Source organism: Leptothrix ochracea (assembly GCF_041083635.1).
Taxonomy (GTDB): domain Bacteria; phylum Pseudomonadota; class Gammaproteobacteria; order Burkholderiales; family Burkholderiaceae_C; genus Sphaerotilus; species Sphaerotilus ochraceus.
Genome location: NZ_JBFPHB010000027.1, coordinates 1 through 57,671, shown reverse-complemented (window position 1 = coordinate 57,671; position 57,671 = coordinate 1). Strand labels below are relative to the sequence as shown.

The window sequence follows — 57,671 nt, the reverse complement described above, 5'->3', positions numbered from 1 at the left end:
CATGACTTTTCAGTGCTGTACGTGGCTTCCAATTCCAACAGCGCCTTGCCGCTGCCCTACCGGGTGGCTGCGGTCTGGGGCGGTCATGAAGGCTCGCTGCTGCTGTGGATGCAGATGCTCACGATCTGGATGTTGGCCGTGGTGATGTTCAGTCGTCATTTGCCGCGTCCGGTGCTGGCACGCATTCTTTCGGTCATGGGCTTGGTCAGCGTGGGCTTCTTGTTGTTCATGCTGATCACCTCGAACCCCTTCGTGCGCCTGTTTCCGGCCGCGATGGATGGTCGCGATCTGAACCCGCTGCTGCAAGACCCGGGCATGGTGATCCATCCCCCGATGCTCTACATGGGCTATGTGGGCTTCTCGGTGGCCTTTGCCTTTGCCATTTCGGCCCTGATCGGCGGCAACTTAGATACCGTGTGGGCGCGTTGGTCGCGTCCTTGGACCACGGTGGCGTGGATGTTCCTCACGGTCGGTATCGCCTTGGGTTCATGGTGGGCGTATTACGAATTGGGCTGGGGTGGCTGGTGGTTCTGGGATCCGGTTGAAAACGCGTCCTTCATGCCTTGGCTGGTGGGCACAGCGCTCATCCACTCGTTGGCGGTGACTGAAAAACGCGGCAGCTTCAAGAGCTGGACCGTGCTGTTGGCGATCATGGCGTTCTCGCTTTCGCTCTTGGGCACCTTCCTTGTGCGTTCGGGGGTGCTGTCTTCGGTGCATGCGTTCGCCTCCGACCCGAGTCGTGGTTTGTTCATCTTGGGCTTCTTGGTCGTGGTGATCGGCTCATCGCTGACGCTCTACGCTTGGCGTGCGCCGAGCGTGGGTTTGGGCGCGCGGTTTGCGTTGGTCTCGCGCGAAAGCATGCTGCTGTTCAACAACGTGTTGCTCGTGGTGGCTTGTGGTGCGGTGCTTTTGGGCACCCTGTATCCGCTGCTGTTGGATGCGCTTGATTTGGGCAAGATTTCAGTGGGCGTGCCGTATTTCGACAGCGTGTTCATGCCCTTGATGGCCCCCATGATTTTCATGTTGGGTGTTGGGCCCTTGGCGCGCTGGAAAGAAGCGGCGGTGCCCGATCTGGTCAGTCGGCTCAAGTGGGCGGCCTTGGTGGCGTTGCTGGCTTCGCTTGGGTCCGGCTGGCTGGCTGGGGAGATTCGCTTTGCAGCCAGCATCGGCTTGGCCATGAGCTGGTGGATCGTGGCGACGGTGGTGACGGATTGGCTGGAGCGCTTGCGTCCGGCCAAGGGCGATACCTCGCGCAGCTTCATGACGCGTTGCCGACAGATGCCGCGTACGGTGGTCGGCATGAGTGTGGCGCACTTGGGTGTGGCGGCGTTCATCGCTGGGGTGACCATGGTCAAGACTTACGAAGTCGAGCGTGATGTGCGCATGGACGTGGGCGATACCACCGAAGTGAGCGGCTTCGTCTTCACCTTCAAGGGCACCCGCGATGTGCGGGGTCCGAATTACGTGGCCGCGCGGGCTTGGATCGATGTCAGCAAGAACGGCCAGCATGTCACCGACATGTACCCCGAAAAGCGCATCTACCGCGTGCAGCGCAACCCGATGACCGAAGCCGCGATTCATGCTCGGGTGGCCGGGGATCTGTACGTTTCTCTGGGTGAGCAGGTCGAGAACTCCAAAGCATGGGTGGTGCGGGTCTACGCCAAGCCCTTTGTGGATTGGATTTGGGGCGGCTGCCTGTTGATGGCTCTGGGGGGGTTGATCGCCGTCACGGACCGACGCTACCGCATGTCGCGGCGTGCCGCAGCCATGGAGGCCGTATGAAGAGTTGGAAGTTTCTGGTGCCGCTGGCTATTTTCTTGGTGTTGGTGGGTTTTCTCGGCGTCGGCCTGAAACTCAATCCGCACGAGGTACCGTCCCCGCTGATTGGCAAGCCCGCTCCGGGTTTTGACGTGTTGGTGCTGGGGCCGTCCGAGCGACATATCCGGCGCGACGATTTGCTGGGCAAACCGTGGTTGCTGAACGTGTGGGCTTCGTGGTGTCCGGCGTGTCGCGACGAGCATCCGGTGCTGGTCGAATTTGCCAAGCGCAAGCTGGTGACCCTGTATGGGCTGGACTACAAAGACACCGATGCGGACGCCCAAGGTTGGTTGAACAATTTCGGCAACCCTTATGACGCTGTCTTGCTCGATCCCAAGGGGCGTGTCGGCATAGATTGGGGTGTTTACGGTGTGCCTGAAACCTTTGTGATCGATGCCAAGGGCGTGGTGCGCTACAAGCACATCGGCCCGCTGACACCGGAAGTGTTGCGCACCAAGATTGAGCCTTTGCTCAAGGAGTTGTCATGAACGGCTGGGTCCTGATGCGTCGTTGCAGCTTGGTGGCTTGCCTGTTGGCGGCTTGGCTCGGGTTGATGGGCAGCAGTGCTTGGGCCCGTGAAGCGGCCCCCGAGGCTGAAGATCCGGTCTTGGAAGCGCGCATGTTGCGCGTCACGGCCGAGCTGCGCTGCTTGGTGTGTCAAAACCAAACGGTGGCGGATTCGCATGCCGAGTTGGCGGTGGATTTGCGCAACCAAGTGCGCGACATGCTGCGCCAAGGCAAGAGCGAGGCCGACATCATTGCCTACATGACGGCGCGTTACGGTGATTTCGTGCTCTATCGGCCGCCGTTCAAAGCCACCACCGCCTTGCTGTGGGCGGGACCGGCGGTGCTGTTGCTGGGGGGGCTTTTTGTCCTCTTCACCGTGCTGCGTCGGCGCAGTCGTATGGATGCCTCGGCCTTTGAGGCCGAGCCCGAAGAAACTTCCTCTATCAAAGCCTGAACACATCCATGAGCCAGACCCTTGCCTCGCTGCGGCACCAGTTGCAGCAACTGAAGGAATTGACCGACGCTGGCGCTTTGCCCGCGACCCAATACGAAGAGAGCAAGGCGGCCCTTGAGCGCAAGGTGTTGGAGCTCGTCATGGCCGGGGCCACCGAGTCGCCTGCACCTGTGCCTGCCAAGAGTGTTGCCCGTGCTGCTGCGGTGAGTGACACGGTCGAAGGGCCGACCGCCAAGCCTTCTTTGACGTTGGTGGGTGGGCTGGTTTTGGCGGTGGCCTTGATCGGCACTGCGGGCTATCTCTGGCGCGGTTCGCCCTCGGGCGGCGCCCCTGCCACGGCAGCCATGGGCAGTGCGGGTGAGGCGGCTGGAGAGGGTTCGGCCCAAGCGGGAGCGCCGCACGAAGCCGGTCCGGATAACCAGCAGTTTGCGGCCATGGTGGAAAAGCTGGCTGAGCGCCTCAAGGCTCAGCCCAACGACGCTGAAGGCTGGGGCATGTTGGGGCGCTCCTACAACGTGCTGGGACGACCGGAAGATGCTCTGGAGGCTTATGCCAAGTCGTACAAGCTCAATCCCAAAGACGCTTCTTTGCTGGCGGACTACGCCGACGCTTTGGCGGTCAAAAACAACCGCAGCTTGGCGGGCGAGCCGCTCAAGCTGATCCGTGAAGCCTTGGCGCTGGACCCGAACAACATCAAAGCACTCTCCTTGGCGGGCACCGAAGCTTTTGAGCGCAAGGATTACGCCAGTGCCGTCAAGCTCTGGGAAAAAGCGCTTTCTGTGGCTCCGGGGGACGCCAGCGAGCTGATTCAGCAAGTCCAAGCAGGGATCGATGAAGCTCGGCGTTTGGGCAACTTAGGCCCGGCGCCGGCAAAGACGGCTGCGCAGCCGGCGGTTGCCGTGGGCAAGTCGGTGCAAGGCTCGGTGAAGTTGGCACCTGCTTTGGTGGGCAAGGCCAGCCCGACCGATACGGTCTTCATCTATGCGCGTCCGGCGGAGGGCCCGCGCATGCCGTTGGCTATTTTGCGCAAGCAAGTCAAGGATCTGCCCTTCGACTTCACCTTGGATGACAGCTTGTCGATGTCCCCGGCGGCGCGCCTTTCTGGGGCGACCCGGGTGGTGGTGTCGGCCCGTGTCAGCAAGACCGGCGAAGCCATGCCGCAGCCGGGCGATCTCACCGGCCAAACGGCCCCGGTGGCGGTGGGAAGTACCGGTCTGAAGGTGGAAATCACCGAGGTCGTGGGGGCGAAATGATCTACTTTTGGTTGTACGCCTTGGTCGGCGTGGCGGTGATGGCGATGTACATGCGCCGCCACAAGCGCATGGAGCGGGCCCATGCCGAAGAGTTGGCTGCTTCTAAAGCTGCCGGTCTGGGTGAGCCGGCATCGTTGCATCCGATCGTCAACAACGTGCTGTGCATCGGCTCGGGCTCCTGTGTGCAGGCGTGTCCCGAAGATGCGCTGGGTGTGGTGGGTGGCAAGGCCGTGCTGAAAAATGCCGCCGCGTGCATCGGTCATGGCGCCTGCAAAACCGCTTGTCCGGTGCACGCCATCGAGTTGGTGTTTGGCACCGAAAAGCGCGGCATGGAGATCCCGAATCTCACGCCTGATTTCGAAAGCAACATCCCCGGCATCTTCATCGCGGGCGAGTTGGGTGGCATGGGCCTGATCCGCAATGCCTGCGCCCAAGGCCGCCAAGCGATGGACGCGGTTTATCGGCGTAAGGCCGGCGGCAAGGCGGACTTTGACGTGGTGGTGATTGGTTGCGGTCCGGCGGGCCTCTCGGCCGGTTTAAGCGCGATCGAGCACAAGCTGAGCTACAAGCTGCTGGAGCAAGAAGACTCGCTGGGCGGGGCGGTGTATCACTACCCACGCAACAAAATCGCCATGACCAATCCGGTCGATTTGGCGTTGGTGGGCAAGGTCAAGTTCGGTGAAATCCAGAAGGAAAAATTGCTGGAATTCTGGAACGGCGTGGTGCAGAAAACCGGCTTGAAGGTGAGTTTCCGCGAGCGCATGGAACACATCGAGACGCAAGCCGACGGCACCTTTATCGTCAAGACCAACCAAGGCAACTACACCACCCGCAACGTCTTGCTGGCGCTGGGTCGGCGCGGGACACCGCGCAAGCTTGATGTGCCGGGCGAGGAAACGCCGAAAGTGGTTTACCGCCTGATCGACGCTGAGCAGTACCGGGGTCAAGCCGTGCTGGTGGTGGGCGGCGGTGACAGCGCCTTAGAAGCGGCGATTGCTTTGGCGGCGGAGGAAGGTACCGAAGTGACGCTGTCTTATCGCAGCGAGGCCTTTGCACGCGTCAAGCAGAAGAATCGCACCTTGCTCGAAGAAGCGCAAAAAGCCGGTCGGCTCAAGGTGCTGATGACATCGACCGTCAAGAACATCGGTCCCGGTTCGGTGCAGATCGAGCACGAAGGCGAGAGCCGGGTGTTGCGCAACAACGCTGTGATCGTTTGCGCGGGCGGCTTGTTGCCGACACCGCTGTTGCAAAAGATCGGGATTCAGTTCGATACCAAGTTCGGCACGGCCTGAGCCAAGGCGACGAACTCAGCCACGGGTACTTCCTCGGCACGGCGTTGCAAATCAAAAGGATGCGTGACGCCGCGCTCTTCCAGCCACCGACCCAAGGTGTTGCGCAGGATCTTGCGCCGCTGTGAAAACGCCACCATCACCAGTTCACCCAGCACGGCGCGATCCAACTGCGGCGCTTGGGCGTGCGGCACCATCGTGACGATGGCCGAATCGACCCGAGGGGGCGGATCGAAGGACTCGGGCGGCACGTCCAGCACCGACTCGATCGCATAGCGCCACTGCAACATCACGCTCAGCCGGCCATAGTCTTTGCTGCCGGGTGCAGCGGCCATGCGGTCCACCACTTCCTTTTGCAGCATGAAGTGCTGGTCTTCGACCCCATCGACGTGATCGAGCAAGTGGAACAGGATCGGGCTGGAAATGTTGTACGGCAAGTTGCCGATGATGCGCAGCTTGGAGGCGCCCAAGGTTTGAGCGAGGGCGCGGATATCGACTTTGAGCACGTCCGACTCGATCACGTTCAACTCAGGACGTTTGCGCAGGCGCGCGGCCAAATCGCGGTCGAGTTCGATGACGTTGAGCTTTTGGCAGCGCTCCACCACCGGGAAAGTCATGGCGCCCAAGCCGGGTCCGATCTCGACCACGGTTTGTTCGGGGCGCGGATTGATCAGATCGACGATGGCTTGGATGAGCATCTTGTCGGTCAGAAAGTGCTGACCGAAGCGTTTGCGGGCAATGTGTTTCATAGGGGCGGCTCACGCAGTTCGACATAAGCGCGGGAACGAACTTCGCGTGACCAGTCGAGGAAGGCTTGGGTGTATTTGCTTTCACGCAGGCTCGCGCGGGCTGTTTCCCGTTGTTCGCGGGTGCTCAGCGCCACCGTTTTGCGCTCAATCAGTTGGATCAGGTGCAGACCAAAGCGTGAGGTGATCGGTTCGGAGACGCCACCGGGGGTGAGTTTTTGCATCGCTGTTTCGAATTCCGGCACAAACTGTCCCGGGCCCGCCCAACCAAGATCGCCGCCGCTGGGGGCGCTGCCATCTTCGGAGTGTTGTTGTGCCAAGCCTTCGAACGTGGCCTTGCCCGATTCAATTTGCTTCTTGAAATCCGTCAAACGGGCTTGCGCAGCTTCGGGCGTCAACCCCGGTCCTGGGCGCAGCAAGATGTGTCGAGCGTGGTGTTGCACCACGCTCAAGGTGGGATCCCGTCGCTCAAGCAATTTGATGACGTGAAAGCCCGCCCCCGACTTGAGGATCGTTGGGGCCACTTGGCCCGCAGTGAGGGGCCGAACCGCCTCAAGAAAGAGGTCGGGCAAGCGCTGAGCGGTGCGCAGACCCAAGGCACCCCCTCGGTCTTTGGGTCCATCCGAGAACGCTTGGACCACGGCGGCAAAATCGCTGCCGGGGCGGGTGGCTTGGTTCAGGGCGTCTTGGGCGCGCTGGCGTCGCTTCTCAAGCTCGGCCGCTGGGGTGTTTTCGGGCACGCTGATCAAGACTTGGGCAATGTCGTATTCGACCACGAGCCCCGCTTTGGCACGCTCTGCACTCAACCAATCTTCGATGTCTGTTTCAGTGATGCGGATGCGGTCTTGCACTTCGCGTTCCCGCACGCGCTCCAACAAAATTTGATCCCGCAAGTTATTGCGCAACCGCGTGTAGTCATAGCCTTCGGCCTTCAGTTGCTCACGCAGTTGGACCACGCTGACTTTGTTCTGCTCAGCCACATTGGCCACGGCGCGGTCGATCTCGGCCTCGTCGATGCGCATGCCGACGTCGCGGGCCATGCTTAGCTGGGCCCGCTCACCGATGAGTTGATCCAAGATCTGGCGACGCAGATCCTCTTGTGGCGGCGCGGCGACGCGGGTGCGGCGGGCCTCATCCAAGACTCGAAACAGACGGGCTTCGACTTCAGCGTTGGTCACCACTTCCTGATTGACCACCGCGACGATGAAGTCCCCCTCTTGGCGTGTGGCTCCGGTGATGATCGGCGTTGGGGTCACAGCTTTGGCGGTTGCCGGGGGTGCCGCTGAGACCGCCGGAGCTGCTGTGACGGTGGCCACCACCACCCACATCAGCGTCCACAAGGCCCGCAGGTTTCGGCGGCGGGGCGGGCAAGGCAGCTCGGAGATCAACAGAGGCAGCGTCATGGATGGGACAAATCAGGCGAGGGCAGGGAAGAAGGGGATGGTGTGGGGACTGCGCTGGGGCTACCCGGGTTCACACCCGACTCGCGCAGCAGGCGGTAGCCGGGGATATTGTCCTTCAACACCGTCAGCGGGTTCTGACCCAAGCGCGACAGGCCGACCAGTTCCAACTGGAACAGCAGCCGAGTGGTGGCGGTGTCGGGCAGGGTGGATTGATGCTGCACCACAAAGCGGCCGATCCAGCAGCCGGCGTCGTATTCGAGCCCACCGATCAAGCCGGTGAGGCGTTCATCGCGCATGCTGTAGTCGAAACGCCCGACGCCGTAGAGCGTGCCTTGGCAATCGCTGCCACCGCCGCTGCTGGGTGATTTGCGCTGAGGCGCGGGGGTGTCACCCCACAGTTCACTGAGGGCGGGTATGGCCCCTGAAATCGGCCACTGCCAGCCCAAAGCGACTTGCTCGCTGGTGCCGCGTTGCAGGCGATAGATGGCGCTGACGGTCCGGAAGGGGCCGGGGGAATATTGACCACTGAGCACGGAGCGACTGATGCGGCTGATTTCTGGATCGTGTTGCACCGAGCCTTCGAAACGCCAATGCGGATCGGTGCTGATGCTGCCCGAGAGCAGCACATCGGAGAACTGGCGTGTCAGCGGTTGACCATCCTCGGTGATGCGCTGGGGCTCCAAGAGCATGCGCTGCGCGATATCCACCCGGGCGACTTCGGCCCCGGTACGGTCGGAGAGCCAGCGCGAGCGCACCCCCGTTGTGACGCGATTGGCGTCGGCAACGCGGTCGATGCCCGAAAACGCCGTGTCAGCAAAGATGGTGGCGGCGTTGAGGTCGAGTGCGGCGCTGTCAAAGCGCGGCACCATCGACTGGTCGTACCACGGGGTGCGCACGTACAGCACGTGCGGCTCCAGCGTCTGGGTCAGCCCTTGAGTGCCCCACTGGGTCGGACGCTCAAAGACCCACTGGTTGTCCAGACTGAAGCTCGGGATGGTCCGAAAGTACGACAGATCACCCGTGACCAAGGGTTGCTCCAAGGTGTATTGCGCGCTGTTGACCAGCAACTTGGGGCTCACTTGCCAGCCCTCGTCGCCAAAGTGCCAAGCCACTGAACCCAAACCGTGGGTCCGTGCGCCTTGCAGCATGGTGGGGTCTTCGTGGACAAAGCGGTTGTATTCGGTTTCCAGCTGTGCTTCGAGCGCCCCGGAGCGCGCTTGCCAGCGCAGGCCCACCTGCGGATCCCGGCGGTAGGGGGCCACGATGGTTGCTGAAGCCAAGGGCGATTGCAGAATCTGCCACTGCTGAGCTTTGGTGTAGAACTGCTGATCCACATGGAGCCCGCCCCATTGCCAGTGGTCGTGACGTTGCAAGCTGGCGCGCGATTCCAGCAGCCGGGGGGTCCAGTTTTCGGCACCGTGCAAACCGTCTTGCCAGTAGTTGTCGTCTGAGACACGCAGCGTGGCCCAGTCGTAGTGCCAATCGCGGCTCAAGGTGCCGGTGTGTTGCCAGCGGGCCGCCCAGCGTTGGGTTTGGGCCCAGGTGTCATAGGGGAGCGTCACCAAGCTGACGGTGCCCCCCAGACTGGGCTCCAGATAGCGGAATTCGCCGTCAAGCTCCAAGCCGCGTCGCGAGGAAAGAATCGGGGTGATGGTGGCGTCGTGGTTCGGGGCGATGTTCCAGTAATAGGGCACGCCGAATTCCACCCCGCTGGTATTGGACAGGTTCAGCACCGGCGGCAGCCAGCCGGATTTGCGCTCGGTGCTGATCGGAAAACTCATCAACGGCATGGCCAAGATGGGCACGTCATAAAAGCGCACCACGGCCCCTTCGGCCACACCCTCGTTGCGTGAGAAATCGAGCGAGAGATGTTGGGTGGTCAGCACCCAAGGCAAGGTGCTGTTGTCCTTGTCCTTCGGCGCTGGGCAGCTGCTGTAGGTGGAACCTTGGGCCTCGACGTGGTCTTGGCCTTTGAACTCGATGAACTCCGCTTGGCCACTGGCTTGGGTGCGCCCAAAGTGATAGTGCGGCGCTTCCAAGCGACCGTTTAGCGTGCTGGCGTTGAAGTCCAGCAAGGTGCCGCGAAAGACATTGCCGTCGCTCAGCAACTCCACCTGACCTTCGGCCCGGGTTTGCTGTGAATTCAGGTCGTAGCTGAGTCGATCGGCGCGCAGGCTGAGACGGTTTTGCTGCAACAGCACCTTGCCTTCGGCGATGAAGTCGCGGTTGAGGCGGCCGCTCAAGCTGTCGGCTTCGATCTGGATCGGACCTCGGGTATCGGGGGCCGTCGTTTGGGCGTGGGCAGCCCCGAAGAGACCGAGGGAGCCAACCCAACCGAGCCCGATGAAGGTCCAAGAGCAAGAGCGAAGCAAGGGGAACAACACAGTTCTGGATCGACGTGGGCGCGTGGGGTGGCGGAAAGGGGGCGAAGGGGTGGAGATGCTCTCAAGTCGTCTTGGGCGCGCTCGCTAGAATCCTTCGATTATTTCATGCGCCCGGGGCTCCACCCGTCGGGCCACCCACCGTGAACCCGAATCCGACGCTCTCCCCCGACGCCTGTCTTGAATCTTCCGCTGTGACATGGACTGATCCGCAGCGCCAAGCCGCTTTTGAGGCTTGGCTGACTGACACCGCACCGGCCCATCAACTGGACCGGGCTTCCTTGCGCGTGGCCAGCGCGGACGCCAGCTTCCGGCGCTATTTGCGCATCGATCAAAACGCCGATCTCTGCTGGCCGACCCCGGCGAAGTCCTTCATCGTGATGGACGCGCCGCCCAGCCACGAAGATTGCAAGCCTTTTGTGACCGTGGCGGCCTTGCTCGCTGCGGGCGGGGTGCATGCGCCTGAGGTGCTGGCGTGGCACGAGGCCCAAGGCTTCATGTTGCTCAGCGACCTTGGCAGCCGTACCTATTTGTCGCTGCTCCAGTCGCTCGATCTGGCCAGCCCGACCGGCTTCAAGCTGGCCGATACGCTCTACCGCGACGCCCTTGGGGCGCTGGTGACGCTGCAAGGCATCCAAGCCGAAGGCCAAGTGCCCGCTTATGACCGCGTGCTGCTGCGCCGGGAGCTGGATCTTTTCCCGGAGTGGTACGTGCAGCGTCATTGCGGTGTGACCTTGACCGAGACCCAAAGCAAGCAGCTGGAAAAGATCTTTGAGTTGATCCTCAAGACGTGTGAGCTCCAGCCGATGGTGCTGGTGCACCGCGACTATCACAGCCGCAATTTGATGCTCGGCACCCGCCCCGGTGCCGAGACGGCGCTTGGCGCTGGGCGTGGCACCAACCCGGGCGTGCTTGATTTCCAAGACGCCGTTTGGGGCCCGGTCACCTATGACGTGGTCTCGCTCTTGCGCGACGCCTACATCGAGTGGGACGAGCCGCAGCAGATCGATTGGGCCGCGCGTTACTGGCAACAGGCCAAGAAGGCCGGCGTGCCGGTGCAAGACGACTTCGGCCTGTTTTGGCGCGATCTGGAATGGATGGGCTTGCAGAGGCACCTCAAGGTGTTGGGCATCTTTGCGCGGCTGAACCACCGGGACGGCAAGTCCGGCTACCTGAAGGATCTGCCCTTGGTCTGGCGTCACGCGCATCACGTGGCGATGCGCTATTCGGTCCTGACGCCGCTGGCGCGCCTGCTGGAGCAGCTCGCCGGCGTCAAGGCCGAGGACGGCTACACGTTCTGAGCTAGACCTTGGGCTCTCGCTTGCGGTGCGTCATGACGTAGAGCGTGGGCAGCACCAGCAGGGTCAGCAGGGTGGCGGAGATCAGGCCGCCGATCACCACCACCGCCAACGGGCGCTGGGTTTCAGAGCCGATGGCATGCGAAAGCGCCATCGGCAGCAAGCCCAGCATCGCCAGCAAGGCGGTCATCAGCACGGTGCGCAGGCGGTCGAGCGAGCCTTCGACCACCGCTTCTTCGACCGAGCGGCCCTTGCGGCGCAGGTCGTTGAAGTGCGACAGCATCACCACGCCATTGAGCACCGCCTGACCAAACAGGGCGATGAAGCCAATCGCTGCCGAGACTGACAACGGGATGTCGGTGATCAAGAGCGCCACGATGCCACCGATCAGCGCAAACGGGATGTTGGCGATGATCAGCGAGGCGGTCTTGAGCGACTTGAAGGCGTCGAACAGCAGCATGAAGATCAGCAGGATCGACAGCGGCACGACCCATGAGAGGCGCTTCATGGCGCGTTGCTGGTTCTCAAACTCGCCCGACCACGTCAATACGTATCCCGTTTCAAGTTTGAGTTTGGATTGCACCTGTGTTTGCATATCTGCGACCACGCTGCCCATGTCACGGCCTTGAATGAAGACACCGATCGATATGACTCGTTGGCCGTTTTCCCGGGCGATGTTCATCGCCCCCGACACATGGCGGAACTCGGCGATATCGGCCAGCGGCACTTGGGCGCCGTTGGTGGTGGGGATCAGCAGGGAGCGGATGCGATGTGGGCTGCGGTCATCTGGACCCAAGCGGATGGTGACGTCAAAGCGTCGCTCGCCTTCCCAGACCGTGGTGGTGTTCTTGCCGCCCAAGGCCGACTCGATCACGTCCTCCACGTCACCGACATTGAGCCCATAGCGTGCAGCGCGGGCGCGGTCGATCTCGATGCGGAACTGCGGCAGCTGGCCGTTGCGGTCGATGAAAGCACGTGATACACCCGCAACTTTTTGAACGCTATCCAATACGGTATGACCATAGACCTGCAGTTTCTCGAGATCATCGCCTGTGATTTTGACCACCACTTGAGCATCGATTTGGGAAATGCTCTCCAGCACGTTATCGCGTATGGGCTGCCCGAAGCTTGTTTGAATACCTGGAATGGTGTCGAGCTGTGAGTCAATATCCGCCAATATTTGAGCTTTTGTTCGTCCTTTTTTCCATTGCTCTTCGGGAGAAAGATCGATCAAGGCTTCAACCTGAGAGGCAATTTTCGGATCTGAACCGTCTTCGGGTCGACCGAGCTTGGAGATGACCGTATGTACCTCGGGTACGGAGCGCACGATCTCGCGGATGCGGCGCACTTGGCTTTGCGCCTCGGTGATCGAGACGCTGGGTTCCAAGCTTGCGTTGAGCCAGATGGAGCCTTCATTCAGTTCGGGCAAGAATTCAGAGCCCAGATGGGTGGCTCCGACCATGCTGGCCGTCAAGGCCAGCCCAGCCACGCCGAGCACGATGCGCTTGTGGCCCAAGGCCCATTGCAGTGCGGGCAAGTAGGTGGCCTTGGCCCAGCGCATCAGCCAGTTGTCGCCGTGCGGCATCGGACCACGCAGGAACTTCAGGCTCAGCAGCGGCACCAAGGTCAGCGAGACGATCAGCGAGCCGATCAGTGCCGAGGTCACCGAGTACGCCATCGGCGCGAAGATCCGGCCTTCGTGGCGTTGCAAGGTGAAGATCGGGATGTGCGCGGCGATGATGATCAGCATCGAAAACAGCGTCGGCCGCCCCACGTCAATGGTGGCGTTGAGCACCGTGCGCAGGCGGCTTTCGTGCTCCTCTGCGGCGGTGGCCCCCGGACTCGGTGTTTTGGGCACCAAGCTGAGTTGATGGACGATGTGCTCGACGATGATCACCGCGCCATCGACGATGATGCCGAAGTCCATCGCCCCGAGTGACAGCAAGTTGGCTGGGATGCCGATCAACTTCAATCCGATGAAAGTCGCCAAGAGCGAGAGCGGAATCACCATCGCCACGATCGCTGCGGCCCGCAGATTCGACAAAAACAGGTACAGCACCAGCGCCACCAGCAGCGCGCCTTCCAGCAAGTTGCCAAAGACGGTGTGCAGGGTTTTATCGATCAGCCAAGAGCGGTCGTAGAACGGCGCAATGCTCACACCGGCCGGCAAACTGCTTTGCTTGATGGCTTCGATCTTGGCCTTGACGCCGTCCAGCACCACCGAGGCGTTTTCGCCTTTGCGCATCAGCACCAAGCCGTAGACGATGTCGTCGTCAGCGTCCTGCCCGGCCACGCCTTGGCGCGGCACGGCGCTGATGGCCACCTTGGCCACGTCGCGCACCAGCACCGGGACGCCGTTGCTTTCGGCCACCACGATGTTTTCCAAGTCGGCGGCCGAGCGCAGCAAGCCGATGCCCCGGATCAAATATTGCTGGCGGCCCTGTTCGACCGAGCCCCCACCCGCATTGGCGTTGCCGCGTGAAACGGCGTTGGCCAGTTGACTCACCGAGAGGCGATGGTCGCGCAGACGGCCCAGATCAGGTTGAACTTCATAGGTCTTGATCAGACCGCCAAAACTGACCACGTCGGCCACGCCGGGCACGGTCTTGAGCTGGCGCTCCATCACCCAGTCCTGCAACTCGCGCAACTGCGTCGAGCTGAGGTGATCGCCCTTGATGCGATAGCGAAAAATCTCGCCGATGGCTGAACTGAGCGGCCCGAGCGAGGGCTTGACCCCATCGGGCAGATCGGCGTCGCGCAGTCGCTCGGTGATCTGGGCGCGGGCAAAGTAGTCGTCCGCCTTGTCGCTGAAGGTGATCGCCATGTACGACAGGCCGAACTGCGTATGCGAGAACACTCGCACGGCGTGCGGCACGCCCGAAAGCGCGGTCTCGATCGGCATCGTCACCTGTTTTTCGACCTCTTCAGCCGCGTGGCCGGGGTAGAGCGTGATCACCTGCACTTGGGTGTCAGAGATGTCGGGGAAGGCCTCCACCGGCAGGTTGTTGAAGGCGATGACGCCCCCGCCGATAAAGAGAATCAGCCCCATGATCACAAACAGGGGCTGGCGCAAGGCCGAGGACACCAAGGCTTTGATCATCCGTGCACTCCGGCATTGGCCAAGACTTGTTGCAGCATCAAGCTGCCTTCCGTCACGATTTGCTCATCGGCTTTCAGGCCACTGCGTACCCGGATCTGGGCGATACCAGCGTCTTCAGCCTGAATTTCTCGGCGCGTGAAATGTCCGGGCTCGGTTTGCACAAAAACGTAGTGCTTGCCCTCGACCAACACCACGGCTTGGGACGGAATCATCGGCTGGGGCTCAGCGGTCGTCAGGTGCAGGGTGCCGTGTACAAACATCTCGGCCTTGAGGCTGCGGTCCGGATTGGGCAGGGCTGCGCGCACCCGCAAGGTGCGGGTTTGGGGGTCGAGGCTGTCGGCCACTTGAATCACTTGGGTGGTGGTGGTGGCGCGGGTGGGCAGGGCGTCGAGACGCAAGTCGATCGAGACACCGGGCCTCACTTGGCCTGCCAGCCCTTCCGGCACGTCAAAGTTGACCCAAAGTCGGCGTGGGTCACTGATCACAAACAGGGCGGGCACGCCCGGGCCACTTTGATCGGGCCGAACTTCTTGGCCGATGTTGGCATTGCGCTCCACCACCCAGCCGCTGATCGGGCTGCGCAGGGCAAAGAGTTGATCGGAGCCCGAGGCTGCGTTGCCGTAGCCGGCAAGGCGCGCTGCGCTGCGCGCTTGTTCGGCCCCGGCCCGGTCGCGGTCGGCTTGGGCGGCTTCCAGCTCACGCCGTGCCATGGCCCCTGCGGCTTCGAGTTCACGTGCTCGGTCCAGCGTCCGCTGGGCCTGAAGCACATCGGCGCGGGCCCGGGCCGCATCCGCTTGCGCTTGGCCGAAGTCGGGTGAGCTGAGCTTGGCCAGCACGTGTCCGTTGCTGACCGCTTGGCCGGCTTGGACGTCTAAGTGCAGCACGCGGCCGGCCACGGGGGCGGTGATCCGGCTGGTGTGATCCTCGTCCCAGCCGAGGCGGCCGGTCAACTCAACGTCTCGCTGGGCTTGAACTTGGACCTTGAAGGTTTTGATCACGGCCAGCTGCGGGCTGCTGGCGCTGTACAGAATGCTTTGCGCTTGCACCACCGGCGGGGCGATCTTCGGTGCCTCGGCCTCGGGGGCATGGCAGGCGCTCAGCCCATGCACGAGCAGGGGGGTCAACAGCACGACTTTCACGATCTTCACGATCTTGGCACCGTCCTTCGACGTTTTCATCAGCGTTTTATCCATCAACGTTCCCATTGGGTGGCTGCGAGCCACGTGCTGAGGGCTTTGGCCTCATCAGCGCGGGCTTGCACCAGATCCAGTTGCAAAGCCTGCCATTGCCGGCGGGCATCCAAAACATCCGTGAGCGAGGCCGCGCCCTTGCGGTAGGCCAGCTCCATGCCGTCGAGCGCTTGACGGGCGGCCTGTTGGGCCGGGCCGTCAAGTTCGCTGCGCCGCAGGGTGGCGGCTTTGAGTTGTTCTTGGGCGATGGCCTGATCGGCTTGAGCACTCATTTCGCTGCGTTGGCGCTGAAGTCGGGACATGTTGAGATCCACTTCCGCTTTGCGTTGTTCACCCTCGAAGCTGTAGCCCCAGAACAGCGGCACGCTCAGCGAAAAACTGATGGAGCCGTTGGTTTGCGGATGACGCTCCAGCGCCACGCCGATGGTCACATCGCGGGTGGTGCTGGCGCGGCTCAGGGCCAAGTTTTGTTCGGCCGCAGTGACGCGTTGGGCGGCGCTGCGTACATCGGCCCGCTCGGTGGTTGCTGTGGGCTCTGGGGATGAGCCGGCCTGTGGGTAGGCGTCATCGGCACTCAGTTCGGCCGCTTTGGGCTGCGCCTCAGGGCCAAGGCGTTGCGCCAGGGTTTGGCGAGCTTGCAGCGTGTTGGCTTGGGCACTGCGCAGATCGGCTTTGGCGCGCACCAGTTCGGTTTGCAGTCGTGCCACATCAACGGCAGAGAGGTCGCCGCTTTGGAAGCGTTTGCCGGCAATGTCAAAAGAACGCTGCTGTAGCTCGACCGAGCTCTGCACCAAGCTTTCGCGGTCTTGGGCCAGCTTGAGATCGAAGTAACTTAAGTGCACCCCCAAGCGCAGTTGGCGGCGCAGTTCGGCTTCGTCATGCTGCGCGGCACCCACTCCGGCTTGGGCCGCTTGGGTGCGCAAGGCGCGTTTGTCGCCGCGCTCCACCAGATAGCTCAGGCCGACGGAGGCATCCATCGGGCTGTGAATCAGCGGCCAAGCACCCATGCCATTGCCCGGATTCATGTTGCCGGTTTGCAGCGCCAGCGTCGGGTTCACGGCTTGGGCGGCTGAGACGTGTGCAGCAACAGCCGCGTCGCGACCGGCAGCGGCCAAACGGGCATCGGGGTGATTTTGCAGGGCTTGCTGCTCGGCTTCATTCAGGCTTAAGGCTCCAGCGGTGGAACAAAGAACGGCGCTGAACAACAAAGCGATGCAAGCTTGTGACGAGAAGGTCTTGCGGTAAATCGGCACGGCGTTAGGCCTCATGGCGGAGCAAGAAGGGCGCGATTCTATCGGCCAAATGTGTCTGCTTGGTGTCTTTAAACGTGCGGTATGTCGCAGCGTTATGAGGTGTTGTGAGTCACCCATCGGGGGGCGCCTATGCAACACTGAGGCCCCGCTTTGCTGAATGCCCTCTTCCCCATGGACCTGCTTTTTGTTGCCGACCCGCTCGAAACGTTCAAGACCTACAAGGACAGCACCTTCGCGATGATGCGTGAGGCAGCGCGGCGCGGGCATCGCCTGCACGCCTGCGAGCCCGCCGACTTGGTTTGGCTGCGCGGCGGCCGGGTGGTGGCGCGCCAAGCCCGGACCCTCGTGTTGACCGGCGATGTGGGCGGTGCGGGCGGTGTGGGAGATTCGCCGGCTTGGTTCGAGGTGATCGCCACCGCCGAGTTGGCGCTGGCCGATGTGGATGCAGTCCTGATGCGCAAAGACCCACCCTTCGACAGCGAATACTTCTACGCCACGCACCTGTTGCAGCAAGCCGAGCGCGAGGGTGCCAAGGTGTTCAACAAACCCTCCGCCCTGCGCGATCACCCCGAAAAGCTGGCGATCCTTGAGTTCCCGCAGTTCATCCCGCCGACGCTGGTGACGCGCTCGGCCGCTGCGGTGCGGGCCTTTCACGCCGAGCACGGCGACATCATCTTGAAGCCCTTGGACGGCATGGGCGGCATGGGCATCTTCCGCGTCGGTGCGGATGGCCTGAACTTGGGCGCGATCATCGAAACCCTCAACCAAGACGGGGCCCAAACCTTGATGGTGCAGCGCTACTTGCCCGCTATCACCCAAGGCGACAAGCGTATCTTGGTGATCGGCGGCGAGCCGGTGCCGTTCTGCCTAGCCCGCATCCCCCAAGGTGGTGAAGTGCGCGGCAACCTCGCCGCCGGCGGCAAAGGCGTGGCCCAACCCCTCAGCGAGCGCGACTTCGCCATCGCCCACGCCATCGGCCCCACCCTCGCCGCCCGAGGCCTGCTCCTCGTCGGCCTCGACGTGATCGGCGACTCCCTCACCGAAATCAACGTCACCAGCCCCACCTGCTTCCAAGAAATCACCGACCAAACCGGCTTCGACGTGGCCGCACGGTTTGTGGATGCGTTGACAGCTGGGTTAAGCACCTGACAAATCCCCCCGGACCCCTTTTCCCGTTCGCCCTGAGCTCGTCGAAGGGCTGGTGCCAAGCGCGCTGGCTGTGCCGTCAACCCCTCTTCACCCACTGCGCTGCGTCTTGGGCGGCGATGCGGCCTTCGTCGGTGGGGACGACCCAGATGGGGATGGGGCTGGTGGGGGCGTGGATGGGGAGGGTGGCGGAGCCGATGGCGGTGGCGTTGGCTTGGGGGTCGAGCTGCAAGCCGAGGAAAGACAGGGCTTGGACGACGTCGGTGCGCAGCAGGGTGTCGTGTTCACCGATGCCGCCGGTAAACGCCAAGCCGTCCAAGCCGCCCATGCAGGCGATCAGCGCGCCGGCTTCACGCACCACGCGGCGGGTGAAGAGCCGGATGGCCAGATCGGCGTTGGGGTGGGTGGCGGCTTGGGCGCGCAGGGTGCGCATGTCGTTCGATAGCCCCGAGACGCCAGCCAAGCCGCAGTCCTTGTAGAGCAGTTTTTCGATGCGGGTGCTGCTCCAGCCTTCGCGCAGCAGGTGCAGCAAGACGCCGGGGTCGATGGCACCGCAACGTGTGCCCATCATCAAACCATCCAAGGCCGAAAACCCCATGGTGGTGGCCACGCTGTGACCGTCTTGGACGGCGCACAAGCTGGCACCGCTGCCCAAGTGGGCCAACAGCCAGCGACCCGGGAGCGCCGGAGCGTTCCGTTCGCCCTGAGCTTGTCGAAGGGCCTGGGTTTCCTCGCCGAGCCGTTGCACCAAATAGCGGTACGACAAGCCGTGGAAGCCGTAGCGCCGCACCCCAGCGGCGTCGAGTTCGGCGGGGATCGGCAAGCGCCGTTCCACGTCGGGCAAGGAGGCGTGAAAGCCGGTGTCGAAGCAGCCGATTTGCGGCAGATCGGGGAAGGCTTGGGCCAAGGCGCGCACGCCGCGCAGGTTGTGCGGCTGGTGCAGCGGGGCGAGGTGATTGAGCGCTTCCAGCTCGCCGAGCACCGCCTCAGTCAGCAAGACCGAGGCGCTGAAGGTCTGGCCGCCGTGGACGATGCGGTGCGCGATGGCCGCCAGTTCAGTGCCGGCAGGCAGGCGGCTTTGCACGTCGTCGCGCAGGCGGCCCAAGGCGGCTTCGAAGGCGCTGTCGCCCATCACGTCGAACTGACCGCTGCTGAGCGGCGCGCCGGCTTGACCAGCGCGGATCGGGTAGAGCGCGAACTTGAGCGTGGCTGAGCCGGCGTTGACCGCCAGCACCATTTTTTCAGGCATGGGAAAACTCCTTGGGGGCTCAGGGCTGGTGGGTCAGGAACCAGTGGGCCAAGATCTTCACCAAACCGGCCGAGGCCTTGCGGGCTGCGGCACCGTCGGCGCGGCTGGTGAGCGCGATGGGCACCTTGGCACCGAGCACGATGCCAGCGGTGGATGCACCGCCCAAGTATTCGAGCTGTTTGGCCAGCATGTTGCCGCTCTCTAGGTCCGGCACCACCAGGATGTCAGCTTGGCCGGCCACGTCGGAGCGGATGCCCTTGCGCTGCGCCGCTTCCAGTGACACCGCGTTGTCAAAGGCCAGCGGGCCGTCGAGGATCGCGCCGGTGATCTGGCCGCGATCGGCCATCTTGCACAGCGCGGCGGCGTCCAAGGTGGAAATCATCTTCTCGTTGATGGTCTCGACGGCTGAGAGCAGCGCTACCTTCGGGCAAGCCCAGCCCATGGCGTGGGCCAGTTCGATGGCGTTGGCGACGATGTCGGCCTTGGCGGCCAGATCGGGGCGGATGTTGAGCGCGGCGTCGGTGATCAACAGCGGGCGGTCATGCAGCGGGGCGTCGATGTGGAACACATGCGACATGCGCCGCTTGGTGCGCAGCGCCGCGCAATGGATCACCTCGTGCATCAGCTCGTCGGTGTGCAAGCTGCCCTTCATCAAAGCGGCCACTTCGCCAGCGGCGGCCATGGCCACACCGCGTTGGGCGGCGGCGTGGCTGTGGGCCACGTCTTCGATCTGCAAGCCGGTGAGATCCAAACCGCCTTCAGCCGCCAAGGCGTCAAGGCGCGCTCTTGGGGCGATCAGCACCGGGATGATCAGCCCGAGCTCAGCGGCTTCGACCGCACCGCGCAGCGACTCCATGTCGCAGGGGTGCACCACCGCACAGCGCACGCTGGGCAAGCTGGCCAAGGGGGCGAGGAAGGCATGCAAGCGCGCGTCGGGATCAAAGATCTGCATGCGCGGCAAGGTGGGCCGGGGCAGACGGATCTTGCGATCGGGTGCTTTGACCAGCGCTTCACCGCGCAGCACGCCTTCGCCGCGCTGGTTGTTCACTTCGCAGCCGAGCAGCACGTTGTGGTGGCTGCGCTTTTCAAGCACCGTGACCCGCACCGCCAAGGTGTCGCCGATGCGCACCGGCGCGGTGAAGTTGAGCGTTTGGCTCAGATAGATCGTGCCGGGGCCCGGAAATTGGGTGCCTAGCAGTGCCGAGATCAGCCCAGCCGACCACAAACCGTGTGCCACCACACCGTGCAAGAAGGTGCCTTCGGCGTAGTCCGGGTCCAAGTGGGCCGGATTGACGTCGCCGCTCAGGGCCGCAAAAGCAGCGATGTCTGCTTGGGTGAGGGTGCGCACCAAGCGAGCACTTTGCCCGAGTTGCAGCTCGTCGTAAGGGTGGTTTTCGAGCCAATCACTGTTGACTGTGTTGGCCGTGTTGGCCGCCTCAGGATGGCTGTGGCTGTTTGGGACGATTTCAGTGCTGCTCGACATGGTGCTCGGTGCCGTCACGGTGGAGGTAAAGAGACCCCCATCATAGAAGCTTAGGAAGGGTTTTCCCGTAATTCGGCGAGCAAGCTTTGCCAGCGCGGTTGCAGCTCCGCCCAGTGGCGTTGGCGGATGTGGCCGTAGCCGCGCAGCTTGTCGGGCATGCGGGCGATTTCGAGCGCCAAAGCGATGCGATCAGGGCGTCGGCCCAGGTCTTGCAGCACGGCTTCGATGGCGGCGCGGTAGTCGCGGCGCAGTTGCAGCTCCAAGCGCCGCTCGGGGCTGAAGCGGAAGGGGTCAAGCCACGTGCCGCGCACGCCGCGCAGCCCCGCCAGCAGGCGCAAGGCGGTGTGCATCCACGCGCCGTAGCTTCGCTTGACGCTGCCCAGCAAAGGGATGGCCAAGTGATGCACGACGCGGTAGTGGCCCTCGACTTGCGCACGGATCTGGGCCTCAAAGGTGGGGTCGGTCAAGAGCCGCGCCACCTCGAATTCGTCCTTGCTGGCCAGCAGCTTGAACCAGCCGCGCGCCACCGCTTCAGTAAGGCGTGTGGCGTGGCCGTGGTCATCGGCGGCGGTGTGCAGGTGCAGGGCCTCCGTGGCGCGCACCCGCTGCACCAGCTCAAGGTAGGTGTCGGCGTAGGCCGCATTTTGGTAAGCGCACAAAAAGGCGTGGTGCTGGGCCATCAGCGCGTCGAGCTTGGGCCGCAGCGCCAGCGTGATCGGCTGCCAGCCGGTGGTGTCAGGCCGGTGTGTACCGGGTTCAACACAGCGCCGACCTTCCTCAAACGCTGCGCTGTTGGCCTCGACTTGGACGCCGTTCAAGGCGATGGCTTGCAAGATGGAGGCGCGCTGCAACGGGATCCAACCCCGCTGCCACGCGTAGCCCAGCAGCATCGGCAGGCTGTAGATCGCGTCCCCCAGCACTTGGCTGGCTTGGGTGTCGGCGTCAAAACCGCTGAGCTGCTCGGCCCCAACCGCAGCCCGCAAGGCGGTTTCACACGCGGCGTCGGGGTAGTGCCAATCGGCGTCTTGGGTGAAGGTGGCCGTGGGCGTGGCGTGGCGGTTCAAGACGACGTGGGTGCGCCCCAGCGCCATCACGCCCAAGGTGTCGGGCCGGGTGGCGACGATGGCGTCGCCCGCCAGCACCACGTCGGCTTGGCCCAGATCGACCTTGGTGGTGTGGAGCTGGCCGGGCTGGGCGGCGAGTTGCACATGGCTCCACGTCGCCCCGCCTTTTTGCGCCAACCCCGAGGCCTCCTGCACGATCACCGCCTTGTCTTCCAGGTGCGCCGCCATGCCCAGCACTTGACCGAGCGTGATCACCCCCGTGCCGCCGATACCCGCCACCACCAAGCCCCAAGCCTGGGTCAGCGGCGGCAGGGTGGGTTCGGGCATCGGGGCGGTTGCTCCATCACTCCGTTCGCCCTGAGCTTGTCGAAGGGTTTGAACGATTTTCCCCCGAGGTGTCCCGCCCTCGATCGTCACAAAGCTCGGGCAAAAGCCGCGCAGGCAGGAAAAATCCTTGTTGCAGCTGCTGGGGTTGATGCGCCGTTTGCGGCCGAAGGGCGTTTCGACCGGCTCGATGCTCAGGCAGTTGCTTTGCACCGAGCAGTCGCCGCAGCCTTCGCAAACCGCTGCGTTGATCAGCACCTGCCGGGGGGTTTCGGCTTGCAGGCCGCGCTTGATGCGGCGGCGTTTTTCGTTGGCGCAGCTTTGGTCGTAGATCAGTACGGTGCAGCCGGGCACCTCGCGCAGCTCGCGTTGCAGGGCGTCGAGGGCTTCGCGTGGGTGGATGCGCGTGCCGGGGGCCAGTTGGCGGCGCAGCGCGGGGTCGGCATATTTGGCCGGATCGTCGGTCACGATGTCGATGCGGTGAACCCCTTCGGCGTCGAGTTCGCGGCTCATCGCGGCCACGTCCATGCCGCCTTCCACCGCTTGGCCGCCGGTCATCGCCACCGCGTGGTTGAACAAAATCTTGTAGGTGATGTTCACCCCAGCGGCCAAGCTTTGGCGGATGGCGAGCAGGCCGGAGTGGCTGTAGGTGCCGTCGCCCAAGTTGGCAAACACATGCCGCTCGCGGGTGAAGGGCGCTTGGCCGACCCACGGCACGCCCTCGCCGCCCATCTGCGTGAAGGTGCTGGTGCGCCGGTCCATCCACGTCACCATGTAATGGCAGCCGATGCCGGCCAAGGCGCGTGAGCCCTCGGGCACTTGGGTGGAGGTGTTGTGCGGGCAGCCTGAGCAAAACCACGCCGGGCGCTCGCCGGGGCTATGCTGGCTGGCGTGCTCCAGCTGGCGCTGGCGGGCCTCGATCTGGCCCAAGCGTTCGCTCAAGTGGCGCTCCAAGTCGCGGTCCACCCCGAGGCGGATCAGGCGCTTGGCGATGGCGCGCGCGATCAGGGCCGGGTTCAGATCGGCTTGGGCGCGCAGCAACCAGTGCTGGCTCGGATCGGCCCGCGACCACTCGCCGCCGCTGTGATCCCCCTCGCTTTCGTCGAACTTGCCCAGCACGTCCGGGCGCACATCGGCGCGCCAGTTGTAGAGCTCTTCTTTGAGCTGGTACTCGATCATCTGGCGCTTTTCTTCGACCACCAAAATCTCGCGCAGACCTTGGGCGAAGTGGCGCGTGCCTTGGGCTTCGAGCGGCCAGACCACGCCGATTTTTTGCAGCCGCAGGCCAATCGTGCGGCAGCGTGCGTCGTCCAGACCCAAGTCCGCCAGCGCTTGGCGGGTGTCGTTGTAGGCCTTGCCGCTGGCCATCAGACCAAAGCGCGCTGGCGGATCGCCCGCTTGGGCGTCGATCACGGTGGGGTTGAGCCGGTTGGCGCGGATGTAGGCCAGCGCGGCGTACCACTTGGCATTCATCAGCCGCGCTTCTTGCTCCAGGCGGTCGTCGGGCCAGCGGATGTGCAGGCCCAGGCCATCGGCGGGCATCACAAAGTCCTCGGGCAGACGGATGCTGATGCGGTCCGGGTCCAGCTCGACGCGGGTCGAGGATTCGACGATTTCTTGGATGGTTTTCATGCCCGCCCAAAGGCCCGAGAAGCGGCTCAGCGCCAAGGCGTGCAGACCCAGATCGAGTATTTCTTGCACCGAGGCTGGGAAAAACACCGGCAGCCCGCAAGCTTTGAACAGGTGATCACTTTGGTGCGCGGCGGTGCTGCTTTTGGCCACGTGGTCGTCGCCCGCAATCGCGATCACCCCGCCGTGACGCGCGGTGCCGGCCATGTTGGCGTGCTTGAAGACATCGGCGCAGCGGTCCACGCCGGGGCCTTTGCCGTACCAAAGTCCAAACACGCCGTCAAAGCGTTGCTGCCCCGGCGCAATCAGGTCCACCTGCTGCGAGCCCCAGACGGCGGTGGCGGCCAGCTCCTCGTTCAAGCCGGGCTGAAAGACGATGTGATGGCGCTTGAGGTGCTCAGTCGCGTGCCACAGCGCTTGGTCGTAGCCGCCCAGGGGTGAGCCCCGGTAGCCGCTGATGAAGCCAGCGGTGTGCAGGCCGGCGGCGGCGTCGCGCTGCTGTTGCAGCATGGGCAAACGCACCAAGGCTTGGACGCCGCTCATGAAAACGCGGCCACGCTCTTGGGTGTACTTGTCGTCCAACCGAACATGGGTGGCGAGACTGTTCATGACCAACTCCTGCGTCGTTGTCGCGTGACTGGGGCGTATGACCCAGTGTAGGCATGCCCCGGCGGTGTTGCACGAAAATGCCGCGATGTCGAAGCTGTCTACCGCTGCGCCCCACGCGCTCCTTGATGTCAACGCCGGGGCCTTTTTGCTGGCGCTGGCTGCGTTTGCCAGTGCCTTGGCGCTGCGGCTGTGCGATCCGATGCTGCCGGCCTTGGCGCGTGACTTTGGCACCAGCGTGCCCCAAGCCGCCATGGTGGTCACTGCGACCAGCTTGGCTTATGGGGCCTCGTTGCTGGCGGTGGCGTGGTTGGGCGATCACTTGGGCAAGTTTCGCGTCATCACCGGCTCGTGTTTGGCCTCAGCGGTGGCGGCGCTGTGCTGCGCTTTGAGCCCCTCGCTGGGTTGGTTGGCCTTGGCGCGGGTCTTGAACGGCGCGGCCACGGCGGCCTTGATCCCCTTGTCGATGGCTTGGATCGGTGACCACGTGCCGGTGGAGCGTCGTCAGCTCACCTTGGCGCGTTTCATGTCCGGGCAGATCAGCGGCCTGATTTTGGGCCAGTTGGCGGGCGGTTTGCTGGCCGACACCGTGGGCTGGCGCTGGGCTTTTGGTTTGATCGCTGTGATTTACGGGCTGATCGGTTTGCGCTTGCGCCGTTCACCGCATCACCGCAAGCCGGTGGCGGTGTCTGAGGCTCAAGCGCTCAGTGCTTGGCCGCGCGTTCGAGGCCGTGTGGCGGAGATCGTGCGTCAGCCCCGGGCGCGGTTCATCTTGATCACCGTGGCGCTGGAGAGTCTGGGCAGCTACGGTTTGATGACCTACATCCCGGCTTACTTGCACGAGCGCTTTGGCCTGTCGTTGTTTCACGCCGGGGCGGTGATGGCGGTGTTCGGCTTGGGCGGCTTGCTCTACACCTTGGCCGCGCGCCACTGGATTCGCATGCTGGGCGCGGTGAATCTACCCCGCGTGGGCGGTGCGCTGCTCGGCTTGGCTTTTCTGACCTTGGCGCTGGCCCCTTCGTGGGGCTGGGGCGTTTTAGCCACCTTGGTGGCCGGGGTGGGCTTTTATCTGCTGCACAACACTTTGCAACTCCAAGCCACCCAAATGGCCGCCACGGCTTCACGCGGCTTGGGCATGGCGCTGTTTGCCACCTGCTTTTTCATTGGCACGGCCGGTGGCGTCACCGTGGGTGCCCCCATCATTCACCACCTCGGTGCCCCCGTCGCCTTCATCCTCGCCGCGCTCCTCCAACCCATCCTCGGCTGGCGCGTCGGCAGCAAGCTGAAGGTGTGGCAGCAGGGGCATTGAGCTTGGGCGGTGCCCTCAAATCCGCCCGCGAGCGGGCTTGAGGCGACGGTTTTCGAAGTGTTTGAGGGCGATGTAGGTGGCCCAACCGATCAGGCCGGCACCCAAGGCGAAGCCCCCGTAGGCCATGGGCCAAGGGATGCCTTGGGTCATCATGGAAAACTCCGACATGCCGCCGACACCCGCCAAGATGTTGATGGGCATGAACACCACGCCGAAAACCGTCAGCTGATTGATGCGCTTGTTCTGGTTGATGTTGATGAAGCCGATGGTGGCGTCCATCAAGAAGTTGATCTTGTCGAACAAAAAAGCGGTGTGGCTGTTGAGGGACTCGACGTTGCGGAAAATTTGCTTGGCGTCTTCGAGCTGATTGGGTGAAAGGATCTTGCAGCGCATCAAAAAAGTCAGCGCGCGCTGGGTGTCGAGAATGTTGCTGCGGATGCGGCCGTTTTGGTCTTCTTCTTCGGCAATATCGGCAAGAATGGCCGCCGCTTCTTCGTCGCTGATGGTTTCACTCAGCACCTTGCGGCCCACTTTGCCAAGGGTGGCGTAGATGTTTTCCAGCGAATCGGCCGAATATTCGATATCTGCGCCATAGAGATCGATCAGCAGATCGTGGCAATCCGAGACATAACCAGGCTGCGTGCGGGCGCGGCGGCGTTGCAGTCGGAAGACGGGCAGTTCTTCGTTGCGCACCGAAAACAGAATGCCCTTGTGCAAGACGAAAGCCACCGGGACGCTGCGCGAGTCGGCATCGTTTTCAAGCAGGAAATTGGAGTGCAGATGAACGTCGTCGTTTTCTTCGACATGAAAACGATGGCTCACTTCCAAATCGACCGAATCACCGGGGTCGGACAGATCCACGCCGAAATGCTGGCTGATGTAGTGCAGCTCCGTTTTGGTGACGTTGAGCAAGTCGATCCAGATCGGATGAATGCCTTCAAGATCCTTGCGGCAGGTGATGGCCACTTGCGTCAAACGGCCCTCGACCAGTTCGAAGGCGTTCATCTGGCTTTCGTTGAACACCGGCTCCTGATTGCCCACCAGTTGCTCGCGCCGGGTATCTGAGACTTCCCAAAGGATGTCGTTGACGCGTTCTTGAGGGATGCGCTCCCAGAGGATTTTGGCGTCTTCGATCGGCAAGGTTTCAAGGATCTTGCCAACTTCGACCGACGAAATCTTGGTGATGATTTTGTGCAGCTCCACCAAGTGTTGGCGCTGCACCATGGTTTCGATCACATCCTGCCGTTGGGTGTGCTGGCCATGCACCATGCCTTCGACAATTTTTTGCTTGTGCAAGAGTTCAGTGATTTTTTCGAGCGACATGAGGGTGAACGCAGGTGGGGACGAGGGGCATCAATGCACGGTGCGGGGCAGCTGGGTCGATGACGGGTGATCCAAATCCGGTTGTTGCCACGGATCAAGGTGGGTCATGAGGTTGAGGACGCGGTGGCGTTGGGTGACGCGCTGTTTGGCGGCGACGGCGATGTCGTGACCAGCGGCGATGCTGAGGGTGGCTTCGACTTCGAGGTGGGCATCGACCACGATCATGTCGCCCATCTTGCGGGTGCGCACGTCGTGCACGCCCAGCACGCCGGGGGTGTCGAGCAAGGTGCTGCGGATGGCCGCGACCTCCTGCTCGTCCACCGCGCGGTCCATCAAGTCGTGCAGAGCGTCCCAACCGAAGCTCCAGCCCATCTTGCTGACCATGAAGCCGACGATCAGCGCCGCGATCGGATCAAGGATCGGGTAGCCGGCCAAGTTGCCGGCGATGCCCAGACCCACCACCAAGGACGAGGCCGCATCTGAGCGGGCGTGCCAAGCGTTGGCCACCAACATGCTCGACTTGACCCGCTTGGCCACGCCGAGCATGTAGCGAAACAGCAGCTCTTTGGCCACCAGCGCACCACCGGCCACCCAAAGCGCCAGCACGCTGACCGGGGCGATGCTTTCGGGGCCTTCCAGCTTGCGCGCCGCCGACCACACCATGCCCACACCCACCGCCAGCAGCAACCCGCCCAGCACCAGCGAGGCGGCCGTTTCGAAGCGATGGTGACCGTAGGGGTGGTCGGTATCGGCATCTTTTTGGCTGTGATGGTTGGCCAGCAGCACCACAAAGTCGGCCACCAGATCGGAGAGCGAATGCACCCCATCGGCGATCAAACCCTGCGACTTGGCAAGGATGCCCGCCACGATCTGGGTGCAACTCAGCAGCAGATTCACGCCCACGCTCACCCACGTGCTGCGGGCGGCGGCGGCGGCCCGCGCTTCGGCTTCTAGGCTGCCATCTTCAGGATCATCAACAAGGTCATCGGCTCTCATGGGGGCCGATTGGATCACGGGTGGATCATGGACGGATCACTGGACCCTTGGCATGCCTGTTGCGCCCTTGAGTTGATGCAGCACCCGGACGCGGTGGCTCGCTTGGGGCGGGAGTCCGGCCAAGCTGGCGCGCAGGGGGCCGGTGGGGATGGGGATCACCAGCAGTTTGCGGTCGCCCATGGCCAGCAGGGTGCGGTCGTCGTCGGTGAGCGCGAAGTTCAGCTCATAGGGGGCGCACACCACGGGGCCTTGGGTGGCCAGGCAGGCCGGGTAGTCGGGCAGTTCGATGAAGTTGAGCAGCGGATAACTGGTGGTCAGCAGCGGCGCGCTGGTGGTGTCAAAAACGTAGATGCGCGGCCAGTAGAGGATGGGGTTGGGTTCGCTGTAAGTGCCGATGGCGTTTTGATTGAGGGCGTAGACATACGCCCGGCTGCCGTCACCCGACAAGGCGGTGCGCAGCGCCACCCACCCACTGGGCAGGCTCAGGTCGCCCAGTTTGTTCAGGCTGAAGTCGTACAGCGCTGAGCTCTCCAGCGCCCAGCGGCTGCCGGTCCGGTCGCTGGCTACGCGGTAGAAAAAGGTGATCGGCTGGCCGGTGGGGAAGGCGTTCAGATCGGTGGCAGCGGTGCTCGCGCCGCCGCTGGCATCGCGCCACAGCGGCGGTGGGGCGGGGCTGAACAGCGCCGTCTGGGTGACCAGCATGCGCCGACCGTTGGGGGACACGACGCCCCATGGCTGGCCAAAGTTGTACGTGCTGCCGTTGTTGGCGTACACCGCCCGCTCGGCGTTGCGGTTCAGGTCCTGCACCAGCAAGGAGCCTCGATCAAGCCACGCTAGGTTGTCGCCGGTGATGGCCAGCGGCAGATCGATCTGGGTGCTGAGCGGTGAGATGGTGAGCGCTTGCGCTTGCAGGGTTTGCAAGCTGCTTAGATCCAGATCCAACCATTGGCCGTCGGTGGTGGTGGCGTGCAAGCGGCTGTGATTGCGGGCCACCACGATCCGATTGAGGGTGCCAAAACTGCGCGCGCTGGCCACCGGGCTGGGGCCGCTGAGGTCAAAGCGCATCAGCGAGTTCATGGTGGTGTTGATGACGTAAGCCGACTGGCTCACGGCGTCCCAGACCAAGTTGCGCTTGGTGCCTTCGGTTCCGAAGGCGGTGTAGCTGCGGTCCACCGGGCTCAGCACGTGGAGCGTCAACACCGGGGTGGCGACCCCGGCCGCATGGCTGAGCGTCAGGGTGTGCGCGCCGGCGCTCAGGGCGGGCAGGGTGAGCGAGAGCATCCCGTCGCTGACCCGCTGGGCGGCGCTGGGCGTGATCGCGCCGCCGTCGATGCTGAGTTCGGTCAAGGTGCTGCTCAACCCGGTCAGGCCTTCGCCCCACACCAGCACCTCACCGCCTTGGCCCGCTTTGAGCGCGAGGGTGTCCAGACTGGTGAGGCGCGGCAACTGGTTGGTGATGCGTACGGTGATGTCTTGCGCCGACACGTTGCTGCCGCCATCGACGTGCAAGACGGCGCTGCGCTGCTCGCCGTAGGGCAGATCTACCAGCGCCGCCGCATCCACATGCCAGTCCAAGGGCTGCGCAAAGCTGCCGCTGCTGCGATCCACCACCAGCCAAGCGGCGTTGCTGCTGGCGCTCCAGCCGCTGGAGGCTGCACCGGGTGCCAAGGTGACAGCGGTGCTGCCCTGCAAATCGGTGGGTGTGCTGCTTGGGCTCAGGAGTCGCTCTTGCGTGGCCGGGGTCAGCAAGCCGCTGCTGACGTTGAAACTCACCGGCACGCTCACGGTTTGCACCAAGGGTTGATCGATGTGCAGGTTGACGGTGGCGCTGTAGACGCCCGAGCGCAGACCGGCTCCGCTGGGGCTGAGTTGCAGCTGTGGACCTTGGGCGGAGGTTTGCAGGGTCGCTTGCAGCCAGCCGCTGGCGCTGTCGTTGTAGACCACGCTGTCGATCAAGGCGGTGCTTACCCCCGCTGGCAAGCTCAGCGCCAAGGTTTGAGGGCGACCAAGGCTGCCTTCCGGCGCACTCAAGCTGGCCGAGGTGGGGTTGCTGGCCAAGCGTGGCACCACCGTGACGCTGTAGGGCAGGGTGTAGGGCGAGCCCCGGTGATGGTTCTGACAGGCTTGGTCTTTGCACGCCAACGCCGTGATGGTGCCGGTGTAGGTGCCCGCGGGTTGGCTGGCGTCCGGGGTCACGGTGATCACCGCCATGTCGCCTTGAATGCTCACATCGATGGGCGACAAGACGCCCACGCCGTTGATGTCCGCACCGATCAGGATCGGGGACGTGGTGGTGCCGGTGGTCGTGGCCGTGAAGGAGACGGCGCCGCTGTTGCCGGTCGAGCCTGCCAAGACCTGCATCTGGAGTGAGCTAGCGCTGAAATGCACCGTCAGCTCGTTCAGGCCGCCGCCACTGCTGCCACCACCACCACCACCACAGGCACTCAGTAAGGCCAAGATCACCCAAGACAGCAACGACCGCATCACAACGCCCCTCAAAGCTGAATCCATGATGAATTCGGCGGGACGGCATCTTATCAGCGGGCCAGCGGTCCGGTTCAGCGGAGCGGACCGCACAATGCATGCGTTGAATGCCCCCTTATTTTTTCTCTGAAGATCGGGTGAGATTGCCATGAGCAGCATCGTTTATCGCGACGGCTACAAGTACCAGCTGCAAGAAACCTATGAGCTCCAGATCGAGATTCAGCCCGCAGCGCCGATCCAGACGGATTTCATTGATCTGGATACAGCGGGGAATTTATCGATCCTCAAGGGCTACGCTTGGGACGGTCCCTCCGGGCCGACTTACGACACCTTGACCTTCATGCGCGGCTCTTTGGTGCACGACGCGCTTTATCAGCTGATGCGTGAGAGCCATCTCGATCCCAAGATCCATCGGGACATCGCTGACCGGATCTTGGTTCGTCTTTGCAAGGAAGACGGTATGTGGTTTGGCCGGGCTTGGTGGGTCTACTTGGGTGTGAAGTACTTTGCCAGCTTCGCCGCCGATCCGGCCGATCTCAAACCACCCACGCAGGCGCCGGGTTGAGTTTGGGTGAACAAGTTGCGCGCTTAGCGCGGCCAAATCGCCCAAAGCCGCAGGGGTTGTTTGGTGCGGCTGGCGCTGTCTTCGGCGGGGCTGCCCCAGCCCCAGAAGTAGTCGGCCCGCACGGCGCCGACGATGGCCCCCCCCGTGTCTTGCGCCACCACCATGCGTTGCAACGGGCGCGGCGCGGGGCCATTGGGCCCATGGCTGCGGCCCATGCTGGGTTCGGTGCTGGCGAGCCACACAGGGGTGCCGTAAGGGATGCTGTCGCGGTCCACGGCGATGGAGCGGCCGGGAGTGAGCGGCACGCCTTGGGCGCCGCTGGGGCCGACGTTCGGATTCGGCAGCGCTTCTTCGCGGAAGAAGACGTAGCGCGGGTTGGCGGCCATCATCTCGCGCACTCGCCACGGGTTGTCACGCGCCCAAGCTCGGATGGCCGACCAGCTGGCTTGTTCCAGCGTAAACGCGCCTTGCTCCACCAGCCAGCGGCCGACCGATTGGTACGGCTGCTCGTTGTGACCTGCAAAGGCCATGCGCACCAGATGGGTCTGGCCGTCGGGCTCTTGCAGCATCAGCCGCCCGGAGCCTTGGATGTGCAGCACCAAGGCGTCGATGGGGTCGGCCAGCCACGCGATTTCTCGGCCACGCAAGGCGGCTTGGGCGCTGGCCAAGGTGTCGATCTGGGCGCGGCTGTACCACGGCTTGCGCTGGCCCAGATCCGCCGGTGGGCCGTACAGCGGGATGGAAAAACGCCGGGTTGGCACCCGGCTGGCTTCGAGAAAAGGCTCGAAGTAGCCGGTCATCATCCCGGTGGTCTGGCCGTCGAAGGTTTCCACCCGCCAAGGGCGCAGCCAAGTATGAAAAAACGCGCGCACCTCGATCTCGTCGCGGCGGTCCACGGAGTGAGCCATTTGGCAGGCGATGCGCCAGACCGGATGGGGGCGTTCGCAACTGCGTAGCAGCGCTGGCCAAACCTCGACCAAGTTGTCCTGACCCCAGCCGGGCAGGGCACCCCACTCGCTGGCCACCCAGCGTCCGCGTGGGGTTTGAAACGTGGGCGGATCGAGCAGTTCGGGCTCGGGGATGCGAAATTCGGCGGGCAGTGGATTGATCCAATCCGGATGGATGTTCAAGCTGGGGGCCGGACTGACCCCGTTGGTGGTGACCGGGGTCAGCGCCGGCATGGAGGCGCTGACTCCGGAGACCGGTGTTGATGCGGCAGGGGCCACAGCCTGAACCACCGTGGGTATCGGCCGCTTGGCGGGTGCTGTGCTGCTGGGGCGCGGGGTGGATGGAAGCGAGGAGTGGCACGCGCTGAGGTTCAACGCGAGAACACCCAGACCGCAAAGCAGCCCGAAAAGAGAACGACGCATGGGGTCAGCGGGGGTGCGTCAATGCAGGGCTTGAGCCAAGGCCAGCTCGAAGGGCGGAATCGGGCTCTCGAAAGCGTGCGCGCTGTCGGTCATGCCGTAGTAGGTACCGCGCATCAAGCCGCGTGGCGTGGCCAGTTGGGTCCAGCTGGTGTAGGTGAATTCTTTGCCGGGGGCGATCAGCGGCTGATGCCCGACCACCCCAAGGCCGCGGACTTCTTCGGTGTTGCCGGTGCCGTCGGTGATCAGCCAGCGCCGCCCCACGAGCTGTGCGGCCACGTTGCCGGTGTTGCGGATCGTGATGGTGTAGCTGAAGGCGTACAGCGGCTGCCCGGCGTCAGATTGCTCCGGCAGGTACTGCGTGACGACGGTGCAAGTGAATTCAGGATGTTCCATGTGACCATTCTAGGAGGGCAATTCTTTCTAGAATGGGGTTGCCCCTGATGCGACCCGGGCATCCGAATGCTTCGTGTCGAGTTATCCACATGTTCGAGGAGATCTCCATGGCCCCTTTTCTACCCGCTGACCCGCTGTTGGCTCCCCGTCCGGTGGAACGCCAAGTGCTGGGTCGCCCAACCCATGACGGCGATGGCGTGCGACTCACCCGGGTGCTGACGCAAGATCTGCAACGCCGTCTGGACCCCTTTTTGATGCTCGACGCCTTTGGTAGCGACGCGGCGGCGGATTACATCGGCGGCTTTCCCGACCACCCGCATCGCGGTTTTGAGACCGTGACCTACATGCTCGAAGGACGCATGCGCCATCACGACTCGGCCGGTAACGCGGGGCTGTTGACTTCCGGTGCGGTGCAGTGGATGACCGCCGGGCGCGGCATCGTCCACAGCGAAATGCCCGAGCAAGAAGAAGGCCGCATGGAAGGCTTCCAGCTTTGGCTGAACCTGCCAGCACACGACAAGATGTGCTCGCCTTGGTACCGCGATATCCCGGCCGCCGACATCCCGCGCTTTGACCACGCCGGGGTGCATGTGCAGGTGATCGCGGGCAGCAGCCACGGTGTGGCGGGCGCGGTCGAGCGTGAGGCGACCGCGCCGATCTATCTCGACGTGCATCTGGCCCCGGGTGCGGTGTTCGAGCAGGCGTTACCGCCGGGACACAACGCTTTTGTCTACGTCTACCGGGGGGAGTTGGCCATCGGCCCAGCCGAGGCCGCCACGCCGGTGGGGCCGCAGCGCATGGCGCTTTTGGCCAACGGCGCTGATCTGGACGGCGTGCGTTTGGCGGCGGGCGCGGCGCCAGCGCGAGCGTTGTTGATCGCCGGCCGACCTTTGGGCGAGCCGATCGTGCAATATGGGCCATTCGTCATGAACACCGAAGCGGAAATCCGCCAGGCGTTGACTGATTTCCGGGCGGGGCGGCTGTGAAGATCTTGAAGTGGGGTGGATGGACGCTCGTGGCGCTGGCCTGTGGGGCCGGCGTGGCGTGGTGGAAGCTGGCACCGATGACCGTGCAGGTGGGGGTTGTCACCCAAGGCCCGGCCATCGAGGCGGTCTACGCCACCGGCATGGTCGAGCCGACCGTGATGGTGCCGGTGTCGCCGCGCAGCGGCGGGCGGCTCTTGACGCTGGACGTCGATGAAGGGGCTGCCGTGCGCAAGGGCCAAGTGCTGGCTCGGCTGGACGCTGACGATTTGCAGCACACGGTCGAAGAGATGCAGGCCCGCGCCAAGCTGGCCCAGACGCAGTTGGACCGCACCCGCACCTTGGTGCAGCAGCAGTTCCTCTCGCCCGCTGAACTCGACCGCACCCGCACCGAACTCGACGCTGCCCGCGCCGCCTTGGAGCGCGCCCGCGCTTTGAGCAGCTACAGCGTGCTCACGGCGCCTGCCGACGGCGTGGTCTTGAAGCGTGATGGCGAGAAAGGCCAGTTCATCGCGGCGGGTCAAACGGTGTTCACCTTGTCGTGCTGCGCGCCGCTGCGGGTGGCAGCCGAAGTGGACGAGGAAGACATCAGCCGGGTGCAGATCGGTCAGTCGGTCAGCTTGCGTACCGACGCCCTGCCGCAACAGCTTTTTGACGGTGAAGTGGCTGAAATTACGCCCAAAGGCGATCCGGTGGCGCGCAGCTACCGGGTGCGTATTCGCTTCAAAGAGGCCAGTACGGCGGGCATGCAGGCGCTGCGCACCGGCATGACCATGGACGCCAACATCTTGATCGCCCGGCGCGAGCAAGCGCTCTTGGTGCCGGCGCAGGCGGTGCAAGCCCCTGCCACCCATGAGCCGCTGCTTTGGAGCGTGGGCCCCGAGGGCCAGTTGCATCGCCACAGCGTGCGGCTGGGCGTCAAGACGACCGAGCGCATCGAGATCATCTCGGGCGGCATCAGCTCGGACATCCACGCGGGGACGCAGGTGGTGTTGCAGCCCACCGAGGCGCTGCAAGAGGGCCTGCATGTGCGTGTTGTGCGTGCTGTGCATGCGGCGCAAGCCCTGAAATGAACACCCGCATGAACACGCGTTTAGCGGCTTTCCACGTCGCGCTGCGGGTGGCGGTGGATGTCGCCTTGGGGCACCTCACCAGCCGCAAGCGTCAGACCTTGGTGTCGCTCACGGGGGTGGTGCTCGGGGTGGCGTTTTTCTTGGCGGTCTCGTCGCTGATGCGTGGCTCGGAGAAAGACTTTTTGCAGCGCTTGGTGGACAACAGCGCGCACATCACCGTCTACGACGAATACCGCCAAGCCCAGGCTCAGCCCGCTGAGCTGCGCTGGCCCGAGGCGGCGGTCGAGGTGCGTCACGTCAAGCCACAGCGCGAGACCCGGGGGATTCGCGGTTGGCGCGAGCGACTGGCTGCGGTGGAGGCCTTGCCCGATCTGCGCGCTGCGCCGGTGCTGGTGGGCTCGGCAGTGCTTAACTTTGCGGGCCGCCAGCAGGCGGTGTCGCTCAGCGGCGTGGTGCCCGAGAAAATGCACGCCGTCAGCACCATCGACGCCAAGATGATCGCCGGCACGCTTGATGCCCTGAGCGCCAACCCGAACGGTGTGATCTTGGGTCAAGGCTTGGTGGACAAGTTCAGCCTGCACTTGGGCAGCACCATCAACGTGGTGGCCGGTGAAGGGGCGAGTCGCTCGCTGCGCTTGGTGGGGATTTTTCGCACCGGCAACGCTGGGTATGACGAAGGCCAAGCCTTTGTGCTGCTCAAGCGCGCCCAAGCGCTGTTGGGTCGTGAAAACCGCGTCAATCGCATCATCGTGCAGCTCACCGACGCCTACGACGCCAAAACCGTGGCGCAGACCATCGAGGCTTCCAGCGGCTACAAAAGCGTGTCCTGGATCGAAGCGTCTGAAGACTTCATCAGCTTGCTGTTGGTGCGCAACTTGATCATGTACAGCGTGGTCTCGGCCATTTTGGTGGTGGCCAGCTTTGGGATCTACAACACCATCTCGACCATCGTGATGGAAAAGACCCGCGACATCGCCATCATGAAATCGATGGGCTTCCACGCCAGCGACATCCGCAACATTTTTCTGCTTGAAGGCTTGATCGTCGGCTTGATCGGCAGCGCAGCGGGCATGTTGTGCGGTTGGGGCTTGATCGAGGCCTTGGGCCAAGTGGCGCTGAAATTGCCCGGGGTGCAAGAGCTGACGCATTTGCCGGTGTGGCGCGGTCTGGATCAGTTCGGTTTTGCCATGGCCTTTGCGATGTTTTCTTGCGTGGCGGCGTCTTGGCTGCCGGCGCGGCGGGCGGCGCGGGTTCACCCGGTGGATATTTTGCGGGGGGTGGCATGAGTAGCGTGGCTGGTGTGGCTGGTGTGGGCGACCGGCATGACGTGATGATCCGCGCCGAGGATGTGGGGCGGGAGCTGGCGGGCGAGGTGCCAGTGACCTTGGTGCAGGGTGTCAATCTGGAGATCCGGCGTGGCGAGTTCGTTTGCATCATGGGCCCCTCGGGCTCGGGCAAGTCCTCGCTGCTCTACCTCTTGGGCTTGCTCGACATGCCGAGTCGGGGCCGGATCTGGATCGACGGCCAAGACACCAGTGCGTTTGACGAAGACGCCCTGACCGATTTCCGCTTGGCCCGGTTGGGCTACGTGTTTCAGTTTCACTTTTTGCTGGCCGAGTTCAGCGTGCTCGACAACGTGTTGCTGCCGATGCGCAAGCTGGCGCGGCTCAGCGACCAAGCCGCGCGTGAGCGCGCCTTGGAGCTGCTGGGGCGCTTTGATCTGCGCGATCAGGCGCGCAAGTTTCCGCATCAGCTCTCGGGTGGGCAGCGTCAGCGGGTGGCGATTGCGCGGGCGCTGGCCAACGATCCGCAAGTGATCTTGGCCGACGAGCCCACCGGCAATCTCGATTCGGTCTCCAGCACCAACGTGCGCGACATCCTGCGCGACTTGGCGCACGACCTCGGCAAAACGGTGATTGCGGTGACGCACGATGCCAATTTCTCATCGGCGGCTGATCGGCGCATTCCCATCGTCGATGGGCGCATTGACCTGGCTTGGTTGCCGGGTGCCTGAGCTACACTCTGCGGCCATATGTTCACCCCGCGTCAACGTCATCACGGCTGCCTTCACGGCCACGCATGCCTGCCCAGGTCGAGCGACCGGGGAGCTTGGCCCTGGCGTCGCTGATCGCCAGGCGCTGATGTTTTTCCAGCCGGGAACCCGAGCCCTTTTGCGGCCCACCCCCCGCTGCTTCTGAACCCAGTCTGCCCTCGGCCTTGCACGCGTCTCTCCCCGCGCCGGAGGTCTGCTCGCTGCAAGGTTGGTGGCTTGCGGAGCATCCAACGTGATCACCGAACTTGAATTCCAACATCTGGCCGAGCAGGGCTACAACCGCATCGCGCTCGTCAGCCAAGCTTTTGCCGATCTCGAAACCCCCTTGTCGCTTTACCTGAAGCTCGCTGGCGGTCAGCCGCGCAGTTTCTTGCTGGAGTCGGTGGTGGGCGGCGAGCGTTTTGGGCGTTATTCCTTCATCGGCCTGCCGGCCCGTACCCTGTTGCGCACCACCTTGGGCGTGACCGAGGTGGTGACCGACGGCGTGGTGGTGGAGCGCCATGAGGGCCATCCGCTCGACTTCATCGAGCGCTATCAGCAGCGCTTCAAGGTGGCCTTGCCGCCCGGTGGTTTGCCGCGTTTTTGCGGCGGGTTGGCTGGTTACTTCGGCTACGACACGGTGCGCTACATCGAGAAAAAGCTCGCCGACACGCGCCTGCCCGGGGGCATCGGCACGCCCGAGATCTTGCTGTTGCAAACCGAAGAGCTGGCGGTGATCGACAACTTGTCGGGGCGGCTGTATCTGATCGTCTACGCCGATCCTGCCCAAGCCGGGGCCTATGCCCAAGCGGCGCAGCGTTTGCGTGATCTGACCGCGCAGCTCGGCCAAAGCGTCACCGCCCCGCCGGTCAAGCGCAGCGCCAGCCATCCGGTCGAGCGCGAATACGCCCGCGAGGACTTTGAAGCGGCGGTCTTGAAGGCCAAGGAGTACATCGCCGCCGGCGACTGCATGCAGATCGTCATCGGCCAGCGCATCAAGAAGCCCTACACCGAGCACCCGTTGTCGCTGTACCGGGCGCTGCGTTCGGTGAATCCGAGCCCCTACATGTATTACTACGACATGGGCGACTTCCAGATCGTTGGCTCATCGCCCGAGATCTTGGTGCGCCAAGAGGCCCGGCAAGTGGCTGGCAAGCCGGAAAAGATCGTCACCATCCGCCCGATTGCCGGCACCCGCCCGCGTGGGGCCACGCCGGAGCTTGACGCCGCGCTGGAAGCCGAACTGCTGGCCGACCCGAAGGAGCGCGCCGAGCATTTGATGCTGATCGACCTGGCGCGCAACGACATCGGCCGCCTCGCCCAAACCGGCAGCGTCAAAGTCACCGAAGCCTTCGGCATCGAGCGCTACTCGCACGTGATGCACATCGTCAGCAACGTCGAAGGCGTGCTCAAAGACGGCATGAGCAGCTTGGACGTGCTGCGCGCCAGCTTCCCCGCTGGCACCCTGAGCGGCGCGCCCAAGATCCACGCCATGGAAATCATCGACCAGCTCGAAATCAGCGAGCGCGGCATCTACGGCGGTGCCGTCGGCTACCTCAGCTTCGCCGGCGACATGGACGTCGCCATCGCCATCCGCACCGGCGTCATCAAAGACCAAACCCTCTACGTCCAAGCCGGCGCCGGCGTCGTCGCCGATTCCATCCCCGAGATGGAATGGAAAGAAACCGAAGTCAAAATGCGCGCCGTCATCCGCGCAGCGGAATTGGTGGAAGAGGGGTTTTGAGGGGCGGGTGGATGAATAGGTGAGGGCGAGGCGCTGAGAGGCCTCGTTCTTTAGAGTAGCAACAAATATTTTGTCATCTTGGTGTGGCAGATTTTAAATCCGGTTGTGTATGTATTGGTTTGCGTAGGCCTCTGCCTTTTTTTGTTGCTCAAGTTTATTTATATATTCCATAAGATTTGTGTCTGTTTTATTTTCTTTTATGGTAACCAAAGTTGGTATGCATAGCGTGGCTATTGTTCCGCTCTTGTCTGAATTGTGTGCAGAGTCACGTACGTGAAAAAATACTATTTCTTTGACTTCTATTGGAAATTGTTTGCGTAGGGCATTTATTCCTTCTTGAAGGATATGTAGTATATCTTCGCCATAATTTATGGCTTCTTCCTTTGTTGGAATCCTGCCTTTGTGGATAACATCATTTCTAAATTTGTAATTGTTGTTTGATGGTAGCTTTGGGAGCTTATTGAATTGAGTTGCCCACATGAGTGAGAATGCGCCTAGCTGCCTTTCTGATTGGCTGCTGACTGATTTCCAGCATTGTTGAAATAGATTATCTGATTCAGATGATTTGTAGAGAAATACTCTAATGGCAAATTCATAGAACCGCTCTAGACTGGATGTGAATGATGATACTGCCTCTCGATAGTAACCGTCAATAATGGCGTAAGATCCAATTTCAAAGAGAACCTCGAACTTTTGAGATTGAAGTATTGTTATTGTTCTATGTCCGGAAGAACAAGTCAATTCGTAGCGGCTGTCATCACGAAATTCTACGTGACTAATCTGAGGGGTTGATTTGCTAGGGCAGTCCATGCATAAGATTCTTAAGCGCATTATTCTTTCATGTGATTAGTGGTTGCTTTGAAGAACAGGTTTCTGTAGCCACCATACCCGATAATAATGTCTCCTACATTGACACTGTACCTTGCACCATCTCCCGTTCTCACACACGCTGCCAATGTGGCAGGCCGAAATGATGATGTTGATGGCGGCTAGATGGGTCGCGGTGTAGGGTCTGCCGTTATCAAATTCGTGTGAATGGTCCAAATCGGTAGCGAAACCGTTGGGGTTTTATAGAATTTGTGTAACACGCAGCATGGTCGGTGCCTGACGCTGTGCGTGTTATCCGCGCGCCATCCGCCCAATCTCGCCACTCTCAAGCACGCTGCTGGGGTGGGTGCCGGTGATGACGGCGTTGAGCATGGCTTGGCCGACTTGGACGCTGGTGAGGGCGTGTTCGGGCAGCCAGTGGGTGAGCAGGGGCAGGATGGGGCGGGTGAGGGTGTAGATGAGGCGGTAGGCCAAGGTCTTGGAGCGCACGCCGTGCAGCGGGCGGATCAGGCCGGGGCGGAACATGTAGGCGTTTTTGAAGGGCAGACGCAGCAGGGCGTTTTCGGTGCGGCCTTTGACGCGCGCCCACATGATCCGGCCTTGCTCGGTGCTGTCGGTGCCCGCGCCGGACACATAGACGAAGCGCATCGCGGGGTTGGCCGCCACCAGCAACTTGGCCACGCCAAGCGTCAGGTCGAAGCTGATGCGGCTGTACGCCGCTTCACTCAGGCCGCCGGCCGAGACGCCCAAGCAAAACAAACACGCATCGAAGCCTTGCAACTGATCGGCCACGGGCGTGCAGTCGAACAAATCGGCCTGCACCACCTCACTGAGCTTGGGATGGCTGCGACCCGTGCTTGTGCGGCCCACGCTGCGAATGTGGGTGACGCGCGGGTCCAGCAGCGCCTCGCGCAATACGCTCTGACCCACCATGCCGGTGGCACCGAAGAGAAGAATGTTCATGTCGAGCTTGATCGGGCGGCGCTGAGGGGGAAGGCTGAGGGAGAAATGCGGCCGAGTGTATCGCTGCCTCGAACGGGGGTGTGTCGTGATAATCATGGTCACCATGACTAGAAAACAGCCTGCATCACCTCCGCGTGCCGTCACCGGACCACAACCGGGATACTGGCGTCTTCAAGATGCCAAGGCCCGTTTCAGCGAGGTCGTGCGTCGTGCGCACAGTGACGGACCGCAGCATGTGACGATGCATGGGCGTGATGCGGTGGTGATCCTCGACGCGGCCGATTTCCGCCGTTTACAGGGGGGGCAGACGGGTCAAGTGTTGATTGATGCGCTCCAAGCTTCGCCCTCGCCAGACCTTGATCTAACGGTGTCGCGCTGTGCGATGCCTGTTCGGGATGTGGTGTTGTGAACGGCTGGCTACTCGATACCAATGTCATTTCCGAACTGCGCCGCCCGCGTCCCGATCCGCGTGTGGTGGCTTTCGTGGCGGCCCAAGCCTTGGATCAGCTGTTCATCAGTTCGGTAACGTTGGCTGAAATCCGCTTTGGCATTGAAAAGGTGACTGATCCGCTCCGCCGTGCCGAATTGCACGACTGGCTAACGCACAAGGTCCGGCCGATGTTTGGCCAGCGTGTCTTGCCGGTGTCTGAGGATGTGATGTTCAAGTGGCGGTTGCTGGTCGAGGAGGAGCGCCAGAGTGGTCATCCCTTCACCCAACCGGACTTGATCATTGCCGCCACAGGTTTGTTGCACGGCTTGACCGTGGTGACGCGCGATACAGGTGACTACGCCCGGTCGCGAGTGGTCTTGTTCAATCCGTGGCTCGATGGATCGGCCGATTGACCGAAAATCCCACCCTAGACCTCACAAGAGACTGATCCCTGTTGGATCGCTGCCCCTACGCTCTTCAGAAAGAACCGACCATGCCTGTCTATCGCTCCAAAACCTCCACCGCCGGCCGCAACATGGCTGGTGCTCGTTCGCTGTGGCGTGCCACGGGCATGAAGGACGGCGATTTCTCCAAGCCGATCATTGCCATCGCCAATTCCTTCACCCAGTTCGTGCCGGGTCACGTGCATTTGAAGGATCTGGGCCAACTCGTTGCGCGTGAGATCGAAGCGGCGGGCGGTGTGGCCAAGGAGTTCAACACCATCGCCGTCGATGACGGCATCGCCATGGGTCACGACGGCATGCTTTATTCGTTGCCCAGCCGCGACCTGATCGCCGATTCGGTGGAGTTCATGGTCAACGCCCACTGCGCTGATGCGCTGGTGTGCATCTCCAACTGCGACAAGATCACCCCGGGCATGTTGATGGCGGCGATGCGCCTGAACATTCCAGTGGTGTTCGTCTCGGGCGGCCCGATGGAAGCGGGCAAGGTGCAATTGGCCAATCCGACCACGCACAAGATGGAGTTCAAAAAGCTCGACTTGATCGACGCGATGGTGATGGCCGCCGACGACAAGGTGTCGGACGCCGACGTGGCCGAAGTGGAACGCTCGGCCTGCCCAACGTGCGGTTCGTGCTCGGGCATGTTCACTGCTAATTCGATGAACTGCCTGACCGAAGCGCTCGGCCTGTCGCTGCCGGGCAACGGCACGGTGGTGGCCACCCACGCCGACCGCGAACAGCTCTTCAAGCGTGCCGGCCGTCTGGCGGTCGAACTGTGCCAGCGCTATTACGAGCAAGACGACGAAAGCGTGCTGCCGCGCTCCATGGGCTTCAAGGCTTTCGAGAACGCCATCACGCTCGACATTGCCATGGGCGGCTCGACCAACACCATCTTGCACATCTTGGCCATCGCCCAAGAAGCCGAGATCGACTTCACCATGGCCGACATCGACCGCCTGTCGCGCGTGGTGCCGCAGCTGTGCAAGGTCGCGCCCAACACCAACAAGTACCACATCGAGGACGTGCACCGCGCCGGCGGCATCATGGCGATCCTGGGTGAGCTGGACCGCGCCGGCAAGCTGCACACCGACGTGCCGACCGTCCACGCCAAAACCATGAAGGACGCGCTGGACCAGTGGGACATCGCTCGCGACCCGAGCGAGGCCGTCAAGACTTTCTACATGGCCGGCCCGGCCGGTGTGCCGAGCCAGGTCGCGTTCAGCCAAAACACCCGCTGGCCGAGCCTGGACCTGGACCGCGCTGCCGGCTGCATCCGCTCGGGCGACCATGCGTTCTCGCAAGAGGGCGGTTTGGCGGTGCTGCGCGGCAACATCGCGCTCGACGGCTGCGTGGTCAAGACCGCTGGCGTCGATGACAGCCTGCTGGTCTTTGAAGGCTCAGCCCACGTGACCGAGTCGCAAGACGAAGCCGTGGCCAACATCTTGGCCGATCAAGTCAAGGCCGGCGACGTGGTGATCGTGCGCTACGAAGGCCCGAAGGGCGGCCCCGGCATGCAGGAAATGCTCTACCCGACCAGCTACATCAAGAGCAAGGGCCTGGGCAAGGCCTGCGCGCTGCTGACCGACGGCCGCTTCTCCGGCGGCACCTCGGGCCTCTCCATCGGCCACTGCTCGCCGGAAGCGGCAGCCGGCGGCGCGATCGGCCTGATCCGCAACGGCGACCGCATCCGCATCGACATCCCGAACCGCCGCATCGACGTGCTGCTGAGCGATGACGAGCTGGCCGCCCGCCGCGCCGAGCAGGACGCCAAGGGCTGGAAGCCGGTCGAAGCACGGCCGCGCAAGGTCAGTGCCGCGCTGAAGGCGTATGCGCTGCTGGCGACCAGCGCGGACAAGGGTGCGGTGCGGGATCTGTCGAAGCTGGAAGACTGATTCCGCTCGGATAACCGCCGCGCCGACATGGCGCGGTGGGCTCAAGACTGCAATGCTGCGAAACAATGCTTTGCATTGCTACTGAATACAGCATCCAGATTTACCCCATCAGGTAGCGCCGCCAAGATTTCGAATGGGTAACGATCCCAGCGACGCTCTTGAGAGAGCATCAACCAGTCGCTGCCGTACATCAACCGCTGGCCAACTACTGGATTCTCCTTCACGGCCTTGTCGAGTTTCTGTCGTGCGGCGCAAGTTGCCAGTCCTTTTCGGCATCGCAACTCATCCCAATAGCCGAGATCCCCATACAGTCCGGCTCCTTCAGGCGTGGCCATCATCCTCGCGAGCTCGTCGTTCCAGTTATCGTGCGACGAATCACCACCGAAGTGACCGAGGTTGACTTTGGCCGGATGAGTCGACCCTCTTTCTGTGATCAAGGCTTGCCATCCGATGGGTCCGGCAGCTTCGTTGTGTGCGTCATCACTGCCCATGCTGTTTCCGGTGTGGGCCATCACAGGAACGTTCCGCTTGCTGCACTCATCCCATAACTTCAGGAGCACCCGATCCAAGTCAGTAGTTGAGGGCATGCCTGGCGTTGTAGGGATGTTGGGTGAATGGGTGTTCCCAAAAGGCCTGAACCCATTGGGCGGGTAGATCTTCACGCCCACGAAGCCGCGCTTATCCAGGGCGTCGAGCACGCGGGCCAAGGTCCTCCCGTTGTCCAGTACATCGCTCCATGGGTTGTAGGCGACCAGTGGTCGCATGTAGCCGCCCGACAGCTGCGAGAGTAACTGGTGCAGCTTGATTTGGTCCTCGTGCGCTGTGCGGGGCAGTGGCTTTAGCCAATGATCAAAATCAACAAGCGCGCCAAAGACTTGGTCCACGCCAAAAGCCGAGTCACCGGTGCTGTAGGCGCGTTGGTAGGCCACCAAATTCATCCAGCGATAGCTCAGCATGTATCCGACAAAAGCCAACACGCCGTCGGCGTAAGGAGGCGGCTCTTCAGCTCCGTACAACTCCACGTCTGGCGCTTGCGACTGGAGATCGCGCTGCATTGCTTTAAACAATGAAGTTTCATTTAACGATGACGCATCCACCCCTTGAATCCGAAAACGGGAACGCGCTACGCCCTGAGTTTCGTTGTAGATGCGAACGAATTCAGGAACCGCTTTTAACTGTTCATACAATCGGCCAGAAAGCTCCTGCAGATATTTCTCGCGCCTTTGATCAAGGATGCGAAATCTTTCTTCTTCACTCATCACAGTGAAAGATGAGCTACCGGCAAGCGTTAACAGTTCATTGAATTCGTCAAAGGCTCGCGGTGCCGTGTTGCCTATCCACTCAGCAATGGGTGCCAGTGCTTTCAATAGTTCGCCAACAACTCCACCCTTCGAGTGTGCGACAGGGCCTGCAAGATAGCCTCGAATGGGAACGTCCCTAGCATTGAAGAAGTGTGCGTGTACGTCGATGACATGCGCAGGAGAACCGACTGCTCTGTTAATCTTTGCGGGTTGAAAAACTGCATTCAATCCTGATGGCAGCTCCGCCAATATCTCCTGCTTACGACACGGCCAAAACGAAGCGCAACCTTGAATGCCAAGCACGGGGACGGCCGCAATCAATCGCAGCAAAGATCTGCGGCTATGCATTTTTACGTGGGAAGTCATCATCAATTTTTCACAATAATCAGAATTGCAATCAACGGCAGCGCTGAAGCTCTGTTCCGCACCTCGAGTGAATCTCGTACCCGGCCGCTGGCGCGGCAGCCGGGACCGCAAAATAGGTAGCCGGAACAATTAATGCAGCGTTCGCCGCACTATCTACTGCGGCACGTGCTCCCGAGAAACTTGCTGCGAAGCCATTTTGCAAAGTGCTTCGAGAAATGTACTCGCGCATCCAGTCATGGGGGCCGGCGTAGGACTCAATGATTGAGTCCTGCCACGACCCAGCTGCATAAGAAGAACCACCGAGACTGCCAGGGCCTGCTTGCCAGCCACCGAACGTACAGTCAGCACCGCACTGCTTACTGAGATCGATACCCTCTGGGTAGCGCCCCCCACCTAGCTTGTAGCCATCGCCCAAGAATCCTTTGCTCTGGCCTGGCTCCCCAATGTTATCAATCTCATTGCCAAGACTATCTTTTCCGATCCCCTTTGATTTTCCGATCTGATCGTTTCGCATAGCACTATTTGCCCAACTCAGCGCGGAGACGATCGCAGCAAACTTGAACCCCTCCTCGAATCTTTGACCGCGCAAAGTCGAACCGAGCCCACCATTGGCAGCCTCATAAAAGACTCGTTGAAAGGAATAAGAGGATCCAAATTTCTGCGCAACCCCTCCAGTAATGGCCCCAGTTATTGCTCCAATAGCAGCTCCCTTTAGCACATCATCGATGGTGCCGCCATATAGGATCGGCCCTAGCGCGCCAACTGCAGCGCCGGATATCATTCCCCCCATTACTAGCCCGTAAGCCGACACTGCCATAGGTCCGAGCACGACGGCCGCAGCAATTATTGCAACAGTCCTCCAGTTCTGTTGGAACCAATTGCCCACCTTATGAAGTTGATCGCCAATCCAACTAAGGGGCTTTCCAACTACAGCATCAAGCACGTCGCCAACGACGCCCGCCGCCCCGCGAAGCAAACCTCCCAGAGCATTTCCAATGTCGCCCAGGGAGAAATATCCACTGGGATCCACGAGACGCATCGGATTGTTCAGCACATAGCTATACCGATTGTGCGACTGAGAATACCCGAGGTATTGAATGAATGGATCAGGGCTGACGAATCTAGCAAGTGAAGGGCTGTAGACCCGCCCACCCATGTGCACGAGTTCCAGGTTATCCAGATGCTCGTGCCCTGTGAACCCTTGTCGCACGGAGAAATAGGCGCCTTGGTCTGCTTGTCGGCGCTTTCCCCAAGGGTCGTAGTCAAAACGCTCGAGCACATCCCCGCGTTCGTTGAGCGTCGCGCGAAGTGAGCCCAATTGATCCTTTACAAAGTAGGTCATGCCAGTGCTGACCTCACTGGATCGCAGCGGGTTGTTCATCACCAGCATGCTGTACATCGGCGCAGCATGTCGGAACGGGAAGTGCCAATAGGTTGTCTCAAAGAAACCCAGTGTCCCGGTCGGCGCGGAGATGAAGTGCCGCACACGGGTGCGCTCAGGCGTTGGATTGAACGGAGGGGCATAGGCCTCTCTCACGATTTCAGTGTCGCCGAGATAGGTGACCTCAAATCGTGTCTCCCCTGAGCGAGACTGTTGAGTGATCAATTCGCCATCCGCGCCGTAGCGGAAGCTGGATTGGTTCCGGCGGCCTTCAGAGATGCTTGTCACCCGTCCTTCCGAGTCGTATGCCAGCCTCTTGTCGCCAAGCTGGACCATGTTTCCAGCGGCGTCGTAGGAGAACGAGGACTTCGCCCCGTTTGCATCCTGCAAGCCGCATAGCGTTCGGGTCCGCTCGCTGTCGCAATACTGGTAGGTACCGGTGTTTGACTTTTGAAGGATGTTCCCAAGCGGGTCGTAGCTGACCGTGACGCGCTCTCCCATGACTTGCGCAGCACTTGTGATGCGGTTCAGCGTGTCGTATTCGAAACGCTCTGTCTTCTTGTTCGCGCGGTCTGCACGCTGCAAGACATTGCCCACCAGGTCGTAATCCAGCGTGAAGTCCTGAATGGCTGCTCCGGTCGCGCTGCGCGCAGACGATGCCGTCAAACGTCCAGAGTCAACATCAAACGTCTGTGTATTGACGACGCCGTTGCCCAATCGCTCCTCGGTAACTCTGCCGAGTGCATCCACATTGAGAGACTCCCATGCGGTCTTCGCTTGGGCCGACCCGGCAATGAGCACGCGGCGCCAGAATCCGCTGTTGTCATAGGCGTTCGCCACGATCAAGCCAGACGAATATTTGCGCTCTAGCGGTCGGCTTAGTTCGTCATAGCTTTGCTCGATGCGCGAACGGTCCGTCCCCACCTGGAGATCAACAGCACCCACTCGCCCATAACTATCGTAATTGATGGCCCGCGTCGCTCCCTGTGAGGATTTGACTGCCACCAGGCGACCGATGGCGCTCGGGCCTTGGTCGAATTCGTAGTTGGCGACGTCTGTTTTGGAGCGGCGCTCAACCAAACGCCCAAGCCCGTCGTACTTGAGATTGACCACTTCCCCACGGGCATCGGTTTGTTCAACGAGCTCCCCAAAGCCGTTGTACTTGTAGATCCATCGGCCGAGAGTCGGATCATTCAGCGCGATGCGTTGACCGGCGAGGTTGTATTCCGCTGTCGAAACGTGGCCAAGGGCATTGACGATGCGCGTCGCTTTGCCTGAAGCGTCGAATTCGAACTGGGTGCGCCCCTTAAATGGATCGACCGTGAGCGAGGTTCTCCCTCGCGCATCCTTCTCGATCACGGTCTCACGCTTGAGCGGATCAACAGCGATCGTCTTCAGTCCCTCATAGCGCGTGGACAAGACGACGCTATCCGGGCGACGCTCTTCGATCTGACGATCCAGCTCGTCATACCGCCGCACTGTTGATCGCGCCTGGTCCCCCTTAAATCGTGGGAGAGTCGAACGGACAAGGCGGCCCAAGGCGTCATAGCCGAACTCTACGATCACCGCCTTGCCTTCGAAGCCAGTTGAGGACTGCCAGCGCGGGCGCCCAGCCGCATCGTGAGCGGATACGGTGGGAGGAAGCGTTCCGACCTGCTTGGTTACTGTGAATGCCAGTTCACCGGAGCCGGAGAAATCAGTCTGCGTTGCCGTCACAACACCGGTTGCATCAATTTCCTGACGGACGCGCCGCAGAGAGTCGTAGCGAACGATTTGCTGAAGCCCATTCGGATCAATCCTCTTGGTGATCGCGCCTGAAACCTCATCAAACTCCGCCCGGGATGTGTGGCCGAGGTTATTCGTGGTGGAAATAGGGAAGCGCCCCAGGGCGTCGTATTTCACTCGAGACGAACGCACCGCTTCGCCAGTCTTGACGGAGGTGCGAGACGTCATTTTGTTGCCGAAGAGATCGCGCTCGTACTCGATTACTGACTCTGATGGCGAACCCACGAGAGACGCCTCTTTGACCAATTGGCCAGTCTTGGGCGAATATGAGAACGCGGCGCGCCTGGTCTGAGAGGGCTTGCCTGGCGAAAATTGCATGACGGACGAGCCAGTGAGTCTGGCCAGATGCCAGTCCACCAAGTTGTCGTCATACCGGTTAGTGGTTTCAGACCCTGATCCATCGGCGAATGTCGTCTTGATCTTGGTTGGGTTGCCGTTGTCGTCGTATGTGAACTCATCAAGCTGACTGCTTAGGGCAGCACCCTTCAAGTCGGCATTCGTGCTCTCTGTTCGATCAAGCTTGACTCGTACAATTTCAGGCGTGAAGCCTCCGTCAATTGGAAGCCCGGTTCGGCGGAGCTGGGAAAAGCTTGAGTTCGATCGCGAGATCTCAACTTTCGATCCATCACGCAGCTCCTGTGTTACCAATGTGGAGGAGATGTTGCCGACAAGACCATCCTGCTGCACAAATTTGACGATGGTCTTTCGTTTGCGTTCCTGATCCGTTATTTCTTGAGTTGAGAATCCGAACGACTTTCCCGTGCTGGTATCGACGCGATAGCCTTTGTACTTATAGGACGACGTGCGCTGAGGAACCCCGGGACCCACTACCTTCAAATCTGTAGCGACGTATCCAGGCATCGGCGGATCGAGAACTGGATACTCTGGACTTCTTTCGTCTTGCTGGTCAGCCTTTGTTCCAAAATATGCCTTGAGCGCCGCGCCCGCTTGATCAAACGCTATCCCAATGTAGGAGCGGTAGGTCAAACTGGATTGCCGTCCGAGGCCATCTACTACCTCGGCTAGGAGATCGGTCTTGTAGGGTCGACTATCAGGGGCAGCGAATGGCTCGTTGATCCAGATGGCGGATGCGGTTTCTGACGCGCTTCGCTTGTAGATCTGCACTAGGTCAACAATGCCATCTCCGTTCAGATCCAGTGGACGCACACCTAGATCCCCCCGACCCTCTTCAGCGAAGGGCAAAGGGGGGGCATAGGCATCGAGATCTGCGTCCGACTGACTGGGTTTGCTGATCCACCCAACGCCAGAGTTCAAGTAGACACCCTTCTCGTGCGTTCCGTTGGTGAGTATGCGGTGGTAAACGACATCGACCAAACCATCCGCGTTGACATCTAACAGCCTGTAGCCTTGGTCGCCCTTGGTATTCTTCATCAAGGCATCAACCGGCAAATCGTAGGCTTTCTCGTATATCCAACCGGCCCCTGTGTTCAGGTATGTCTTATTGACCGCCTGGGAACAAGAGCCTTCACAACGCTCTGCGTAAATCAGATCAGGTAGTCCGTCACCGTTAACGTCCTGGAAACTAACTTGGGTCGCCGATATTGCACTAGAAGCTGCATCGCTATCGTCAGAGTCGATGCGATGTAAAGGGGTATAAGACGGCGAGAATATCCACTTTCCATTTCGATTCAAGTACGCACCTTGAATCCACTTCTCCTCAAAAGGAAGTGGGCGGCCATCCGCGATCCTTTGCTGCTTTTCTTCATCCGTCTCCCTCTTCGGAACCGCCGAACGGAATCGATAGACCAGGTCTGGAAGTCGGTCTCCGTCAACATCTATCAACTCAACGCGATTGTCTCTAACGGCTGAAAGTGGACTCCCGGATTCGCCGAGATCTTTCCGATATGGACGAACAAATGGAACGGGAGGCAACACGTCGACTCCCGTAGATTCGACCCATCTACCGACCTTCTGACCGGCCGCATTGGTCTCGATTCTGTTTAGGAAGACTCTTTGAACGAGATGGGGAATCCCTTGAGGATCATCCTCTTCCCTAGATACGACAAGATCAGTCAAGCCATCGCCATTGATATCAACAGCGCGTACACCCAAAGAGCCAACCCCCTCTCGGGCGAACGGAACTGGTGGAACATATCCAGCGTAGCGACCTTTGAATATTGGATCCGTGACACTTTTCCAATAGCCGCCCTCTTGATTCACTGGAATGCTGTTTTTGCATTCCGGCATTAAGCTGCAATTTACATATGCCTCAAGTACAGGCGGCTTGGATGAATCTGCAGGTTGATACGCATACAACAGATCAGTTAATCCATCTCCATTGATATCGACAAGAAATACGCCGGTATCCTTTAGGTCCTCCGAAAACGTTGGTCGCGGGAACTGGTATCGCGGATCAGGAAACCAGGGTTTATCGCTTCCAGGTTGAAACACATAAGCAACTTTGACCAGCTTTCCGTCCGATGTCTTCTTGGTATATGCGATATCTGCGAATCCATCGCCATTGAGGTCCGGAAATCGAACGCCGAGATCGGCCTTATCAAATTGAGCGATAGTTTCCGGTGGTGTGAGCTGCGCATCAATGCGCCAACGTCCACTGGAATAACTGTAGATGCTCGGGCGACCTTGATCCTTGAAGTACGCAAGCTGAGTCTTGCCCTTGCCGAGCAATTGAATTGCAGCGAAAGCGGACTTTCGTTCCGCGACACTGTTGAGCAAAGGTTCCGGGGGCACATACGAGCTCTCAGAGACCCATTCGTTTGCGTCAATCCTGTACGCGCCTGATTTCGGTCCAGCAGACGATTGGCCTTCACGCCAAAAGATAAATTGAACGCCGTCCCCTCGGAGATCGCCCATCTCAGCAAGTAGTTGCCCTGCATTTAAGCCGGTCTTACGATAAAAATAGGTATCGGGGAGAGGGCGCGAGTCGAGTTGAAATCCTTTGCTCGTCGCAAGCCAAGCTTGCTGAACCGATCGACTGCCGACCTTATAGGCAATGACAACATCTTTGCAGGTGTCGCCATTAATGTCTGCCAGCTTTAGTGCTGCGCTATGTGGCACGGGGTCAAACGGCACTAACGTCTGAATGTCTTTGAGTGGATCCCAACCTTTAGGTGTTGACCGGAATGCACTTCGAACAGCCGTACCGTCGACCTTTAGAAAGTTGTAAACGAGCTCGAGCCCCCCGTCGCAGTCCACATCCAGGGCATAAGCGCCATTCAGTTGACCATCAGCGTCAGTTGAGAACGGAAGCGGAGGCGCGAACTCTGGAAGCTGAACCCATTGGTTCCCAACTAGGCGGGCTGCGCCGGACTTCGGGGTCTGGTTCGGCGATGACCAAAGAAGAACGGGCTGCCTCTTGCCTTGAAAGTCGATCCACGTGCGCAAATAGCGGCCATCACGAGAAATCTTGAAACCCAGCCCTGCGTTTGCAATCTGCCGCCAGCCCTTGCTTTGATCGGATAAGTAGGTGAAGTCGTCTGTCAGGATGTCGTCGAATCCATCACCGTCGAGATCAGCGACCAGATAGGATTTGCCCACCAAGTCAACGGGCGGGTTCCACTTCGTGTCGAGCGTTACCGGATGCGCGCTGGTCTCGTACTCGAAAGCGCCGCTTACACTCTGACCGGCTGCGGTAAAGCGGTAGAAAAGCTCTAGACCGTTTTTTCCCTGTATATTTGCGAATTCAAAATTCTGCTTTCCAGTAACGTTCACAACGTCATCTGGAAGAGTTTTCTCGATCGCTTTCCAGCCGCCCGCAGCACTAGAGTACAGAAATTGAAGTGGCCGATACGAGAGACCATCAGAGCCTGACTCGGTCAGAGATAGCAACTTCTGCGCTGGCCGGAATTTGTCGGCCGCTTCGAAAGTCGGTTTGTATTCGCGGAGTACTTTGCCTCGATATGAGCTAACGATACGCGTCAACAGTGTCTTTTGGGACACCCTAGCCCCCAACACGTACCTGATATCGTATGGGCTAATTGTGGAGTACTCGAAAGCGACCTTTGCGTAGGGCTGCAGCTTTGCTTGGTCGTTGCCTGTATACGAAACCTCCAGAAGCCGATGATCAAGTCCTTCGATAACATAGGCAAAGGTCATGTAGTTGCCGACACTGTCCTCGATCCGATCGCATAGCCATGTCAATATTGGGCCGTTTGGCCCCTGCCTCACTCTCGAAGAGCTCGCACTGCCGAAGGAGAGCTTGAGGCCTGCCCTCGTGTTGACCACGATCCGTTGTGGGCCTCGATCATTCCAGTCATATGCCCGGATTCGCGAATAGTTGTCGATTCTTGTTCGAAACTCTCGCGACCCATCAGCATTCACTGACACCTGCACCAACTTCTCGCCGTCCAGATAGAGGGCGTCTTGTTGATCAAGGTAAACGCCACGAACGGCTCCGTCCTCGGGGATGTTCCGCGGTCCTCGCTGAACCGAGGATATGCCTCCAACTGACCAACCGAATCCAAACGCCGACGGGCCGCTTCTACTGTTGTAGGCGAGGACCAGTTTTGGCTCGATTCCGGCAGTGCCTGGCGGAACACGGATAGGGATTGAATAGCCTACGCTGCCGTCCGGCCCCACGTTCACCTGACCGTCCGTTGTACCTGGTGTAACGCTGACTGATACCGCCTCAACGGAGCCACAAACAAGCAGAGTGAACGTGAATAGGGCAAGTCTTAATGCGTTGCGCACCTTGGATATTGGATCCAGAAGTGAACGAGTGGAGCGTATATCCATCAACGGAACTCCCAGACATAATTTATACCGACAGTTGCTCCACTCGGTCTACTTTGCAGGGTGCCTTGGTTTAGATTTGAGTCGGTATACCCAACGTGGTAGTGCAAGCTTTGATTTGCATCCAGCTGCGACCTTCCCATCAGTCGTATTGACCACCCGTCGGTCTTTAGAACGTCCGTTTTCCAGCTATTGGCACTTGCGCGGAAATCTATCTGATAAATGCCGCCCCGCCACATCACTTGCGAGGCGCCAATCGAGACCAAACGACACGTTCCAGAAAGGTCGTTTTGGACTGTTATATCGAGCTTTGTGGATGAAAGACTATTTGAACTGGCGGTTAGGCTCGCGGCCGTGCACCCGCTTGAATAAATGCCGTCAATCCGTGCATGCACAATCCCAATATGCAGGTCCATGTAAGGCAGCTTGTGACTGTATGTCGCCAACAACTCATAGGCGCGAGGTTCCGCAGATTGTGTGGACTGATCCAGCGCGCCTGACAGTGACCAGCCTCGGTAAGTCGCCGTCCCTCCCAAGCGTACGGACGCTGACTTCTGCAGCAGGAGGTCTCTGAATTCATTCGTTATGCCCAGACCGGAAGCAATGATGAAATGGGGTCCAAGGTCTGAAAAATCATGGGGCGGTGCATCAGCCTGTGCAGAAGCCTGTGACGTCCCCGTGACAACCAACCCAAACGCAAGTGAAATTTTCCATGGAGGAGAGGATAAGCTTCCAAAAAAATTGATCAAAACAGCATCGGAAGTGCATCTTTTTTTGAGTGATTTGGACGCTGTAACGGTCATGCACTTTCCCTCTCAGACGGTCTTTACATGTTCTACTTGCTTTATTGCGAACTCACACAATAAATCTGAAGTCAAGATTTACTCATTGATTCAGATTGATTCCGTGACTTTTTGTCAATATTGCGCCTGTAGTCTGTCTGTGTGTAGATAGGGCTAACCATAAGAAGACCCTTCGGCAACGGCACGGTGGTCGCCACCCACGCCGACCGCGAGCAGCTCTTCAAGCGCGCCGGCCGCCTGGCGGTCGAACTCTGCCAGCGTTACTACGAGCAGGACGACACCAGCGTGCTGCCGCGCTCGATCGGCTTCAAGGCGTTCGAGAACGCCATCACGCTCGACATCGCGATGGGCGGCTCGACCAACACCATCCTGCACCTGCTGGCGATCGCCCAGGAAGCCGAGATCGACTTCACCATGGCCGACATCGACCGCCTGTCGCGCGTCGTGCCGCAGCTCTGCAAGGTCGCACCCAACACCAACAAGTACCACATCGAGGACGTGCACCGCGCCGGCGGCATCATGGCCATCCTGGGCGAGCTGGACCGCGCCGGCAAGCTGCACACCGACGTGCCCACGGTCTACGCCAAGACCATGAAGGACGCGCTGGACCAGTGGGACATCGCCCGCGCCCCCAGCGACGCCGTCAAGACCTTCTACATGGCCGGCCCGGCTGGCGTGCCGAGCCAGGTCGCGTTCAGCCAGGCCACCCGCTGGCCGAGCCTGGACCGTTCTGAAGGCTGCATCCGCTCCGGCACACACGCCTTCTCGCAAGAAGGCGGCCTGGCCGTGCTGCGCGGCAACATCGCTATCGACGGCTGCGTGGTCAAGACCGCCGGCGTCGATGACAGCCTGCTGGTGTTCGAAGGCCCGGCGCACGTGGTCGAGAGCCAGGACGAGGCGGTGGCCAACATCCTGGCCGACCAGGTCAAGGCCGGCGACGTGGTGGTGGTGCGCTACGAAGGCCCGAAGGGCGGCCCCGGCATGCAGGAAATGCTCTACCCGACCAGCTACATCAAGAGCAAAGGCCTGGGCAAGGCCTGTGCGCTGCTGACCGACGGCCGCTTCTCGGGCGGCACCTCGGGCCTCTCCATCGGTCACTGCTCGCCGGAAGCGGCAGCCGGCGGCGCGATCGGCCTGATCCGCAACGGCGACCGCATCCGCATCGACATCCCGAACCGCCGCATCGACGTGCTGCTGAGCGATGACGAGCTGGCCGCCCGCCGTGCCGAGCAGGACGCCAAGGGCTGGAAGCCGGTGCTGCCGCGTCCGCGCAAGGTCTCGGCGGCGCTGCGTGCCTACGCCAAGCTGGCGACCTCGGCCGACAAGGGCGCGGTGCGGGATCTCTCACTGCTGGATTGATGTGGATTTGATGGGGATGGATGTCTCTAGAGGGGCGTCCATCCCCTCGGCCCCCTTTCCCAAAGGGGGCGAAGACGGTCGATGCAGGTGATAATGGTCTGATGCTCTCCATGTGCACACCCCTCTCCATGCTCATCGGGCGTCAGCGTTGGCGTCAGCCTACAGCCTGACCCCCCCCCCGGCGCCTTATCGGGCGCGCTGCCTATCCCGATGTCCCTGATTTGTGTTTTATCGCTGGTTGAACTGGCTGCGTCAGCCCACGTGTCATGGGCCCAGACCGTCACCATGCGCCATCCACAGGAGTGAGCTTTCATGCTGCTGATGATCGACAACTACGATTCCTTCACCTTCAATCTGGTGCAGTACTTTGCTGAACTCGGAGAAGACGTGCGGGTGCACCGCAATGACGAGATCTCAATCGCTGAGATCGAGGCGTTGAAACCTGACCGGCTGGTGCTTTCGCCGGGGCCTTGTTCGCCCGCCGAGGCCGGGATCTGCATCGAAAGCATCCGCCACTTTGCGGGCAAGCTGCCGATCCTCGGTGTCTGCTTGGGTCACCAAAGCATCGGTGCTGCTTTGGGCGGCAACATCGTGCGGGCGCAGGTGCAGATGCACGGCAAAGCCGAGACGATCACCACCGATCAACACGGCGTGTTTGCCGGCTTGCCAGCGCAGTTCAGCGTGGTGCGTTACCACTCGCTGGCGATTGAGCGGGCCACGCTGCCGCACGATTTGGTCGTCACCGCCACCAGCGCCGACGGCGAAATCATGGGCGTGCGCCACCGGACGCTGGCGATCGAAGGGGTGCAGTTCCACCCCGAATCGATCCTGAGCGAGCACGGGCACGCGATGTTGAAAAATTTCCTGGCCATGCGCTGATGGGTGGCCCTGATGAATAGCGCTGAAGAGAGCACGAACATGACAATCACCAACACCGAAGCCTTGGTCCGACTGGTTGAGCACCGCGAGATCTTCCATGACGAGATGCTCAGCCTGATGCGCCGCATCATGAGCGGCGAGATGTCGCCGGTGATGATCGCGGCCTTGGCCGTGGGCCTGCGTGTCAAGAAGGAAAGCGTCGGTGAGATCGCTGCGGCGGCCCAAGTGATGCGCGAATTCGCCACGCCGGTGGCGGTGAGCGACAAGACGCATCTGGTGGATTTGTGCGGCACGGGCGGTGACGGCGCGCACACCTTCAACATCTCAACCACCGCCATGTTTGTGGCGGCGGCTGGCGGCGCACGCGTGGCCAAGCACGGTGGGCGCAGCGTGTCGTCGAGTTCAGGCAGCGCCGATGTGCTCGAAGCGCTGGGGGCCAACATCAACCTCACGCCCGAACAAGTGGCGGCCTCGCTGGACGCCTGCGGCATCGGCTTCATGTTTGCGCCGAATCACCATGCCTCAATGCGCCACGCTGCGCCGGTGCGCAAAGAGTTGGGCGTGCGCACGATCTTCAACATCTTGGGGCCGCTGACCAACCCGGCCGGGGCGCCCAATCAGGTGATGGGTGTGTTTCATCCTGATCTGGTGGGTATTCAAGTGCGCGTGTTGCAGCGCTTGGGCTCGGAGCATGTGCTGATCGTCCATGGCATGAACGGCATGGATGAAATCTCGCTCTCGGGCGAAACCATGATCGGTGAGTTGAAGGACGGCCGGATCACTGAGTACGTGGTGCACCCTGCGGATTTCGGTCTGCCGGTGTATGACGCCCGGGTGCTGCGCGTGGCCAACAAGGAAGAATCGGTGCAGTGCATCCAGCGCGCCTTGGCGGGCGAGGATGGTCCCGTGCGCGACATCGTGCTGCTCAATGCGGGCGCGGCGCTGTACGCCGCTGACGTGGTGACCTCTATCGGCGACGGCGTGCGTCTGGCGCGTGAGGTGGTCGCTTCGGGCAAGGCCTTGGCACGGCTGAGCCAGTTTGTGGCCGTGACGCAATCCTTCAAGTTCTGAGATCGGGTCGGACGCCATGACTGACATCCTGAAGAAAATCGTCGCCACCAAAGAAGACGAGTTGCGTGCTGCTTTGGCCCAGCGCTCTTTGGCCTCGATGCGGGCTGAGGCTGAAGCGCGCACCGATGTGCGTGGTTTTGAAGCCGCTTTGCGCGCCAAGGTGGCCGCAGCACGACCCGCTGTGATTGCTGAGATCAAAAAGGCCAGCCCAAGCAAGGGCGTGATCCGTGCCGATTTCCGTCCTGCCGAGATTGCCACGAGCTACGAGCGTCACGGCGCGGCCACCTTGAGCGTGCTGACCGACGTGTCCTACTTCCAAGGCGCGGTGGCCTATTTGCAGCAAGCGCGGGCTGCTTGCGCTTTGCCGGTGCTGCGCAAGGATTTCATGATCGATGAATACCAAGTGCACGAAGCGCGGGCCATGGGGGCGGACTGCATCTTGCTGATCGCCGCGTGCTTGAGCGACGCGCAGATGGCCGACTTAGAGGCCGTGGCGTTGGCGCATCGCATGAGCGTGCTGGTCGAAGTTCACGACGCGCAGGAGTTAGCGCGCGCGCTGCGCCTCAAGACACCGCTGGTGGGCATCAACAACCGCAATTTGCGCACCTTCGACGTCACCCTCGACACCACGCTGGGCATGCTGGCGGACGTGCCTTCAGACCGCTTGCTGGTGACTGAATCCGGCATCTTGGGGCCACAAGATGTGGCGCGCATGCGCGCAGCTAACGTGCATGCCTTCTTGGTCGGCGAAGCGTTCATGCGCGCGCCCGATCCGGGGATGGCGCTGGCGGCGTTGTTTGGCGGATGAGCGCGGCTGAGACGGCTTTGTTGCCGGATAACCGGCTCGCGCGTCCGCTGGCCGAGGCGCTGCTGTGCGATGTCGCCCCGGGCTGGGGTGAGGTGATCGAGGCTTTCCTTGCTTCACCCAAGGGGCGCTCCTTGGGTCAGGCGGTGGATGCGCGAGTCGCCCAAGG

At 61.5% G+C, this 57,671-nt stretch carries 38 protein-coding genes and 1 pseudogene (1 of these 39 running past the window's edge); 21 read left to right on the top strand and 18 right to left on the bottom strand.

Translation table 11 applies throughout. The annotated features are described in order from the left end of the window. The 5 genes in view from AB3X39_RS10855 to AB3X39_RS10835 are tightly spaced (at most 8 nt apart) and all read left to right on the top strand, a layout consistent with a single transcriptional unit that may run on beyond the window. A protein-coding gene (locus AB3X39_RS10855; RefSeq protein WP_369417397.1) for a heme lyase CcmF/NrfE family subunit crosses the window boundary here: on the top strand, window positions 1-1,782 show its 3' portion. It extends 189 nt beyond the left edge of the window; the window shows 1,782 of its 1,971 coding nt (coding positions 190-1,971); its start codon lies off the left edge, out of view; it ends in the stop codon at window positions 1,780-1,782. Continuing rightward, window positions 1,779-2,306 (top strand): DsbE family thiol:disulfide interchange protein, encoded by a 528-nt coding sequence (locus AB3X39_RS10850; RefSeq protein ID WP_369417396.1) that lies wholly within the window; start codon window positions 1,779-1,781, stop codon window positions 2,304-2,306. The genes AB3X39_RS10855 and AB3X39_RS10850 overlap by 4 nt, the downstream gene beginning before the upstream one ends. Continuing rightward, window positions 2,303-2,779 (top strand): cytochrome c-type biogenesis protein, encoded by a 477-nt coding sequence (locus AB3X39_RS10845; protein WP_369417395.1) that lies wholly within the window; start codon window positions 2,303-2,305, stop codon window positions 2,777-2,779. The genes AB3X39_RS10850 and AB3X39_RS10845 overlap by 4 nt, the downstream gene beginning before the upstream one ends. An 8-nt stretch (window positions 2,780-2,787) precedes the next feature. Further along, complete coding sequence (locus AB3X39_RS10840; RefSeq protein WP_369417394.1) at window positions 2,788-4,032, top strand: tetratricopeptide repeat protein; 1,245 nt, start codon at window positions 2,788-2,790, stop codon at window positions 4,030-4,032. Further along, window positions 4,029-5,324 carry an NAD(P)-binding domain-containing protein gene (locus AB3X39_RS10835; RefSeq protein WP_369417393.1) on the top strand — a complete coding sequence of 432 codons (1,296 nt, stop codon included), beginning with the start codon at window positions 4,029-4,031 and terminating at the stop codon, window positions 5,322-5,324. Before AB3X39_RS10840 ends, AB3X39_RS10835 begins: the two co-directional genes overlap by 4 nt. Here AB3X39_RS10835 and rsmA read toward each other — a convergent pair. Genes rsmA through AB3X39_RS10820 form a run of 3 tightly spaced genes read right to left on the bottom strand, consistent with a single transcriptional unit; the run spans window position 5,294 to window position 9,851 of the window. Next, window positions 5,294-6,070, bottom strand: a complete 777-nt coding sequence (rsmA, locus tag AB3X39_RS10830) for a 16S rRNA (adenine(1518)-N(6)/adenine(1519)-N(6))-dimethyltransferase RsmA (RefSeq protein WP_369417392.1) — start codon at window positions 6,068-6,070, stop codon at window positions 5,294-5,296. The genes AB3X39_RS10835 and rsmA overlap by 31 nt on opposite strands. After that, a complete protein-coding gene (locus tag AB3X39_RS10825) occupies window positions 6,067-7,470 on the bottom strand; it encodes a peptidylprolyl isomerase (protein ID WP_369417391.1) in 1,404 nt (467 codons plus the stop codon). The genes rsmA and AB3X39_RS10825 overlap by 4 nt, the downstream gene beginning before the upstream one ends. Further along, a complete protein-coding gene (locus tag AB3X39_RS10820) occupies window positions 7,467-9,851 on the bottom strand; it encodes an LPS-assembly protein LptD (protein ID WP_369417390.1) in 2,385 nt (794 codons plus the stop codon). Before AB3X39_RS10820 ends, AB3X39_RS10825 begins: the two co-directional genes overlap by 4 nt. 194 nt (window positions 9,852-10,045) lie before the next feature. On the opposite strand from AB3X39_RS10820, the gene AB3X39_RS10815 reads away from it, so the two are divergent. Continuing rightward, window positions 10,046-11,152: an aminoglycoside phosphotransferase family protein gene (locus AB3X39_RS10815; protein WP_473964898.1), complete on the top strand. Its 1,107-nt coding sequence runs from the start codon at window positions 10,046-10,048 to the stop codon at window positions 11,150-11,152. 1 nt (window position 11,153) lies between these two features. Here AB3X39_RS10815 and AB3X39_RS10810 read toward each other — a convergent pair whose 3' ends face one another. Genes AB3X39_RS10810 through AB3X39_RS10800 form a run of 3 tightly spaced genes read right to left on the bottom strand, consistent with a single transcriptional unit; the run spans window position 11,154 to window position 16,707 of the window. Beyond that, entirely contained in the window at window positions 11,154-14,249 is a 3,096-nt protein-coding gene (locus tag AB3X39_RS10810) for an efflux RND transporter permease subunit (RefSeq protein ID WP_369417389.1), read from the bottom strand. Next, window positions 14,246-15,427, bottom strand: coding sequence for an efflux RND transporter periplasmic adaptor subunit (locus AB3X39_RS10805; RefSeq protein WP_369417388.1), 1,182 nt, complete (start codon window positions 15,425-15,427; stop codon window positions 14,246-14,248). Before AB3X39_RS10805 ends, AB3X39_RS10810 begins: the two co-directional genes overlap by 4 nt. Before the next feature lie 14 nt (window positions 15,428-15,441). Further along, on the bottom strand, window positions 15,442-16,707 hold the full coding sequence (locus tag AB3X39_RS10800) for a TolC family protein (RefSeq protein WP_369417387.1): 1,266 nt from the start codon (window positions 16,705-16,707) through the stop codon (window positions 15,442-15,444). Between the two features lie 156 nt (window positions 16,708-16,863). Here AB3X39_RS10800 and gshB point away from each other — a divergent pair, with 156 nt between their 5' ends. After that, window positions 16,864-17,841 carry a glutathione synthase gene (gshB, locus tag AB3X39_RS10795; protein ID WP_369417386.1) on the top strand — a complete coding sequence of 326 codons (978 nt, stop codon included), beginning with the start codon at window positions 16,864-16,866 and terminating at the stop codon, window positions 17,839-17,841. Window positions 17,842-17,917: 76 nt separating this feature from the next. Here the strand turns inward: gshB and AB3X39_RS10790 are convergent, their stop codons facing one another. The 3 genes from AB3X39_RS10790 to AB3X39_RS10780 are packed head-to-tail and all read right to left on the bottom strand — an operon-like array spanning window position 17,918 to window position 24,196. Continuing rightward, entirely contained in the window at window positions 17,918-19,087 is a 1,170-nt protein-coding gene (locus AB3X39_RS10790; RefSeq protein WP_369417385.1) for an acetate/propionate family kinase, read from the bottom strand. A 19-nt stretch (window positions 19,088-19,106) separates the two neighbouring features. Then, on the bottom strand, window positions 19,107-20,570 hold the full coding sequence (locus AB3X39_RS10785; protein ID WP_369417384.1) for a bifunctional enoyl-CoA hydratase/phosphate acetyltransferase: 1,464 nt from the start codon (window positions 20,568-20,570) through the stop codon (window positions 19,107-19,109). Between the two features lie 50 nt (window positions 20,571-20,620). Continuing rightward, window positions 20,621-24,196: an indolepyruvate ferredoxin oxidoreductase family protein gene (locus AB3X39_RS10780; RefSeq protein ID WP_369417383.1), complete on the bottom strand. Its 3,576-nt coding sequence runs from the start codon at window positions 24,194-24,196 to the stop codon at window positions 20,621-20,623. Window positions 24,197-24,281: 85 nt separating this feature from the next. Between AB3X39_RS10780 and AB3X39_RS10775 the strand changes: the two genes are divergently transcribed. Beyond that, window positions 24,282-25,502, top strand: coding sequence for an MFS transporter (locus AB3X39_RS10775; protein WP_369417382.1), 1,221 nt, complete (start codon window positions 24,282-24,284; stop codon window positions 25,500-25,502). A gap of 15 nt (window positions 25,503-25,517) precedes the next feature. On the opposite strand, the gene AB3X39_RS10770 is transcribed toward AB3X39_RS10775, so the two are convergent. Genes AB3X39_RS10770 through AB3X39_RS10760 form a run of 3 tightly spaced genes read right to left on the bottom strand, consistent with a single transcriptional unit; the run spans window position 25,518 to window position 30,305 of the window. Further along, on the bottom strand, window positions 25,518-26,825 hold the full coding sequence (locus AB3X39_RS10770) for a CorA family divalent cation transporter (RefSeq protein WP_369417381.1): 1,308 nt from the start codon (window positions 26,823-26,825) through the stop codon (window positions 25,518-25,520). A gap of 30 nt (window positions 26,826-26,855) precedes the next feature. Beyond that, window positions 26,856-27,821: a cation diffusion facilitator family transporter gene (locus AB3X39_RS10765; RefSeq protein ID WP_369417380.1), complete on the bottom strand. Its 966-nt coding sequence runs from the start codon at window positions 27,819-27,821 to the stop codon at window positions 26,856-26,858. Between the two features lie 36 nt (window positions 27,822-27,857). Continuing rightward, a complete protein-coding gene (locus AB3X39_RS10760) occupies window positions 27,858-30,305 on the bottom strand; it encodes a hypothetical protein (RefSeq protein ID WP_369417379.1) in 2,448 nt (815 codons plus the stop codon). Window positions 30,306-30,453: 148 nt separating this feature from the next. Here AB3X39_RS10760 and AB3X39_RS10755 point away from each other — a divergent pair, with 148 nt between their 5' ends. Further along, a complete protein-coding gene (locus AB3X39_RS10755; RefSeq protein WP_369417378.1) occupies window positions 30,454-30,870 on the top strand; it encodes a hypothetical protein in 417 nt (138 codons plus the stop codon). A gap of 23 nt (window positions 30,871-30,893) precedes the next feature. Here the strand turns inward: AB3X39_RS10755 and mltA are convergent, their stop codons facing one another. Together mltA and apaG are read right to left on the bottom strand one after the other, a co-directional pair. After that, the gene (gene mltA, locus AB3X39_RS10750) at window positions 30,894-32,240 is read right to left on the bottom strand and encodes a murein transglycosylase A (RefSeq protein WP_369417377.1); all 1,347 of its coding nucleotides are present in this window, start codon (window positions 32,238-32,240) and stop codon (window positions 30,894-30,896) included. A gap of 18 nt (window positions 32,241-32,258) precedes the next feature. Next, on the bottom strand, window positions 32,259-32,633 hold the full coding sequence (gene apaG, locus AB3X39_RS10745; protein ID WP_369417376.1) for a Co2+/Mg2+ efflux protein ApaG: 375 nt from the start codon (window positions 32,631-32,633) through the stop codon (window positions 32,259-32,261). Window positions 32,634-32,740: 107 nt separating this feature from the next. On the opposite strand from apaG, the gene AB3X39_RS10740 reads away from it, so the two are divergent. From AB3X39_RS10740 to trpE, 5 genes are all read left to right on the top strand, one after another. Next, complete coding sequence (locus AB3X39_RS10740) at window positions 32,741-33,619, top strand: pirin family protein (RefSeq protein WP_369417375.1); 879 nt, start codon at window positions 32,741-32,743, stop codon at window positions 33,617-33,619. Then, window positions 33,616-34,689 carry an efflux RND transporter periplasmic adaptor subunit gene (locus tag AB3X39_RS10735; RefSeq protein WP_369417374.1) on the top strand — a complete coding sequence of 358 codons (1,074 nt, stop codon included), beginning with the start codon at window positions 33,616-33,618 and terminating at the stop codon, window positions 34,687-34,689. Before AB3X39_RS10740 ends, AB3X39_RS10735 begins: the two co-directional genes overlap by 4 nt. A gap of 8 nt (window positions 34,690-34,697) precedes the next feature. Further along, window positions 34,698-35,975, top strand: a complete 1,278-nt coding sequence (locus AB3X39_RS10730; RefSeq protein WP_369417373.1) for an ABC transporter permease — start codon at window positions 34,698-34,700, stop codon at window positions 35,973-35,975. Next, window positions 35,972-36,703: an ABC transporter ATP-binding protein gene (locus AB3X39_RS10725; RefSeq protein WP_369417372.1), complete on the top strand. Its 732-nt coding sequence runs from the start codon at window positions 35,972-35,974 to the stop codon at window positions 36,701-36,703. Before AB3X39_RS10730 ends, AB3X39_RS10725 begins: the two co-directional genes overlap by 4 nt. Before the next feature lie 271 nt (window positions 36,704-36,974). Further along, entirely contained in the window at window positions 36,975-38,465 is a 1,491-nt protein-coding gene (trpE, locus tag AB3X39_RS10720; RefSeq protein WP_369417371.1) for an anthranilate synthase component I, read from the top strand. A 93-nt stretch (window positions 38,466-38,558) separates the two neighbouring features. Here trpE and AB3X39_RS10715 read toward each other — a convergent pair whose 3' ends face one another. Further along, on the bottom strand, window positions 38,559-39,275 hold the full coding sequence (locus AB3X39_RS10715; RefSeq protein ID WP_369417370.1) for a hypothetical protein: 717 nt from the start codon (window positions 39,273-39,275) through the stop codon (window positions 38,559-38,561). A 309-nt stretch (window positions 39,276-39,584) separates the two neighbouring features. Further along, entirely contained in the window at window positions 39,585-40,256 is a 672-nt protein-coding gene (locus tag AB3X39_RS10710; protein ID WP_369417369.1) for an NAD(P)H-binding protein, read from the bottom strand. A 103-nt stretch (window positions 40,257-40,359) separates the two neighbouring features. Here AB3X39_RS10710 and AB3X39_RS10705 point away from each other — a divergent pair, with 103 nt between their 5' ends. The 3 genes from AB3X39_RS10705 to ilvD all read left to right on the top strand — a co-directional run bounded on the left by AB3X39_RS10705 (window position 40,360) and on the right by ilvD (window position 43,039). Beyond that, entirely contained in the window at window positions 40,360-40,665 is a 306-nt protein-coding gene (locus tag AB3X39_RS10705) for a type II toxin-antitoxin system Phd/YefM family antitoxin (RefSeq protein ID WP_369417368.1), read from the top strand. Next, complete coding sequence (locus AB3X39_RS10700) at window positions 40,662-41,099, top strand: type II toxin-antitoxin system VapC family toxin (RefSeq protein WP_369417367.1); 438 nt, start codon at window positions 40,662-40,664, stop codon at window positions 41,097-41,099. Before AB3X39_RS10705 ends, AB3X39_RS10700 begins: the two co-directional genes overlap by 4 nt. An 80-nt stretch (window positions 41,100-41,179) precedes the next feature. Continuing rightward, window positions 41,180-43,039, top strand: a complete 1,860-nt coding sequence (gene ilvD / locus AB3X39_RS10695) for a dihydroxy-acid dehydratase (RefSeq protein WP_369417366.1) — start codon at window positions 41,180-41,182, stop codon at window positions 43,037-43,039. Window positions 43,040-43,080: 41 nt separating this feature from the next. Here the strand turns inward: ilvD and AB3X39_RS10690 are convergent, their stop codons facing one another. Beyond that, the gene (locus AB3X39_RS10690; RefSeq protein WP_369417365.1) at window positions 43,081-44,706 is read right to left on the bottom strand and encodes an amidohydrolase family protein; all 1,626 of its coding nucleotides are present in this window, start codon (window positions 44,704-44,706) and stop codon (window positions 43,081-43,083) included. Between the two features lie 31 nt (window positions 44,707-44,737). Next, the gene (locus AB3X39_RS10685; RefSeq protein ID WP_369417364.1) at window positions 44,738-52,588 is read right to left on the bottom strand and encodes an RHS repeat-associated core domain-containing protein; all 7,851 of its coding nucleotides are present in this window, start codon (window positions 52,586-52,588) and stop codon (window positions 44,738-44,740) included. Window positions 52,589-53,562: 974 nt separating this feature from the next. Between AB3X39_RS10685 and AB3X39_RS10680 the strand changes: the two are divergent. The 4 genes and pseudogenes from AB3X39_RS10680 to trpC form a co-directional block, all read left to right on the top strand. Then, a pseudogene (locus tag AB3X39_RS10680) lies at window positions 53,563-54,747 on the top strand (dihydroxy-acid dehydratase domain-containing protein); the annotation flags it as partial. Between the two features lie 312 nt (window positions 54,748-55,059). Continuing rightward, complete coding sequence (locus AB3X39_RS10675; protein ID WP_369417363.1) at window positions 55,060-55,626, top strand: anthranilate synthase component II; 567 nt, start codon at window positions 55,060-55,062, stop codon at window positions 55,624-55,626. Between the two features lie 39 nt (window positions 55,627-55,665). Continuing rightward, window positions 55,666-56,697, top strand: a complete 1,032-nt coding sequence (trpD, locus tag AB3X39_RS10670; protein ID WP_369417362.1) for an anthranilate phosphoribosyltransferase — start codon at window positions 55,666-55,668, stop codon at window positions 56,695-56,697. Between the two features lie 16 nt (window positions 56,698-56,713). Further along, the gene (gene trpC / locus AB3X39_RS10665) at window positions 56,714-57,505 is read left to right on the top strand and encodes an indole-3-glycerol phosphate synthase TrpC (RefSeq protein WP_369417361.1); all 792 of its coding nucleotides are present in this window, start codon (window positions 56,714-56,716) and stop codon (window positions 57,503-57,505) included. Window positions 57,506-57,671: the final 166 nt, after the last annotated feature.

Coding starts and splice junctions, on each gene's coding strand:
- AB3X39_RS10850 (WP_369417396.1), top strand. CDS start 1,779: ATGAAGAGTTGGAAGTTTCTGGTGCCGCTGGCTATTTTCTTGGTGTTG.
- AB3X39_RS10845 (WP_369417395.1), top strand. CDS start 2,303: ATGAACGGCTGGGTCCTGATGCGTCGTTGCAGCTTGGTGGCTTGCCTG.
- AB3X39_RS10840 (WP_369417394.1), top strand. CDS start 2,788: ATGAGCCAGACCCTTGCCTCGCTGCGGCACCAGTTGCAGCAACTGAAG.
- AB3X39_RS10835 (WP_369417393.1), top strand. CDS start 4,029: ATGATCTACTTTTGGTTGTACGCCTTGGTCGGCGTGGCGGTGATGGCG.
- rsmA (WP_369417392.1), bottom strand. CDS start 6,070: ATGAAACACATTGCCCGCAAACGCTTCGGTCAGCACTTTCTGACCGAC.
- AB3X39_RS10825 (WP_369417391.1), bottom strand. CDS start 7,470: ATGACGCTGCCTCTGTTGATCTCCGAGCTGCCTTGCCCGCCCCGCCGC.
- AB3X39_RS10810 (WP_369417389.1), bottom strand. CDS start 14,249: ATGATCAAAGCCTTGGTGTCCTCGGCCTTGCGCCAGCCCCTGTTTGTG.
- AB3X39_RS10805 (WP_369417388.1), bottom strand. CDS start 15,427: ATGAAAACGTCGAAGGACGGTGCCAAGATCGTGAAGATCGTGAAAGTC.
- AB3X39_RS10800 (WP_369417387.1), bottom strand. CDS start 16,707: ATGAGGCCTAACGCCGTGCCGATTTACCGCAAGACCTTCTCGTCACAA.
- gshB (WP_369417386.1), top strand. CDS start 16,864: ATGGACCTGCTTTTTGTTGCCGACCCGCTCGAAACGTTCAAGACCTAC.
- AB3X39_RS10790 (WP_369417385.1), bottom strand. CDS start 19,087: ATGCCTGAAAAAATGGTGCTGGCGGTCAACGCCGGCTCAGCCACGCTC.
- AB3X39_RS10785 (WP_369417384.1), bottom strand. CDS start 20,570: ATGTCGAGCAGCACTGAAATCGTCCCAAACAGCCACAGCCATCCTGAG.
- AB3X39_RS10780 (WP_369417383.1), bottom strand. CDS start 24,196: ATGAACAGTCTCGCCACCCATGTTCGGTTGGACGACAAGTACACCCAA.
- AB3X39_RS10775 (WP_369417382.1), top strand. CDS start 24,282: ATGTCGAAGCTGTCTACCGCTGCGCCCCACGCGCTCCTTGATGTCAAC.
- AB3X39_RS10770 (WP_369417381.1), bottom strand. CDS start 26,825: ATGTCGCTCGAAAAAATCACTGAACTCTTGCACAAGCAAAAAATTGTC.
- AB3X39_RS10765 (WP_369417380.1), bottom strand. CDS start 27,821: ATGAGAGCCGATGACCTTGTTGATGATCCTGAAGATGGCAGCCTAGAA.
- AB3X39_RS10760 (WP_369417379.1), bottom strand. CDS start 30,305: ATGCGGTCGTTGCTGTCTTGGGTGATCTTGGCCTTACTGAGTGCCTGT.
- AB3X39_RS10755 (WP_369417378.1), top strand. CDS start 30,454: ATGAGCAGCATCGTTTATCGCGACGGCTACAAGTACCAGCTGCAAGAA.
- mltA (WP_369417377.1), bottom strand. CDS start 32,240: ATGCGTCGTTCTCTTTTCGGGCTGCTTTGCGGTCTGGGTGTTCTCGCG.
- apaG (WP_369417376.1), bottom strand. CDS start 32,633: ATGGAACATCCTGAATTCACTTGCACCGTCGTCACGCAGTACCTGCCG.
- AB3X39_RS10740 (WP_369417375.1), top strand. CDS start 32,741: ATGGCCCCTTTTCTACCCGCTGACCCGCTGTTGGCTCCCCGTCCGGTG.
- AB3X39_RS10730 (WP_369417373.1), top strand. CDS start 34,698: ATGAACACGCGTTTAGCGGCTTTCCACGTCGCGCTGCGGGTGGCGGTG.
- AB3X39_RS10725 (WP_369417372.1), top strand. CDS start 35,972: ATGAGTAGCGTGGCTGGTGTGGCTGGTGTGGGCGACCGGCATGACGTG.
- AB3X39_RS10715 (WP_369417370.1), bottom strand. CDS start 39,275: ATGGACTGCCCTAGCAAATCAACCCCTCAGATTAGTCACGTAGAATTT.
- AB3X39_RS10710 (WP_369417369.1), bottom strand. CDS start 40,256: ATGAACATTCTTCTCTTCGGTGCCACCGGCATGGTGGGTCAGAGCGTA.
- AB3X39_RS10705 (WP_369417368.1), top strand. CDS start 40,360: ATGACTAGAAAACAGCCTGCATCACCTCCGCGTGCCGTCACCGGACCA.
- ilvD (WP_369417366.1), top strand. CDS start 41,180: ATGCCTGTCTATCGCTCCAAAACCTCCACCGCCGGCCGCAACATGGCT.
- AB3X39_RS10690 (WP_369417365.1), bottom strand. CDS start 44,706: ATGACTTCCCACGTAAAAATGCATAGCCGCAGATCTTTGCTGCGATTG.
- AB3X39_RS10685 (WP_369417364.1), bottom strand. CDS start 52,588: ATGGATATACGCTCCACTCGTTCACTTCTGGATCCAATATCCAAGGTG.
- AB3X39_RS10675 (WP_369417363.1), top strand. CDS start 55,060: ATGCTGCTGATGATCGACAACTACGATTCCTTCACCTTCAATCTGGTG.
- trpD (WP_369417362.1), top strand. CDS start 55,666: ATGACAATCACCAACACCGAAGCCTTGGTCCGACTGGTTGAGCACCGC.
- trpC (WP_369417361.1), top strand. CDS start 56,714: ATGACTGACATCCTGAAGAAAATCGTCGCCACCAAAGAAGACGAGTTG.